Source organism: Verrucomicrobiota bacterium, assembly GCA_016871535.1.
Taxonomy (GTDB): Bacteria; Verrucomicrobiota; Verrucomicrobiia; order Limisphaerales; family SIBE01; genus VHCZ01.
Genome location: VHCZ01000015.1, coordinates 1 through 49,016 on the forward strand (window position 1 = coordinate 1; position 49,016 = coordinate 49,016).

The 49,016-nt window shown below is 60.9% G+C and carries 35 protein-coding genes and 1 pseudogene; 27 read left to right on the forward strand and 9 right to left on the reverse strand.

Features of this window, described 5'->3' with window-relative positions; translation table 11 throughout:
- Positions 1 to 283 precede the first annotated feature (283 nt).
- From FJ398_03715 to FJ398_03730, 4 genes are all read left to right on the forward strand, one after another.
- Positions 284 to 2,368: a hypothetical protein gene (locus tag FJ398_03715; GenBank protein MBM3837062.1), complete on the forward strand. Its 2,085-nt coding sequence runs from the start codon at positions 284 to 286 to the stop codon at positions 2,366 to 2,368.
- A gap of 149 nt (positions 2,369 to 2,517) precedes the next feature.
- The gene (locus FJ398_03720; protein ID MBM3837063.1) at positions 2,518 to 4,023 is read left to right on the forward strand and encodes a sugar ABC transporter ATP-binding protein; all 1,506 of its coding nucleotides are present in this window, start codon (positions 2,518 to 2,520) and stop codon (positions 4,021 to 4,023) included.
- The gene (locus FJ398_03725; GenBank protein ID MBM3837064.1) at positions 4,020 to 4,991 is read left to right on the forward strand and encodes an ABC transporter permease; all 972 of its coding nucleotides are present in this window, start codon (positions 4,020 to 4,022) and stop codon (positions 4,989 to 4,991) included. The genes FJ398_03720 and FJ398_03725 overlap by 4 nt, the downstream gene beginning before the upstream one ends.
- Before the next feature lie 67 nt (positions 4,992 to 5,058).
- Entirely contained in the window at positions 5,059 to 6,021 is a 963-nt protein-coding gene (locus FJ398_03730; protein MBM3837065.1) for an ABC transporter permease, read from the forward strand.
- Positions 6,022 to 6,196: 175 nt separating this feature from the next.
- Here the strand turns inward: FJ398_03730 and FJ398_03735 are convergent, their stop codons facing one another.
- Positions 6,197 to 7,600 (reverse strand): alkaline phosphatase family protein, encoded by a 1,404-nt coding sequence (locus tag FJ398_03735; protein MBM3837066.1) that lies wholly within the window; start codon positions 7,598 to 7,600, stop codon positions 6,197 to 6,199.
- A gap of 160 nt (positions 7,601 to 7,760) precedes the next feature.
- Positions 7,761 to 8,639 (reverse strand): prenyltransferase, encoded by an 879-nt coding sequence (locus FJ398_03740; GenBank protein MBM3837067.1) that lies wholly within the window; start codon positions 8,637 to 8,639, stop codon positions 7,761 to 7,763.
- Positions 8,640 to 8,748: 109 nt separating this feature from the next.
- On the opposite strand from FJ398_03740, the gene FJ398_03745 reads away from it, so the two are divergent.
- The 4 genes from FJ398_03745 to FJ398_03760 all read left to right on the forward strand — a co-directional run bounded on the left by FJ398_03745 (position 8,749) and on the right by FJ398_03760 (position 15,505).
- Positions 8,749 to 10,173, forward strand: coding sequence for a sulfatase (locus FJ398_03745; protein ID MBM3837068.1), 1,425 nt, complete (start codon positions 8,749 to 8,751; stop codon positions 10,171 to 10,173).
- 62 nt (positions 10,174 to 10,235) lie between these two features.
- On the forward strand, positions 10,236 to 11,996 hold the full coding sequence (locus tag FJ398_03750; protein MBM3837069.1) for a sulfatase: 1,761 nt from the start codon (positions 10,236 to 10,238) through the stop codon (positions 11,994 to 11,996).
- A 1,189-nt stretch (positions 11,997 to 13,185) separates the two neighbouring features.
- Positions 13,186 to 14,502: a Gfo/Idh/MocA family oxidoreductase gene (locus FJ398_03755; protein ID MBM3837070.1), complete on the forward strand. Its 1,317-nt coding sequence runs from the start codon at positions 13,186 to 13,188 to the stop codon at positions 14,500 to 14,502.
- 109 nt (positions 14,503 to 14,611) lie between these two features.
- On the forward strand, positions 14,612 to 15,505 hold the full coding sequence (locus FJ398_03760) for a TIM barrel protein (protein MBM3837071.1): 894 nt from the start codon (positions 14,612 to 14,614) through the stop codon (positions 15,503 to 15,505).
- Between the two features lie 4 nt (positions 15,506 to 15,509).
- Here the strand turns inward: FJ398_03760 and FJ398_03765 are convergent, their stop codons facing one another.
- The 5 genes from FJ398_03765 to FJ398_03785 all read right to left on the reverse strand — a co-directional run bounded on the left by FJ398_03765 (position 15,510) and on the right by FJ398_03785 (position 21,745).
- On the reverse strand, positions 15,510 to 15,671 hold the full coding sequence (locus FJ398_03765; protein MBM3837072.1) for a flagellar basal body-associated FliL family protein: 162 nt from the start codon (positions 15,669 to 15,671) through the stop codon (positions 15,510 to 15,512).
- A 57-nt stretch (positions 15,672 to 15,728) separates the two neighbouring features.
- Entirely contained in the window at positions 15,729 to 18,344 is a 2,616-nt protein-coding gene (locus FJ398_03770) for a DUF3520 domain-containing protein (GenBank protein MBM3837073.1), read from the reverse strand.
- Between the two features lie 282 nt (positions 18,345 to 18,626).
- Positions 18,627 to 19,160, reverse strand: a complete 534-nt coding sequence (locus FJ398_03775; protein MBM3837074.1) for a sigma-70 family RNA polymerase sigma factor — start codon at positions 19,158 to 19,160, stop codon at positions 18,627 to 18,629.
- A gap of 135 nt (positions 19,161 to 19,295) precedes the next feature.
- Positions 19,296 to 20,870 (reverse strand): 2-isopropylmalate synthase, encoded by a 1,575-nt coding sequence (locus tag FJ398_03780; protein ID MBM3837075.1) that lies wholly within the window; start codon positions 20,868 to 20,870, stop codon positions 19,296 to 19,298.
- Between the two features lie 377 nt (positions 20,871 to 21,247).
- Positions 21,248 to 21,745, reverse strand: coding sequence for a hypothetical protein (locus FJ398_03785; protein ID MBM3837076.1), 498 nt, complete (start codon positions 21,743 to 21,745; stop codon positions 21,248 to 21,250).
- A 315-nt stretch (positions 21,746 to 22,060) separates the two neighbouring features.
- On the opposite strand from FJ398_03785, the gene FJ398_03790 reads away from it, so the two are divergent.
- From FJ398_03790 to FJ398_03845, 12 genes are all read left to right on the forward strand, one after another.
- Complete coding sequence (locus FJ398_03790) at positions 22,061 to 22,558, forward strand: hypothetical protein (protein ID MBM3837077.1); 498 nt, start codon at positions 22,061 to 22,063, stop codon at positions 22,556 to 22,558.
- Between the two features lie 157 nt (positions 22,559 to 22,715).
- Positions 22,716 to 24,413, forward strand: a complete 1,698-nt coding sequence (locus tag FJ398_03795; protein MBM3837078.1) for a type II/IV secretion system protein — start codon at positions 22,716 to 22,718, stop codon at positions 24,411 to 24,413.
- 355 nt (positions 24,414 to 24,768) lie between these two features.
- Positions 24,769 to 26,004 (forward strand): type II secretion system F family protein, encoded by a 1,236-nt coding sequence (locus FJ398_03800; protein ID MBM3837079.1) that lies wholly within the window; start codon positions 24,769 to 24,771, stop codon positions 26,002 to 26,004.
- Between the two features lie 349 nt (positions 26,005 to 26,353).
- Positions 26,354 to 26,830 (forward strand): type II secretion system protein GspG, encoded by a 477-nt coding sequence (gspG, locus tag FJ398_03805; protein ID MBM3837080.1) that lies wholly within the window; start codon positions 26,354 to 26,356, stop codon positions 26,828 to 26,830.
- Between the two features lie 12 nt (positions 26,831 to 26,842).
- Positions 26,843 to 27,754: a prepilin-type N-terminal cleavage/methylation domain-containing protein gene (locus FJ398_03810; protein ID MBM3837081.1), complete on the forward strand. Its 912-nt coding sequence runs from the start codon at positions 26,843 to 26,845 to the stop codon at positions 27,752 to 27,754.
- The gene (locus tag FJ398_03815) at positions 27,669 to 28,085 is read left to right on the forward strand and encodes a type II secretion system protein (protein ID MBM3837082.1); all 417 of its coding nucleotides are present in this window, start codon (positions 27,669 to 27,671) and stop codon (positions 28,083 to 28,085) included. Before FJ398_03810 ends, FJ398_03815 begins: the two co-directional genes overlap by 86 nt.
- 77 nt (positions 28,086 to 28,162) lie before the next feature.
- The gene (locus tag FJ398_03820; protein MBM3837083.1) at positions 28,163 to 29,218 is read left to right on the forward strand and encodes a prepilin-type N-terminal cleavage/methylation domain-containing protein; all 1,056 of its coding nucleotides are present in this window, start codon (positions 28,163 to 28,165) and stop codon (positions 29,216 to 29,218) included.
- Between the two features lie 182 nt (positions 29,219 to 29,400).
- Positions 29,401 to 30,741 carry a hypothetical protein gene (locus tag FJ398_03825; GenBank protein ID MBM3837084.1) on the forward strand — a complete coding sequence of 447 codons (1,341 nt, stop codon included), beginning with the start codon at positions 29,401 to 29,403 and terminating at the stop codon, positions 30,739 to 30,741.
- A gap of 10 nt (positions 30,742 to 30,751) precedes the next feature.
- Positions 30,752 to 32,191 carry a hypothetical protein gene (locus FJ398_03830; protein ID MBM3837085.1) on the forward strand — a complete coding sequence of 480 codons (1,440 nt, stop codon included), beginning with the start codon at positions 30,752 to 30,754 and terminating at the stop codon, positions 32,189 to 32,191.
- Positions 32,181 to 32,726, forward strand: a complete 546-nt coding sequence (locus FJ398_03835; protein MBM3837086.1) for a hypothetical protein — start codon at positions 32,181 to 32,183, stop codon at positions 32,724 to 32,726. The genes FJ398_03830 and FJ398_03835 overlap by 11 nt, the downstream gene beginning before the upstream one ends.
- A 353-nt stretch (positions 32,727 to 33,079) precedes the next feature.
- Entirely contained in the window at positions 33,080 to 33,838 is a 759-nt protein-coding gene (locus tag FJ398_03840; protein ID MBM3837087.1) for a hypothetical protein, read from the forward strand.
- Positions 33,835 to 35,547, forward strand: a complete 1,713-nt coding sequence (locus tag FJ398_03845; GenBank protein ID MBM3837088.1) for a hypothetical protein — start codon at positions 33,835 to 33,837, stop codon at positions 35,545 to 35,547. Before FJ398_03840 ends, FJ398_03845 begins: the two co-directional genes overlap by 4 nt.
- A 156-nt stretch (positions 35,548 to 35,703) precedes the next feature.
- Here FJ398_03845 and FJ398_03850 read toward each other — a convergent pair.
- Positions 35,704 to 35,781: pseudogene (locus tag FJ398_03850) on the reverse strand (DUF2497 domain-containing protein).
- Positions 35,782 to 35,821: 40 nt separating this feature from the next.
- Here FJ398_03850 and FJ398_03855 point away from each other — a divergent pair.
- The 3 genes from FJ398_03855 (at position 35,822) to FJ398_03865 (ending at position 40,159) form a co-directional block, all read left to right on the forward strand.
- Positions 35,822 to 36,841 (forward strand): hypothetical protein, encoded by a 1,020-nt coding sequence (locus tag FJ398_03855; protein MBM3837089.1) that lies wholly within the window; start codon positions 35,822 to 35,824, stop codon positions 36,839 to 36,841.
- A 230-nt stretch (positions 36,842 to 37,071) separates the two neighbouring features.
- Entirely contained in the window at positions 37,072 to 38,655 is a 1,584-nt protein-coding gene (locus FJ398_03860; GenBank protein ID MBM3837090.1) for a hypothetical protein, read from the forward strand.
- 130 nt (positions 38,656 to 38,785) lie between these two features.
- Positions 38,786 to 40,159, forward strand: a complete 1,374-nt coding sequence (locus FJ398_03865) for a sigma-54-dependent Fis family transcriptional regulator (GenBank protein MBM3837091.1) — start codon at positions 38,786 to 38,788, stop codon at positions 40,157 to 40,159.
- Between the two features lie 375 nt (positions 40,160 to 40,534).
- On the opposite strand, the gene FJ398_03870 is transcribed toward FJ398_03865, so the two are convergent.
- Positions 40,535 to 40,717 (reverse strand): type II toxin-antitoxin system HicB family antitoxin, encoded by a 183-nt coding sequence (locus FJ398_03870; GenBank protein ID MBM3837092.1) that lies wholly within the window; start codon positions 40,715 to 40,717, stop codon positions 40,535 to 40,537.
- 290 nt (positions 40,718 to 41,007) lie between these two features.
- Between FJ398_03870 and FJ398_03875 the strand changes: the two genes are divergently transcribed.
- The 4 genes from FJ398_03875 to dgoD all read left to right on the forward strand — a co-directional run bounded on the left by FJ398_03875 (position 41,008) and on the right by dgoD (position 48,611).
- Positions 41,008 to 43,497: a dehydrogenase gene (locus tag FJ398_03875; protein MBM3837093.1), complete on the forward strand. Its 2,490-nt coding sequence runs from the start codon at positions 41,008 to 41,010 to the stop codon at positions 43,495 to 43,497.
- 647 nt (positions 43,498 to 44,144) lie between these two features.
- Complete coding sequence (locus tag FJ398_03880; GenBank protein MBM3837094.1) at positions 44,145 to 45,536, forward strand: hypothetical protein; 1,392 nt, start codon at positions 44,145 to 44,147, stop codon at positions 45,534 to 45,536.
- A 580-nt stretch (positions 45,537 to 46,116) separates the two neighbouring features.
- Positions 46,117 to 47,292 (forward strand): mandelate racemase/muconate lactonizing enzyme family protein, encoded by a 1,176-nt coding sequence (locus FJ398_03885; protein ID MBM3837095.1) that lies wholly within the window; start codon positions 46,117 to 46,119, stop codon positions 47,290 to 47,292.
- Positions 47,289 to 48,611, forward strand: coding sequence for a galactonate dehydratase (dgoD, locus tag FJ398_03890; GenBank protein MBM3837096.1), 1,323 nt, complete (start codon positions 47,289 to 47,291; stop codon positions 48,609 to 48,611). Before FJ398_03885 ends, dgoD begins: the two co-directional genes overlap by 4 nt.
- Positions 48,612 to 49,016: the final 405 nt, after the last annotated feature.

Genomic DNA, 49,016 nt, shown 5'->3' on the forward strand with positions numbered 1-49,016 from the left:
GGCGCCTGGCCGGCTGCGGCGTTGCTCGTCGGTCACAGCCCCAAAACGGGGATGCTCCCTCCTCGCGCCTTGCATCCGGCCAGGCGGCGCTCCCGCCAAAACCGGAAGTTATTTTTGCACAGACCCTAAGGTGGGGCGAGGACTCCCGCCGAGCCAATGCCATCGAGGAAAAGCTCCGCAGGAGCGTCGCTCCACCGACGTGAACTGAGGGGTTACTGGGACCCAAATTTGGAATGCCGCCTGCGCCGCGTCGTGTTAAGGATGAGCAAACATCCGCTAACTTATGAAACAATTCCCGTTTGGATTGCACCTCGCCAAAACCGCCATTGTCGCTGGCCTGGCGTTGTTCTGCGCTCCCGCGCCGATCCTGTGCGCGCAGGATCAACCCGGGCAAGCGGCCGGGTCCGCGGGCATTAGCCCCGTGGCGCAACTTCTGAAACGCGAGATCATCGGCCCTAACCTGTCTCTCGCTGAAGTGCAGGACTTCGTCGAGAGCCGCCTCCCGCGCATGCCGGCGTCCAGATCCGCCGCCGAATGGCAAAAACACGCCGAACAATTGCGGACGCAGATGCTCGATCAGGTCGTCTTTCGAGGTCAGGCCGCGGCCTGGCGCAGTGCGAAAACAAAAGTCGATTGGTTGGAAACCATCGACGGCGGCCCCGGTTATCGCATCCGAAAGCTCCGTTACGAAGCGTTGCCCGGCTTGTGGATGCCCGCCGTGCTTTATCTGCCGGAGAATCTTTCCGGGAAAGTCCCCGTCGCCCTCAACGTGAACGGCCACGACCCAAATGGCAAAGCCGCGCCTTACAAACAAATCCGCTGCATCAACCTGGCCAAACGCGGCGTGCTCGTGCTGAACCCGGAATGGTTCGGCATGGGCCAGTTGCGCGGGCAAATGTCCGAGCATTATCGGATGAACCAGATCGATCTCTGCGGCGCCAGCGGCCTGGCGCCGTTTTTTCTCGCAATGAGCCGCGGCCTGGACGCCTTGTTGTCGCTCGAAAACGCCGACCCCGAACGCGTGGTGGTCTCCGGACTTTCCGGGGGCGGTTGGCAAACGATTTACCTCAGCGCGCTGGATACCCGCGTCACGCTCGCCAATCCCGTCGCGGGTTATTCCAGTTTCCTGACGCGGGTGCGGCATGTGTCCGACCTGGGCGATTCCGAGCAAACACCCTCGGACATGGCGACCGTTGCGGATTATGCGCATTTGACCGCGATGCTGGCGCCCCGGCCAGCCTTGCTCACTTACAACGCCAAAGACGATTGTTGTTTTGCTTCGGACCATGCTTTGCCGCCGTTGCTCGAAGCCGCCGCGCCGATTTACAAGCTGTTCGGACACGAGAGCCGCCTTCGGTCTCACGTCAATTACGATCCGGGCACGCATAACTACGAAAAGGATAACCGCGAGCAGTTCTACCGAATGGTCGAAGAATATTTCTGGGGGCGGAAATCCGAGGAGCACTGGAAAGAGATTCCGTCCGAGAGCGAAGTGAAAACGAAAGAACAACTGCAGGTCGAACTGCCGTCCGAGAACGCGGACTTTCATTCACTGGCCCTGGATTTGAGCAAGTCCTTGCCTCGCGATGCCGCGCTCCCCGCTGATGCGACGGCCGCGAAACGCTGGCAACAAGCGCGCCGCCTGACGCTCCACCAGATCGTTCGCACGCGCAACTACACCGCGCAAGCCGAGCGCGCGGGTGAGGACGAAACCAACGGGGTCAAAGCCGTGTTCTGGCGCGTGAAGCTCGCCGGCCTTTGGACCGTGCCCGTCGTGGAATTGACTCGCGATCAACCGAAAGCCACGGCGATTTTGGTCGCGGACGGCGGGCGCACCAACGCGCTGGAGCAAGTCAACCGGTTGCTCGCTCTGGGCAACCGCGTGCTGGCTGTCGATCCGTTTTACGTGGGCGAGTCGAAGATCAAGAGCCGCGATTTTCTTTACGCGCTGTTGGTCGCGGCGGTGGGTGAACGTCCGCTGGGAATTCAGGCCAGCCAGTTGACTGCGATTGCGCGCTGGTCGCAAGCCGCGCACCAGAGCGGTCCCGTGGCGATTGTCGCGGTCGGCGCGCGGTGCAGTCTGGCGGCCTTGGTGGCGTCCGCTTTGGAAGCGCAAGCGATCGACGGCGTGGAACTCCACGGCGCGCTCGGCAGTTTGAAGGAGATCATCGAGCAGAACTGGGCCGTAAACGAGAAGCCGGAATTGTTTTGCTTTGGGCTGCTGGAAGCGTTCGACGTGAAACAACTGGCGGCCCTGGCCGCGCCCACGCCGGTTGTTTTCCAAAACGCGAGCGATCGCGTGAAGAAGGAACTGGCCGGCCTCAAGGACTGGTACAAACTCTTCGGCGTCGAGTACCAGCCGTGGTGAGAAGGGTCAGGACTCTTCGCAGTCGTAACGGATCCCTAATTCATCTGAAGGCACCATTTGAAAAGAGTGCACTTCTTCCGAACTGTCTGCTGGCCGTGAGCCGAGCCTTTCCTATGGACCCTCACGAAGGGCTTCGCTAATTTCGCTGCGTGTCCGAGCCGTTGCTGAAACTCGACTCCGTGGCGAAAGCGTTCGCCGGCCTCCTCGCGTTGAAGCCGATCCATCTCGAAATCTCTTCCGGGGAAGTGCGGGGGTTGATCGGCGAGAACGGCGCGGGTAAATCGACGCTCATCAAAATCCTCAGCGGCGTTCACGCTCCGGACCAAGGGACAATTCTCTGGAACGGCGCGGCGGTCCGCTTCGATTCACCGCGGGCGGCCCTGGCGGGGGGAATCGCGACGATTCACCAGGAACTGGCTTATTTTGGCCAACTGTCCGTCACGGAGAATTTGCTGATGGGCGAACGCTGGCCGCGGCATTGGTGGGGCGGGGTGAATTGGGGCGCCTTGCACTCCGAGGCGCGGTCGCAACTGGCACGTTTCGATCTCGACCTTTCTCCGCGCGCTTGTTTCCACGAACTGAGCGCCGCGCAACGGCAGGAAGTCGCGATTGCTCACGCGCTTTGCCGGCGCGCGCGGCTGCTGATCCTGGACGAACCAACTGCGAGCCTGAGCGAGCCGGAGGCGCAACGCCTGTTCGCTCAATTGCAGCGCCTCCGCCGCGAAGGCGTGGCGATCCTTTATGTCTCGCATCGCCTGGACGAAATTCTGCAACTGACGGATCGCATCGCCGTCCTGCGCGACGGCGAGTTGGTCGCCAACTATCGCACGTCCGAAACGGATCTGAACCAGCTCGTGCGGGACATGGTGGGACGCGCGCTGGAACAGATTTATCCGCGCACGCGGCCGGCCCGGAAAAGCGAACCGTTGCTGGAGCTGAACGGCGTGAGCTGCGCCGACCTGTTCCGGCGAATCAGTTTCCGCGTGCATGCCGGTGAAATCGTCGGGCTGGCCGGGTTGGTGGGCGCGGGGCGTTCGGAATTGGGCCGCGCCATTTACGGCTTGTACCCGATCGACGGCGGCGCGATGCGGCTGTGCGGCCGTTCCTGGAGACCTTCCGCGCCTCATCAGGCCTTGCAGGCGGGGCTCGTTTATTTGCCCGAGGAACGCAAGCGCCAGGGGCTGGTGCTCGATCATTCGGTGCGCGACTCGATCAGCATCGGCTTCTCCGAATTGATCTCGCGTTTTGGGTTGATCAAGAGTTCCGAGGAAACAAATCGGGTCGGGCAAGCGCTGGAGCGTTTTGCGATCCGCAGCCGGAGCCCAAGCCAGGAGGTCGGCACGCTCAGCGGGGGTAATCAACAAAAGGCCCTGCTCGCGCGCTGGCTGGAACGCGGGCCAACGGTGATCGTCCTGGACGAACCGACGCGCGGTGTGGACGTGGCCGCGAAAGCCGAGATCCACGCGCTGATTGACCGGCTCGCAGGCCAGGGCAAGGCCGTGCTCCTGATCTCCAGCGATCTGCCCGAAGTCCTGGGCATGAGCGACCGCGTGCTCGTGATGCACCGCGGCGAGATTGCGGCCGAACTCAGCGGTGGGAACATGACCCAGGAGAACGTCCTCCTGGCGGCATCCGGGCTCTGGACTTTGAAATGAAAGACCGCTACTCGCGCGCGTTGCTCCAGCGGCTCATCTTTTTGCTGGCGGGGAATCTTCTCCTTTTGGTCGCGATTCGATTTTACATGAAGGAAGGCGGTTCGTTCAGCCAGGTTTTGTGGCGGGCCGGCCCGAACGTGGCCCCCGTCGCCATCGCGGGACTGGGCATGACGGGCATCATCTTCGCCGGCGCCATCGATCTCTCCGTTGCTTCCATCATTGTCGTGGCGGGCACGGTGTTTGGCATTCTCGTTTCTCACGGCGCCGCGCCTTGGGCGTGCTTTGCCGCGTGCCTGGCGACGGCGTGGAGCCTGTCGATGGCCAATGGCTATCTGGTCCGGCTTCTCAAGATTCCCGCGATCATTGTCACGTTGGCTGGACTGGCCTTTTACCGGGGTCTGGCGCTCATCATCGCGGACCTGGGTGTTCCCGGCTTTAGCGGCAACATCTCCGTGCCGGACGAACGGTATCACGGCCCGGGAAAAATGTACGCGGGCTGGATTCTGATCGGAGTGCTGGTTCTCGCGGCGATATGGGAACTGTTCGCGAAATCGCCTCGGCGCTGGCTTGCGCTGGGGAACTCCGAGGAGGCGTGCCGGTTGCTCGGCGTCAGTCCAGGAAAGGTGCTGCAAAGCGCGTTCTGCGCGGGCGGGGTTTTTCTCGGGCTGGCCGCACTGATTTTCACCACGCGCGTGCAAGCCATCGAACCGGCGCGCATGGCGCTGGGCTTCGAACTGCAAGTCATCGGCGCGGTGGTCCTGGGCGGGACGAATATCTTTGGGGGGGAAGGCAGTTACGCCGGGACGCTTCTCGGCGCGATCTTTCTATATCTGATTCTCGAATTGCTGATCTACGCCGGGGTCAGTCCGTATTTCCAGGAACTCATCGCCGGAGCCATCATCGTTGCGGTGATCGGCCTCGACTGCGCGCTGCACCGGAAGGAAAAGTTGCTGGCCGAACTGGCGTGAAAAGCCCGCGAGAGTGTTAAATGGGTTAAATGGGTTAAATCGTTAAATTGAATTTAGGGTTTGCTCCATGAAACGTTGGGCATTGCCATCCTTGCTGGCCGCCGAGATCGCGTTCTTTACCTGGGTCAGCGCTCCAAAAATCCATTCGCTCAATGGATGGGCGGTCTATTTCCAGAATTACTTTGGTGATCTCGTGGCGCAATCCGCGCCGGTCATGTTGCTGGCGGCGGGGATGACGTTCGTGCTCATGACCGCTGGCATCGATCTTTCGGTGGGATCGATGGTCGCGCTGGTCGCTTGCGTGATGTCTTCCTTTCAGGCCGGGCCCGGATTCTGGTGGACCGCCGTGCCGGTGGGTTTAGCGCTGGCGCTGACACTTGGATTGACGAACGGCGTCCTGATTGCGGGGCTGAACATTCCCCCCATCATCGCGACGCTGGGCACGATGATCCTTTATCGGGGAATGTGTTTTGTGGTCATGGGCGATCTGGAAAAAGCGCCGTTTGTCTCGGTGCCGGGATATGAAAGCCTCGGACAATTCTCCGGCGCATTGGTTCTCATAGCGCTCGTGTTTCTCTTGGGGGGAAGCTGGTTCGAACGCTCGCGCTGGCGGCGCGAAATTCTCATGCTGGGCGGCAATCGAGTCGCGGCACGGTATGCGGGCATTCCGGTGACGCGCCGGCTCTGCGAGGTCTATGGCGCGATGGGCGTGCTGGCGTTCCTGGCGGCGCTGTGCTTCACGGCGCGGAACAGTTCGGTCAGCGCCAGTTCTCTCACGGGATTGGAATTGCACGTGATCGTCGCCGTCGTGCTCGGTGGAACCCGCGTGCAAGGCGGCGCGGGCTCGCTCTGGGGAAGCTTCCTGGGCGTCTTGCTAATCGCGGTGTTGGATGAAGGCTTGCGCGGCGCGGCCATCTGGGGCGAGCAAAACCTGCCGTTCAAAATCAGCCATCTGGAATATGTGCTCCTCGGTATTCTGTTGGTCGCCGGCGTCTGGCTAAATACACGGTTCGGCCGGCCGTCGCGGTAATTCGACCTCCGTTGTCCGACAACTCCTTCTCTTTCGTTCCTGTGTATCGTGGACCCTACTGCCAAGACCGTGAGATGGACGACACGGAAACGGTTTGCAGTCCCACCTTTAGGCGGCCAGGACCGGCTAAAGCCCGGACTACAAACGCTGGGCTGCCGTCCCCCCCACGGTTTCCTCAGTAAGTTCCCAAAACCGCCTCGCGGATCACCGCATAAACCTCGGTCGAATCGAGTTGCGCTTTCGCGAGCGGCGCGCGGTTTTGTGCGATGCAGATCGGCCAGTGCGCGGGATCGGAAGGCCGCCCGCCATGCGACCCTTTCACCAGGCTCGCGTCCAGCGGGATGACATCCATGAGCATCCGGAAGCCAAGTTTTTTTTGCAGCAGCCGCCAGGCAATTTTCAGCTTGATCAACGGCTGCGCCGGATCGAGGAACAACTCGACTGGATCGTAGCCCGGCTTGCGATGAATATCGACGCAGCGCGCAAAGTCCGGAGCGATCCGATCTTCCAGCCAGTAGTAGTAGGTGAACCAGGCGCGCTCCGACGCAACGGCGATCAGGTCACCCGCGCGGGGATGATCGATGCCGAGCGCGGCTTGTTGCTGGCGTCCCAGCACCTGGGCGATGCCGTCCTGTTTTTCCAGCAAGCTGCGCGCTTTGTTCTCCAACGTCCGGTCGTTCACATAGACGTGCGCGACCTGATGATCCGCCACGGCGAAGACTTTGCTCGCGCCGCTATCGAGCAGTTCCAGGCCCAGTTCGTCTTTGATCGCCAGCCAGCCTTGCGCGCGGAACAGGCGATTCAAGTGGATCGGCGTGTCCGCGTCGATGATTCCGTATTCGGACAACAGCAGCACCTGCACGGAACGGGCGCGGAAAAAATCAATCAGATCGCCAATGATGGCGTCGATGTGCTGCACGTCCCGAACCAGGGCCGGATTCGCCGGGCCGAGCCGTTGCAGGTTGTAATCCAGGTGTGGCAAATAAATGAGCGAAAGCGTCGGGTGGTATCTGTTTTCAATCCATTGTGCCGATTCGGCGATCCAGCGCGACGCGGCGTCGGCGCGGCCTTGCGGAGAATCCACGCCCGCCGCCGGTCCCCAAAACGCCGGGAATGGAAACTCCCCGAGGTCCTTCTTGATTTCGGAGCGAATGGACAACGGCGACGCGTAGATGTCGAAGACCTTGCGGCCATCGGCCGGGTACATCGGGCGCGGGGTGATGGAGTAATCGGCGGTGGAATACATGTTGTGCCACCAAAAAAGTTTTGCGCACGTGAAGGCGGGGTCTTGCGCGCGGAGTTCGTCCCAGATTTTGCGGCCCTGGACGAGGTGATTGGATTGTTTCCAGAACTGAACTTCGGCCAACTCGCGGTGGTACCACCCATTGCCCACGATTCCGTGCCGGTTCGGCAAAGTGCCGGTGAGATAATTCGATTGCGCGGTGCACGTGACGGCGGGGAACGCGGGGACAATTGTGGCCAGCCCGCCTTTCCCGGCGAATTCATTGATTCTCGGCGTCGCCGGTCCCAGAAGCGACCGGCAGAGCCCCACGACGTCAATGACCGCGGTCCGCTTCATGCAGTCCAAGGAGAGCATCCAAGGTTGCGGAACCATACACCGCCCATGAACGGGTAAGGACGCGTTCCACCGCGTCCCTGGAATTGCTCCTTCGATGGCTCAGTAAGGTCAGGGACGGAGTGGAATCCGTCCCTACCCTGGAGAATGGCACGGAAAGACTTCATGTCGCCGGGATAAAACGCTGAAACAAAAGCGCCGCGACGAAAAACAGCGCAAAGATCCAACCCATCGACGCCGCGGCGTCCGCCACCGCCAGCAGATCCACCAACACGATGCCCGCCAGCAATCCGGAGACCGTCAGGCCAATGCTCCGGTTCGGGCCGCCGAAGGTATAGCGGAGACACCGAATGATCCACGCACCCAGGATAGCCGAGAGCACCAGGGCGCGCATCCGGTAGGCGCCGTCATTCACGAGCAGAGCCAGCAGCACGGGAGCCGCCAGCAAATAACAAGGCCAATGCCGCAGCGGACCGCGCGGGCTTTCCTTTCGCGCGAGGTAGCTCAAGCCGACGATGTAGGCGCCCAGCACGAGCGCACTCCAACCCGCGAGCCCGGTCACGCCTTGCCGCCCCGTTGAGGCGGCGACGAGATAAAGCAAAAACCGGCACGCGGCCATCAGCACAGGGGAGAAGGTGATGATTTTGTGGACGGCATCGTAGAGGACGATGGTTCCCGCCAGCACGAGTCCCAAAAACGCCGGCGTGGCTCCCAGAAGGGCGAGGAAAAGAGTTCCCACCGCGAGCCAGGAGAAACCCCAGATCCACACTTCGCCGACGTCGATGGCGGCGGAAGGAATGGGCCGTTCCTTGCGGTGTTGACGGTCGAAGTCGGTGTCGAACGCGTCATTCAAAAACATCCCGCCGAGATAAAGGCACGTCGTGCCCGCGCAGAGCGCGGCGAACTTCAGGCCGCTCTCGCCCCCGCCTCCCAGCAGCCAGCCCGCGAGGCAATTCGACCAGACCGTCGGGAGATTCGAGACCCGCCCGAGGAGCAGCAACGTCCGAAACTGAGTGAGCGTGTCGGTTTTGGCCAAAGGCATCGCCCTGGAAGGAAATCAGGAAAGCCGAAAAAAGCAACACGAGCCGAGGCCCAAATCGTTACCACGTTAATTCGGTGAAAAGTCTTCGCCAAAAGGGTCGAATCAGACTATGAAACTGACCATGCTTGCCCTTCTTCTCAGTTTGCTGTTGCTGGGGAGCTTCTCCCTGGCCGAGGCGGCTTCATCCTCGCCGCCCAATGTCCTCTTCATCGCGGTCGATGACTTGAACCATTGGGTCGGTTATCTCGGCCGCAACGCGCAGACGAGCACGCCGAACATCGACAAACTGGCCGCGCGCGGCGTGCGGTTCACACGGAGTTATTGCGCGGCGCCTGTCTGCAATCCGTCTCGCGCTGCGCTCATGTCCGGACTACGCCCTTCCACCACGGGCGTGTACGAGAACAACAACGACTGGCGCACTGCCATCCCGGAAGACTTGCCTCTCACAACCGCATTTCGCAAAGCCGGCTACTACATCTGCGGCGCGGGCAAGATTTATCATGAGGCGTACCGCCGCCGCAGCGAATGGGATGACTATCTCGCTGGCGCCGGACAAGACCCGGCGCCGACCGGCGACACCGGCGTTGGCGGCATCAAGTTCGCCCCGCTCGACTGCAAGGACGAAGATTTGCGCGAGTGGAGAATCGTCCAGTACGGGATCGATCAATTGCAGAAGAAACAGGACAAGCCGTTCTTCCTCGCGGTCGGCCTGCACAAGCCGCACATGCCTTGGAACGTGCCGCGCAAATATTACGACTTGCACCCGCTCGACAAGATCCAGCTTCCGCCGCGCCTCGAAAAGGATCTCGATGACATCCCGCCCGCCGGCGTGCGCATGGCGAGACCCGAAGGCGACCACGCCGCGATGCTGAAGTCGGGCCGCTGGAAAGAAGCGGTCCAAGCGTACCTGGCGGCGATCTCCTATGCCGACGCGATGATTGGCCGGTTGCTCGACGCGCTCGACCGAAGCGCTTACAAGGACAACACGATTATTTGCTTCTGGGGCGATCACGGCTGGCACCTCGGCGAGAAGGAGCACTGGCGCAAGTTCGCGCTCTGGGAAGAAGCGACTCGCGCGCCGCTCATTTGGGTCGCGCCCGGCCTGACCAAACCGGGCAGCGTTTGCGATCGCACCGTGGATTTCATGACGATTTATCCCACACTCACGGATCTCTGCGGAATCCCGACGCCGAAGCACGTGCAAGGCGAGAGCATTCGTCGGCTGCTGGCCGATCCGAAAGCGCCGTGGGACAAGCCCGCGATCACCACGCACAAATTCATGAATCACGCGGTCCGCACGGAGAACTGGCGCTTCATCCGCTACGCGAACGGTGACGAGGAACTCTACGACGAATCCAAAGATCCGTATGAGTGGACCAACCTGGCGACGAAGCCAGAATTCGCCATTACGAAAACCGAACTGGCCAAACACCTGCCTGCGGTGAACCACGCGGACATCGGCGGCACGGAGCGGCCCGCGGCCAGGAAGCCAGGCAATGCCGGAAGGAAACCCGGCGCGAACCGAAAACCCTGAGCGATCTGGAGAAGTTTATGTCCGCGGTGAAAGCTCAATTCGAACAGGAGCCAACAGAGAGAATGGAGGCTGAGGCTGAGCGAACTGGCCCATTCGGAAAACAATCCTGCGGTTGGTGTCGCTTTTTCAAGTTCTGGATTTCCGGTTTGTCTCGGATTTCGGATTTCGGATTTCGGATTCCGGCTGTTCCTCAGCCGAGCGCGTTCAGAGCCTGTCTGAAAAATGGGTGGAACGGGCTACCAGCCCGTTTTTGGGGGCAACCTGCCGCCAAAAGGCCCGGCGGGCTGGTAGCCCGCCGCAACAGGCCGGTGGCCTGTTCCACCCAGAAGACAGTTTTCAGACAGGCTCTCAGTCGCCCGGCGTTGAGCCATTGCTCCCTCGTGCTCTGGGCATTGCTTGGCATAAACGTGATCGGCGCACTTTCCCCAGCCGCCGCCGCCGCGCCCCGCCAACCCAACGTCCTCTTTATCGCCGTGGATGACATGAACAACGATTTGGGCTGCTACGGCCATCTGATGGTGAAGTCGCCGAACATCGACCGCTTGGCGCGGATGGGCGTCAAATTTGACCGCGCCTATTGCCAGTTTCCGCTGTGCAGTCCGAGCCGTTCTTCGCTCATGACCGGATTGCGTCCGAGCCAGACGCGCGTCTTCAATTTGCAGTATCATTTCCGCACCGGCCTGCCCGACGTTGTGACCCTGTCGCAGTTGTTCAAGAACAACGGCTACTTCGCCGCGCGCGTGGGGAAGATTTATCACTACGGCAATCCGGGCCAGATCGGAACCAGCGGCCTTGATGATCCGCCTTCGTGGAGCCAGGTCATCAACCCGGCTGGCCGCGACAAGACCGTCATCGAAACCAACATCCTCAATTACACGCCCAAGCGCGGGCTCGGCAGCGCCATGTGCTACCTTCCCGACGCGGAAGGCCGCGATGAAGACCACACCGATGGCAAAGTCGCGCTCGAAACCATCAAGCTCCTTGAAGCGCACCGGGACAAACCGTTCTTCATCGCGACCGGCTTCTACAAACCCCACACGCCGTATGTCGCGCCGAAGAAATATTTCGATCTCTATCCGCTTGATTCCATCAAGCTACCGGCCATCCCTGCCGATGAACAGGCCCGCGCGCCGAAACCCGCGCTCGCGTCCAACGCGCCCTGGCCATATTTCGGTGTGACCGAAGATCAGGCGCGCGAGTGCAAGCGCGCGTACTATGCGACGATCTCATTCGTGGACGCCCAGATCGGCAAAGTGCTCGAAGCGATGGACCGGCTGCAACTTTGGGACAACACCATCGTCGTGTTCTGGAGCGACCACGGCTATCACCTTGGCGAACACGGCCTGTGGATGAAGCAAAGTTTGTTCGAGGAATCTGCGCGCGTGCCTTTGATCATCGTGGCGCCGGGAACAAAGGCCCGCGGCAAAACTTCGCCGCGCGTGGTCGAGTTCGTCGATCTTTATCCGACGCTGGCAGACCTGGCGGAACTCACGCCCCCGGCGAACCTGGCGGGCGCAAGCTTGCGGCCCTTGCTCAACAATCCGATCCGGCGCTGGAATCGCCCGGCGTTCACGCAAGTCCAGCGCGGCCAGTTTCCCGGCTACTCCGTGCGGACGGAACGATGGCGTTACATCGAGTGGGATGATGGCGCGAAGGGAACTCAACTTTACGACCACAGAACCGATCCGCGCGAATTGAACAACCTCGCGGCGAACCCGAAATACGCGAAGACCGTTGCCGAGATGAAAGCGCTGATCAAAAGGAATTGGCCCGTGCGCGTGGAAGGCGGCCGCGCGCCGGACGCAAGAAAACCAGGCGCATGACCGCACCAAACACCAACCGCGCTTTTATGCGAATCACCTCGACCGTGTCCGTGAAGCCTTCCCATGAACCGTTCCTCCGGACCGTGGCCTTTAGGCCGCTTCAACGCTGGACTCCGGAGAGTGCGCGGAAGCAGCCTGAAGGCTGCGGTCCGCACGATTTTCGGTTCAAGGGCCATGTGCAGGGCCCTGAGGCCAATGCAGCTTCCCATGAACCGGACGGTAGGGCGAGCCTGTCCCCAGCGAGCCGAGTCGGACGTGTTCCAGGCGCGTGGACCGGCTCGCCGGGACGGACTCGCCCTACCTCCTTCATGAGTCCTGTGCAGGGTGCGGTGGCCATGGAAACTTCCCATGAACCAATCCACCCCTTCGCCCCTCCCAGGAGGGGAAGGGTGGGTTCGGACCCGAGCGCGCTCAACTGGCTCATTCCGAACTTTGCCCCTCGTTCCCGGCGCAGATCGAACTCCGCTGAATTCCTCGTTCGTTCGCCATCAAAACTATTGACAGACGCGCCGGGTCTAAGAGCGTGTCCGAAAATTGCGCGGGGTCCTGCGGCGAGGGATTTTGGCTGTGGCCAAGGCGGCGAGGTCCGAGCATCCCCAACGCGGGCTGTAAGGACCGAGCCAACGCAGGCCACGGACAAAAGACCCGCCGCCCGGAGGGTTTTCGCGCCAAAGGCCGCCTGGCTTCGTTGCTCCTCAGTCGAAGATCCAGGGAGGATATTCTCCTTCGTTGCGCCTCGCCATCCGGCCTTTGGCGCAAAAACAGGACCCCGCGGAATTTTCGGACACGCTCTAAGGCCTCATACATGTAATCCCAACGGAAAGCCCGTTTGTCGCCCGGTTCGTGGATCGACGTTTTGTGTTTAGCAGGCGCGTCCAGTCCAACGAGCCAAGCCGGCGACGACGTGGACTGGAAATGGGCTTCCGGTTGGACTTATTTCAAATAAGCCTGGGACGCGGTTCGTCCAACAGCGTGTTGATGAACGAACCCTGTGTTCTGAAGAAGTCGACTGACAAGCATCCATTCATGTCGGCAAGCGTTCGACCGATATTCAATGGAGTCCATCGGCAGTTGCGATTGCACTCCATGCGTCTGGGCGAGGACTGGCAAATCGAAGTCCGTCCTCTGACCCTGACGCATCAGCCGCCCAAGGTGCTTCATATCAAAAATTCAATCCCCGTATCCGACCATGAACAAGACCTCCAACCTCCGCCCGTCCACGTCCCGCCGCCAATTCCTTAAAGCTTCCTCAACCGTCGCCCTCGGCGGCGTCGTCGGCACCCGGCTGGCGCTTTCCGGAAACGCCTTTGCCCAGAACAGCGAAACCCTCCGCATCGGCCTCATTGGCTGCGGCGGGCGCGGTTCCGGCGCCGCCAGCCAGGCGCTTCACGCAGACAAAAACGTCGTCTTGACCGCGATGGGCGACGCGTTCTCCAACAAACTCCACGGCAGCCTCAATGCGCTTCAAAAAGATTTCCCTGATCGCGTGAAAGTGGATCCCGACCATTGTTTCGTCGGCCTGGACGCCTATCAAAAGGTCCTCGCCAGCGGCGTGGACGTGGTCATTCTGGCGACGCCGCCCGGATTCCGCCCCTTGCACTTCAAGGCCGCCGTGGACTCGAACAAACACATCTTCTGCGAGAAACCGATGGCCACGGATTCGCCCGGCGTCCGCACAGTTATGGCCGCAGCCGAGGAAGCCAGGAAGAAGAAGCTCGCGGTCGTGGCCGGTTTCTGCTGGCGCTATGACTACGCCCGGCGCGCGTTGTTCCAACGCATCCACGACGGCGCCATTGGCGATCTGCGCGCGCTTTATCACTGTTACTACACCGGACCGGTGAAGCCGATGCCGCCCGCGGCGAGTCGCCCCGCAGGCATGAGCGATGTCGAGTGGCAATTGCGGAACTGGTACAACTTCGTCTGGCTAAGCGGCGACGGCTATGTCGAGCAGGCTGTCCACAGCGTCGATAAACTCGCCTGGGCCATGCGCGACATGCCCCCCGTGAAATGCACCGCCGTCGGCGGGCGGCAGATTCCGAACAATGAAGGCAACATCTACGACCACATCGAGGTGAACTACGAATATCCCAACGGCGTCCGCGGTTTCGTCGTCCATCGGCAAATCACCAACTGCGATGGCGGCGTTTACGACCACATCATGGGCAGCAAAGGCATCGCCAATATCACCGGGCGACGCGGACGCCAGGTGGATATCACCGGCGCCGATGAGTGGTTCTACAACGGCCCCACGCCGGACATGTATCAGGTCGAGCACGACGAGTTGTTCGCCTCCATCCGCGCCGGCACACCGATCAACGACGGCGTCCGCATGTGTACGAGCACGTTGCTCGCGATCATGGGACGGACCTCGGCCTACACCGGACAGGAGATCACTTGGGATCAGGCGCTCAATTCCCAGGAGAAACTCGTCCCGGAACCGCTCGAATGGAACATGTCTTTGCCCATCGCTCCCATGGCCATGCCTGGACGAACGCGCTTGGGCTGAGAGTTGGTCAGGCATCCTGCCTGACCAAAGCTTCCATTGTTGAAAACCATCAAAAGAGGCAAGCTGGAAGCCTGCCTCAAGCCAAAGCAGTTGCCATTCGGAATCTGATATGAAGACGAACATGAACCGCCGTGATTTTCTAAAGGCCAGCGGATTTGCCGCTACCGCAACGGCCATCCTCCCCGCTACGCTTAATACCGCCGCCGCCGCCGCCGGCAAAAAGCGCGCGATCAAGAAAGCCATCATGTGGGGCACAATCGGTTTCAAAGGTTCCGTCCTGGAAAAGATGCGGGCCGTCAAAGCGGCCGGATTCGAGGGCGTTGAACCCAACGGCGGAATGGACCGGAACGAAGTGAAGGAAGCACTCGACGCGACGGGCTTGAAAGCCGCGAGTGTCTGCTGTCACACCCATTGGGCCAAGCCGTTATCCGACCCCAATCCCGCCGCGCGCGAAGTTGGATTGGAAGGATTGAAGCTGTCGCTCCAGGACGCGAAGCATTACGGTGCGACCTCGGTATTGCTCGTGCCGGGCGTTGTGAATGACAACGTCACTTACGACCAATGCTTCGAGCGTTCGATCGTGGAGATTCGCAAGGCCATTCCGGTGGCCGCGGAATTGGGGGTGAAGATCGCCATCGAAAACGTCTGGAATAATTTCATCACGAAGCCCGAACAAGCCGTCCGGTATCTCCAGGAAATCAACAGCCCTCATGTGGGTTGGCATTTCGACATCGGCAACATCATTCGTTACGGGCTGCCCGAGGAATGGATCCCGGCCCTGGGCAATCACATCCTCAAGCTGCACATCAAGGAATTCGGCCAGGCAAAGCGCTTCAGCGTGAAACTGCTCGAAGGCGACAACCATTGGCCGGCGATCATGAAAGCGCTGGACGCAGTCGGCTACGACGGCTGGGGCATTTCCGAACAACCCGGCGACCAGGCCAAAGACGCCGAGAGCTTGAAGGACCTCTCCGACCGCATGAGCCGCATCTTCGCCATGTGAGGGTTCACTGAACGATAAATTCCGTGATAATCACTTCCTGAATCGTTCCGTGTCCCAGCACGTCATTGAAAAGCCCCAGCAATTGCTGTCGCAGGAGATTCCGAAAGCCAGGTTTCTCCACGTCGTTCAACGTCAGACTCGAAAGCGCGCCCACTGCAACATCCATTAAGCGCTCTCGATTGAAGTTCACCCGCCGAATCAGTTCCGGGTGATCGCCGAGAACCTAAATCCGAGCCACGGCAAACCGCGTGGCGGAGGTTCCGGAGAGATTGACGACGATCTTATCGGATCGGGCTTCGTCCAGGATTTCGCCCAGGATTTCGCCATTGGCGCTCACCACCACAAATCTGTCGGCGTCGCCTGGTCTGCTTGGATCTCCCGCCACGAAGGCCACTTGCTCGCGGGTCAGCGGCACGGGCAATTTGGGATTTCGGACGGCTTTGGATGGCGTTGTCATCGACGCGTTCTGGGTCGCGCCCCTGCGAATCCAGTTCAGATGCTCTGCGGGCGCCGCCGGAGGCGTTTCGCCGCGTTGTGAGAAGACCGGGACCATGCGCGTGCCTGCAATCGCTTTGGCCTTCTTCACCAGGTTGACAAATTCGGGGCGGTAGCCTTCTTCGTCCGCGCCTTTCCCTTCCTGGGCAAGTTCCAGAATGCTGTCGAAGTTCGCGGCGCCTTTAAAGCTGGAATCGCGAAGGATCAAGCCAAAGCCCGCCACCGCGGCGGCGAATTTGAAATCGGGCGAAGCCTGGCCAAAGCTCGCTTCGCTGTCCGCGGCGGTAAATTCCAGCAATTGGCTCTCGTTCGCCTCGGGCCTTTTGTAACGCAGTTTCAGCGTCAACAGTTCGCGCTCGGCATTTGCCACTCGGATTTGAAACCGTGGGCCGGATTGATACTTCAGATTGTCGGTGGCCGCGCGGTTCTCGGAGGCGCCCGCGGGCACCACTTCATACAACGCGGTGACCGCGTGGCCGGCTCCGACCTCGCCGGCGTCCTTGGCGTCGTTGTTGAAGTCCTCCGTCCGCAACAACCGCTTCTCGTAACCGATCAAGCGATACTGGCTGACTTGCGCCGGGTTGAACTCGATCTGGACTTTTACATCCTTGGCGACCGCGACGAGCGTGCTGTTCATTTGGTCCAGCAACACCTTCTGCGCTTCTTCAATCGAATCGAGGTAATGGTAATTCCCGTTGCCTTTGTCCGCGAGCTTTTGCAGCAGCGCGTCTTTGTAATTGTCTGTGCCGACCCCCACGGCGCTCAGAAAAACTCCGCTCCGCGCTTTGTCCTGCAAGAGACGGACCAGCGCCGTTTGATCTGTGATCCCGACGTTGAAATCGCCGTCCGTGCACAGGATGACACGGTTGACACCGTTCGGGATGAAATGGCGCGCCGCCATGGCGTAGGCCTGTTGAATGCCCTCGCCGCCATTCGTCGAGCCGTTCGCTTCGAGCCGGTCGATCACGGCCAGGATTTGTTCTTTGTCCGCGCCCGAAGTGGAAGGCAGCGGGACCCCGGAATTGTTCGCATAGACGACGATGGCGACGCGATCGTGCTCCGACAATCTCTTGGTCAAGAGCCGCAGCGCTTGCTTGAGCAGCGGCAGGCGTTCGGGCGGCCGCATGGAACCGGACACGTCGATCAGGAAAACCAGATTGCTCGGTGGCCGTTTGCCGGGAGTAAGTGCCCGCGCTTTCAAGCCCACGGAGATCAACCGGTGCCCGGAATTCCAGGGGCAACCCGCCGTTTCCAGGCTCACCGCGAACGGCTCGTTGCCTTTAGGCGCGGGATAGGCATAGGTGAAGTAATTGATCATTTCCTCGATCCGCACCGCGTCCCCCGGCGGCAACTGGCCTTGGTTGAGGAATCGAAGGATGTTCGCGTACGATGCCGTATCGACATCCAGCGAGAAGGTCGAGATCGGATTCTCCAGAGCCGTCTGAAACGGATTCTCCGGATAATACGGATACGTCGCGGTATTGCCCGGAGCCGAGCGGATGGACTCGGCGCCATTGGCACCCGAATAACCATAACGGCGCACCGGCGTGGAATCGGGCCGCCCAGAGCGCGCGTACGGATCGGCGAGCGGTCCGGACGGAGCCAGGCCGTAACGACGCATCATTTCGGGGGACATTCCTCGGGAAGTCGCCGGACGGTTCTCAGCAACGAGAGTCTCGCGAGCGGACGACAGCGCGCCTTGCTCGGTCAATTGAGCCGGTTCAGCGCTTTGCGCACGTTCAACCTCCCGCACTAGCCCGTAACGCTTCAAGAGATTCTGATCCATTTTGAAATGGTAAGATCGACTATCTTCAGCGGGTGTCGCCGGACCCTGGCTTGGCGCTGATGCGCGGCTGTCGCCGGACGAGGACGTGGGGGTGAGTTCGACTCTGGCCCCTGCATCCGCAGGCTGGGGATCGCGGGCCGGTCTGGAGTCCAGCAGGGTTATGCGTTGCGCCTTGGCCTTGGCCTTTGACAGTGCGGGAAGTAAAAACGAACCCGCAACCAGCAAGACCAGGCACGCGGCAGCCGCCAGCCCACCCCACGAAACGAACCGGTTCCACGGCCCGCGGACCCCGACTTCCGGTTCCTCCTCTACGCCCGCGACCGTTGCTTCCGGGTCCACCGCCTCGCTAATGGTCTGCCGCTGCTCGTCGGAAAGACCCACGCAAGTTTCTTGTCCGAGTTCCTGCGCCAGGAGAGCCGCCGCTTGCTGGACTTCCTCAACGGCCTGGCGCCACTCGGCGGATTCCTCGAGCGCCAGTTCGACTTCCGCGCGCGCCGGCTCGTCGAGTTCGCCGAGCGCGTAGGCCGTCAAATGGGGATCATCGGGATCAATTTTCATAAGAGCGTGTCCGAAAATTGCGCGGGGTCCTGCGGCGAGGGATTTTGGCTGTGGCCAAGGCGGCGAGGTCCGAGCATCCCCAACGCGGGCTGTAAGGACCGAGCCAACGCAGGCCACGGACAAAAGACCCGCCGCCCGGAGGGTTTTCGCGCCAAAGGCCGCCTGGCTTCGTTGCTCCTCAGTCGAAGATCCAGGGAGGATATTCTCCTTCGTTGCGCCTCGCCATCCGGCCTTTGGCGCGAAAACAGGACCCCGCGGAATTTTCGGACACGCTCTAAGACCTCAGTGAACTTTGTTCAGGCCGAACTCCGTTCTGAGTTCGCGCCGCAAGGTTTTCAGAGCGCTGTGCAGGAGAAAGCCCACGTTCGTCACGGTCAGGTTTGTGACTCGGCTGATTTCTTTGTAACTCAGGCCGCACTGGAATTTCAGCCTGACGACCTCCTGCTGATTCGCCGGCAAACCATGGAGCGCCTGCAAGACGTGGTTCGCCGCGTCCGCCCGCTCCGCCGCGAGAGCAGGGGAAGGTTCGTCGCTTGCCTGGGACGCGGTTTCAAGTTCGGCCAGCGGTTTCATGCGATTCTCCTTTCGGCCAAGATCCACCGCGCGATGACGGCAGACCGTGAAGAGCCATTCGACGACGTAAGTCTGCACGTCATCCGGATCTTCGGCGCAGAGGCGCAGAAAAGTATCTTGGACCACGTCACGCGCCTGGTCCGGATCACCGGTGAGCCAGGCATACCGCATGAGCGAGCTTTCGTGTTGATCGATAATCTGGCTGACCCACTCGCTTTTGCTCAGATGCCCGTTGTTGCTCATTGGCTTCGTGGAGTTGGACGCAAGCCTGTCACACTTTGTTAACGGGCGGGGAGGAATTTTCTTAGAAGAAAAATCTTTAGGGAGCAGCCAAGGTCACGAGGCTCCGATTCCTGTCAAATTTCGGTGGCAGTGTACTCACGGCTGCGGCGGTTTGCGGGCCTTCTCGGGATTGCTGCACAGGAAGCGATTCACCGCATTGAGATACGCGCGCGCGCTGGCTTCGATCACGTCCGTGCTCGCGCCTTTGCCCGTGACCAGTTCGCCGTCGCCGAAATCCACCTTCACGGTTACTTCGCCCAACGCGTCCTTGCCTTGAGACACGGCGCGCAAGGAGTAATCGATCAGCCTGCCGCGCGTCTTGGTGAGGCGATCCACCGCTTTCAGCGTGGCATCGACCGGTCCATCGCCAATCCCGGCGTCTTGCAAGACTTCGTCGCCCGTCTTTTGGCCGTTGCGCCGCTTCAAGCGGACCGTGGCGGTCGGGACCGTCTGGCTGCCGCTGGTGACGCTGAGGTAATCCAGCGACCACGTCTCCGGCACTTCAGTGATGTGCCCTTCGACCAGCGCGGTCAAATCATCGTCATAGACGAACTTCTTCTTGTCCCCGACTTCTTTGAAGCGCGCAAAGATCGCGCTGACGTCCGCGTCGGTCATTTTGAAGCCAAGATGCCGCAAGCGCGCGGCGACGGCCGCGCGGCCACTGTGCTTGGTCAACGGCAAATCCGTATGTCCCCAGCCCACTTCCTGCGGATCCATGATTTCGTAGGTTTCGCGTTTCTTGAGAATGCCGTCCTGGTGAATGCCGCTGGCGTGGGCGAAAGCGTTTTCGCCAACGATCGCCTTGCTGCGTTGCACCACCAGGCCGCACATGCGCGAAACCAACCGGGACGACTTCACAATCTCCCGCGTGTTGACTCCGCAATGGACGCCGCCAAAGAAATCGCGCCGCGTTTTGATCGCCATCACGATTTCCTCCAATGCCGCATTGCCGGCGCGCTCGCCGATGCCATTCACGGTGCATTCGACCTGTCGCGCGCCCGCCTTGACCGCCGCGAGCGAATTGGCGACGGCCAAACCCAAATCGTCGTGACAATGCACGCTGATGATGGCTTGCCCGGTTTGGAATTCTCGAACCTCGTCGTAAAGACGCCCAATCAACGCGGCATATTGTTCCGGCACCGCCCAGCCGACCGTGTCCGGGATGTTGAGCGTGGTCGCGCCGGCGGCGATGGCGGCTTTGCACACCTGGATCAAAAACTCTGGCTCGGTCCGGGAACCGTCTTCGGGAGAAAACTCCACGTCATCGACGTACGATTTGGCGCGCTTCACGCCTTCGACTGCGAGGCGAAGAATTTCGTGCTGCGCTTTGCCGAGTTTGAATTCTCGATGGATCTTAGACGTGGCCAGAAAAACATGAATGCGCGCCCGGCGGCCAGCGGGTTTGACGGCGGCGCCGGCGGCGTCGATGTCCTTCGCCACACAGCGGGCCAACCCGGCGATGATGGGTCCCTTGATCTCTTTGGCGATGGATTGGACCGATTCGAAGTCTCCCTCGCTGATCACCGGAAATCCGGCTTCGATCACATCGACCTTCAGGCGAGCGAGCTGGCGGGCGACTTCCAGTTTCTCGCGCAAGTTCATGGAAGCGCCGGGGCACTGCTCGCCGTCGCGGAGCGTGGTGTCGAAGATGAGGATATGTTTGTTTTTCATAGCTTTGGTTTTTCCGTGAGGGGTTTAAGGGTCGTCAAGAAAACAAAAACCCCACTGCCGGGTTCGGCAGTGGGGTGGAAAGCTGGTTCTGAATCGCGTTACAACCCGACTGCCGCCCCGCACAGCAGGGCCAGCCGCAGCGCCAGCAGGTTGTTTCCGATGCGATTCACGGGGAGACTAGTAACCGCGACCTGACACCGCGTCAAATGGAAAATCCACACGTTCCACACGTTTGTATCCCCCCCAGTTACTGCTGGTCCGCGGGATGGACGACAAAGCTCGTAGCGCAGAGTTGCACTCTGCCGTATCGCAGAATTGTATTCTGCGGGGCGTCTCCCAGTCCGAGCACGCTGGGACTGGTCTGAGGTGAGTCCGACTCAGTTGGAGGGCTTGGGCTTGGTGGGCGCAGGAGGCGGAGTGGTTGTCGCGGGTTTTTCAACCGGCTTGCGGACTGAGGTTGAAGCGGCGGTTCCCATCGCATCGGCGGCGGCTTTCTTGGCAGTTTCTGCGGCTTTCTTGGTCACATAGGCCGCCTTCTTGGCGGCGTCCGTGGCTTTGGCGAGGGCGTGTTTGCGCGCTTCGGCGGCTGAGTGCTTCGCCTGGTCAGCGGCTTTCCTGGACTCCTCGGCCGCCTTTTTCGCTTCTTTGGTTGCCGTGGCTACGGCGGTCGCTTTCGCGGCGTCCGACGCATATTTCACCGCTTCTGCGGCGTCTTTGTTCGCCTGGTCAGCGGCTTGATTGGCTTCATCAAGCGCCTTATTTCCCGAGTCGATCTTGATGGTAGTGCCGGGTTTTGCCGTTTGGATGGGATCAGCGGCTTGGGTTTGCCAAGCCAGGACCGCCGCAAGCGCGATCATCCAGGAAAGGAGTTTCATATGCTTTTTTAGAAGTAGGCGGGTTCTGACGGCCGTTTCTCTCTCGCCGTTTGTTGGACGTTCCAACGCTGCGTGCCATTCATAACGCATAGTAGGCAGGGTCTCCGAAGAGTCAAGCGCGCAAAATCTGCGCACAGCCAAGTGGCGGTTTGAGAAGAAAGTGCGCAACCCTTCTCGAAATGAACGGTTTAAGGCGTGAATTCCGTGATGGCACCTCAGGTGCTTAAGTGTAGTCAAACCGTGGCAAGCAAAGCACCTGGGCGGCGCTTTGGCGCCAGGGAAACTAAAACAAAACACCAGATGTCGGATAATCACATGAAAAGATTCGTTAAATCACTCGTATTGGCAGGCGTCGCCAGCGCGATGCTCGGAGGAGCGACCAGCGTGATGGCGCAACGCGGGGGTTTCGATCCCGAAGAAATGCGCCAGCGCATAATGGAACGCTACCAGGAGCAACTCGGCATGACCGCTGAGGAATTCAAGGCCGTGCAACCGCTGATCGAAGGTGTCCAAACCAAGCAACGGGAAACGGCGGCCTTCAACCGCGGCGGCTTCGCTTTCGGACGCGGCGGCGGCCGAGGCGGCGGTGGCGGCGGCGGATTTGGTTTTGGCGGACCGCCTCCGGCTGAAGTCGAAGCGCTGCAGAAGGCCGTAGAGTCCGGCACGCCTGCCGAGGTTAAGGCCAAGCTCGAGGCGTATCGGGAAGCCCGCAAGAAAAAGGAAAGCGAATATACAGAAGCCCGCGAGAAACTTCGCAAGGTTGTGACGCCGAAACAAGAAGCCCAGCTCGTGTTGGCGGGCCTGCTCAACTAGCGTTTCAAACCGATTGAGAAGTCGTAACTCAAAGCCGTAACCAAAACCGAACGGGTGGCAGCCGTTGCCGCCCGCTCGGCCCAATCATTTCCACGCCATGCCAAAAACCTCGTCCACCGGTTCGACCCAGGATTCCGCGGAAGTTCAAGGCCCGACGATCAAAGAGTTGCTGGAGAAAATGGTCGAAGCCAAGCAACTGTCGTCCATGGACGCCGAGGCGCTGGCCCGCCAATGCCGGAACGGCTCCGCGTCTGCGATCCAAACCGAAGAAGACGTCCTGCGCTGGCTGGCCGAGGAATACGATTTGTCCTTCACTAATTTGGAAGACGTCGAGCTGGATCGCCAGCTTCTCTCGCTTTTTCCGGCCCGTGTGCTTCTCAAGGAGGAGGTGCTTCCGCTCAAGCGAATCAATGGGACGGTCGAGGTAGCCACGAGCCGGCTCTTTGCCACGCAAGGGCTCGACACGCTGAAAACATTGACCGGTTTGAAGCTCAAGCCCGTCCTGGCGCCGCGCGAAGCCATCCAGCGGGAAATGAAGAAACGGCTCGGCGTCGGCGCCGATACCATCGATACCCTCGGCGAAGAAGCTTCGTTCCAGGTCGTGGATGAAGATCGCGACGAGGATACCAACCTGGACACCGCCGCCGAGGACGCGTCCATCATCCGGTTCGTGAACCAGGTGTTGCGGGATGCGATCGAACTCCGCGCGTCCGATATTCATCTTGAGCCGTTCGAGGATGAGTTGCGGATTCGCTACCGCATTGACGGCGTGCTGCAGGAAGTGCCCGTGCCGTCGCAGGTCAAGCGTTTCCAGCCCGCCATCGTGTCGCGCGTCAAGATTCTGAGCCACCTCAACATCGCGGAAAAACGGCTGCCCCAGGACGGGCGCATCAAAATCCGCCTGGACAACAGCGAAGTCGATATCCGCGTTTCGGTCATTCCGATGCTCCACGGCGAAGCGGTCGTGATGCGTCTGTTGCGCCAGGACGCCACGCTGCTGGGCATGCCCGAATTGGGGATGGACAAGCGCGAACTCAAGCTGTTCCGAAAAATGCTGGGTTTGCCGCACGGAATCATCCTTGTCACCGGCCCGACCGGCAGTGGCAAAACCACGACGCTTTACACCGCGTTGAGCGAAATCAACGACTCGGTCCGCAAGATCATCACGATTGAAGACCCGATCGAATACCAATTGAAGGGCGTCAACCAGATCCAGGTGTCCGAGAAATCCGGTCTCACCTTTGCGCGCGGCTTGCGCTCGATTCTGCGGCATGACCCGGACGTGATTCTGGTCGGCGAAATTCGCGACCGCGAGACCGCGCAGATCGCGGTCCAGGCGTCGCTCACGGGCCACCTTGTTTTCTCGACGTTGCACACGAACGACGCGCCCGGCGCGCTGACGCGGTTGGTCGATATGGGCGTCGAGCCGTATCTGGTCGCGTCCTCGTTGGAAGGCGTTTTAGCGCAGCGGTTGGTGCGCGTGCTGTGCCCGCAGTGCAAAGAGGAAGATCCTTCGCAGACGGCGCAGGCCTTCAAGGAACAGGTGGATTCCTTGCAGGGCGCGACGATTCTCCGGGCGGTCGGTTGCCGCGAATGCCGGCAGACCGGTTATTTCGGACGCCACGCCATCTTCGAGATGATGGATTTGAATTACGATATCCGGCAGATGATCCTCAAATCCTGTTCGAGCGGCGAAATCGGCGCGGTCGCCCGGCGCAGCGGAATGCGCACGCTCGCGGAGGATGGCTGGCGGCTGGTTTGCGAAGGCGTGACGACACCTGAAGAAGTGCTGCGCGTGACCAAAGACCAGGCGCTGAATGGGCTTTCTGAACCGGAGACGGAGGAAGCCAAGTAGAGCATGCCGAACCGCAAGATTCCAGGAGCCGTAGCGCAGGTTTGCAACCTACAGTATCGCCGATCTGCAATCGGCCGGGCCTTTGAATGCACGCATGTTCTCGACCGGCGAGGCGCCGGTTATTTGTTCCGTGTGTGGTCAGGATTCCCGCGCGTCAGACCGGACGACGCGTCCTTTCCCCTGGCCCTCTCCCCCAGGAGAGGGTTCGCCGGTCGCGATCTCAGCTTGATCCGGGAGCGTGGGCCCATTCCAGCGCAGGATAGAATGCTCCCTCTCCCCGGGGGAGAGGGCCGGGGTGGGCGGAAAGGGGACTCGGAACCACCCAGGAATTCAGAATTGTCGAAGGCGCGAAACTATGCCGCTGTTTCAATATAGAGCCCTTCAGTCCGACGGCACGATTGCCGAAGGCCGAGTCGAGGCCGGCGGACGGCAGGAAGCCTTCCGCCAGATCGAAGGCCGCGGCTTGCGGCCCATCAGCCTGGCGGAGCGTGCCAACGGGAAGCCGGAAGCACAGATCGCTTCTACGGCCGCGCCCGGATTGTGGAAGTCGGGCAAAGTCACGGGACGAATGCTGGAGAATTTCACGCGCTTGCTCTCCAGCTTGCTGGCCGCGGGAGTGCCGCTCAGCCGCGCGCTCGTCATCCTCCACAAAGAAGCCACTGCGCCCGCGGCCAAAGAAAAATGGAAAGAAATCCACGACTTGGTGATCGATGGCATGTCGCTCGCCGACGCGATGGCCAAGTCGCCGGAGACCTTCCCGCGCGTTTATGTGGCGATGGTGCAAGCGGGCGAGACCGGCGGCTTTCTGGATTTGGTGCTGGCGCAGATCGCGGACTTTCAAGCGCGGGAGAAGGAATTGCGGGCAAAGGTCCTGACGGCGTTGCTTTATCCGAGCATCCTGCTGGTGCTTGCGCTCGGCGTGCTGGTGTTTCTGCTTGTTTTCTTCATCCCGCGATTCCAGGCGATTTTCTCCGGGTTCGGCGCTGCGCTGCCGCTGCTCACGCAAGTCATCGTGACCATCAGCCACGTCGTGCGCGCCTACGGATTGTACGTTGCCCTCGGTCTGGGTTTGGGGGCGTATCTCGTGAGAACGTGGCTCACGTCCGAACAAGGGCGGCGCACGTGGGAACGCTGGATTTTGCAGGCGCCTGTCATCGGACCGTTGCTGGCGCAATTCGCCATGGCGCGTTTTTGCCGGATGCTCGGCACGTTGCTGGGCGCGGGCGTGCCGTTGATCAACGGGCTGAACGTGGCGCGCAAATCCATCGGCAACCAGATTCTCGTCGATGCCGTTTCCAATTCCATCGAGCGCGTGAAGGAAGGCGATGCGCTGGGGCCGAGCCTTTCCGATTGCAAAGAGCTTTTCACCGGATCGGTCCTGGAAATGGTTTCCGTGGCCGAGGAAAGCGGGCGGCTGGACCAAGAGCTCGTGCGGTTGGCGAACGTGACCGAAGCGGATCTGGACCGGCAATTGAAGACGGCGGTCGCGTTCGCGGAACCGCTCATGCTGTTCTTCATCGCGGCTTTCATCGGGACCATCTTCATCGGCATGGTGATCCCGATCTTTACGATCCAAGATTACATTAAGTGAGAAACAACGGATGAGATTTATGAAACTGAACACGCAGAACAAGGATTTTGAATGGGCTTTCTGCAGGACAGCCCTCTATGCTAAGCCGTATCTATTCAGTCCGACGGCTCCGTTCCCCTCACCCCGGCCCTCTCCCCAGGGGAGAGGGAGAACATTTCCTGGCCCGTGGTTCAATTCACCATTCGAGGACCATTCCTGCGTTGGAAAAAATAGCTCCCTCTCCCTTGGGGAAAGGGAGAACACGGCGACATCGGCAGCAGGTCTTGAGGGGATCGAAGTTCCACGGCGTCCCAAGCGCAGTTCCCTCTCCCTGAGGGAGAGGGCCAGGGTGAGGGGGAACGGGACGTGCATGAACCCGGCCGCGCTCAATCAAACCCGGAACTCCCGAACTAACCGTCACTCTGTGCAACAGGGGTTTACTCTGGTGGAACTGCTGCTGGTGCTGGTGATTCTCGGCACGCTGGCGGCCATCGTGGTTCCCAAGTTCGCGGGGCGAACCGAACAGGCGCGAATCACAGCCGCGCAAACGCAAATCGCCAACTTCGAAGTGGCCCTTAACGCCTTCGAGGTTGATAACGGCTATTATCCGAAAGGCAAAGACGGTCTGATGGACCTGGTTCAGGCGCCGAAGGACGCTCAGAATTGGCGCGGACCGTACCTCAAAGATATCCCCGTGGATCCGTGGAGAAATCCTTACGTCTATGAGTGTCCGGGCCGGCACAACGAAGACAGCTTCGATATTGCGTCGGGCGGACCGGACGGCCGCACGGGCAACGAGGACGACATCACCAACTGGGATTCGCAGGGGCAGAATCGGAAACGCTAAGGCGAACGATCGATGCGAGTGGATCGTACATTGCCGCCGAATGCAGCACGAATTCTGCGGTGTGGGTTGCACGACAAGCAGCGACGCCAGACCGTAGCGCAGATTTGCAATCTGCTGTACCGCGGAATTGCATTCCGCAAGCGCCCGGCAAAGTCGGGCGTTCGGCAACTTGCCGGAGCCGCGCCGATTTCAAATCGGCGATACGGCAGAGTGCAACTCTGCGCTACGGCGCAGCGCGGTGGAGCCGCGCTCCAGCCAAATCGTCGCGGCTTACAATGTCGGGCGATACCGCAAGCTTGCAGATCGGCACGAGGGGGTGGACGGGGATTTACCCTGATCGAGTTCATTCTGGTCATGGCGTTGCTGGCGGTCGTGATCGCGATTGCCGCGCCCTCGCTTCCCAACTTCTTTCGCGGGCGCAAGCTGGAATCCGAAGCGCGACGCTTCGTGGCTCTGGCGCGCTACGGCCAAAGCCAGGCTGTCTCCGAGGGCGTTCCCATGATGTTGTGGATGGATCAGGTGGAGGGAACCTACGGTGTCCGCCAGCCAGACGGATTCAATCTGGACCCGCTGCAGCCGGATTCCGCGGCGCCGGCCCGGCAAGGCTATGAGAAAGGCGCTGCCACGCAACCGACCTTTCGCCTGGCACAGAATCTTCGCTTCGAACTGGAAGGCAGCGACAGCCGCACCAACGGGCGCGTGGTGACGATCCGTTTTCTGCCGGACGGTTCGATTGATGAAGCGGCCCTGCGCGTGCTGAAGCTTTTGCAGGAAGACCCTGAAAAACGGCGCGAACCGCACACGGTCTGGATCGCGCAGTCGTGGGACAACACTCGATATGAAATTGTGGATCAAACCAACGCGTGGCAAAGGCTCTCCCTGGAGACCAGTCTCGCGGGCCCGGGCCGGCTTTACGCTCGCTGAAGTCCTGGCGGCGCTGGTGATCATGGCGATTGTCATTCCGGCCGCGGTCGAGGGTTTGCGCATCGCGAACCGCGCGGGCGTGGTGGCCCAGCGGAAAGGCGTGGCGACGCAGTTGGCCGACAGTTTGCTCAATGAACTGATTGTGACGAAAAACTGGTACAATTCTGCGCAAAGCGGAACCTTCAGCCCGGAGTGGCCGGGATACCGCTGGCGCGTGCAAAGCGAGCCTTGGGGCCGCGAAACGATGCGGCTGGTTTCGGTCGAGGTCACTTACGAAGTGCAAAACAAAGAATATCGGGTCGTGCTGAGCACCCTGGCGCCGCCGCTGTGAATGTGACACGGGGAAGTCAACAATGCAGGGGAGCACACGCGCCCTCGCGTGTTCCGACCGGGGCCTCGCCGGTCGGAATGAACGCGTCGATCGATGCCTTGATGATGACCTGTTCGAGCGAAACACGGTGGTCGGCGAGGGCGCCGACTGCAGCACGCGGGGCGCGTGCGCTCCCCCGAAACGCTTTCACCCTGCTGGAATTGCTCCTGGCTGTCGCCGTGTTTTCCGTCGTGATCCTGGCGATCAATGTTGTTTTCTTCAGCGGGCTGCGTTTGCGCGCGGCGACTTCGCGGATCGTGGAGGATTCCATTCCAGTGAACCGCGCCGTTTCTGTGATCAAGAACGACCTGCGCTCGGTGCTTCCGCCGGGAGGGACGCTGGCCAGGACGTTCACCGGCGGCATCCAGAGCAGCATGTTCAACAACACGATGCTGAGCCAGGGCGGGGTCGATTCCAGTTCCGGTCTGCAATTCTGCACCACAACCGGTGTCACGGATGACTCGAACTTCGTTCTGTTCAATCAGACACAAATCGAACCCTGGCCGGAGATCCAGAAGGTGTCGTACTATCTGCGGAACCCTCTTTACTCGACCAACCAATGGGGCAAGGAACTCGTGCGCGCGGTCACGCGCAATCTTTTGCCCGTGATGGAAGATATGCCGGTCGAACAGCCGCTGCTCGACGGCGTGGAGCGGATCGAATTCCTGTTCTACGACGGTCTGTCGTGGTTGTACACGTGGGACCTTGCCACAATGCAGACGTCCTTCCAAACGACCGAGGGCCAGAGTCAAACCAACGCATTGCCGCAAGCGGTCAAAATCCTGATCGAATTCGCCGCCGTGGGCCGCGATGAGCGTCTGCGCAAACCGCCGATTCAATTGGTCGTGCCCATCGTGGCGGAAGCGCGAACCAACCAACTCGCGTCCGCCAGCACGAACAGTTCGGCGCAAGTTACAAGCCGCGGGAATACAACGCCGGGCGGCAATCAGAACACGAGCGGCGGCAATCAGAACACGAGCGGCGGCAATCAGAACACCGGGCGCGGCGGTGCAACCACGCCCCCGGCTTCCAACCCTTCTTCCGGCGGTCAGCGCGGAGGAAGCGGCGGCGGCGGACGAGGAGGTGGGCGGTGAAAACCGTTCGTTGTTTCCGTCCGCTTCAATTGGGGAGCGCACGCGCCCTCGCGTGCAGTGGTCGGCGCCCTCGCCGGCCTCTGAGTTTCCTCCGAAGAAGCCATCGCTACGAGACCGCCCGACGTGTGGGTTTCGACCGGCGAGGCGCCGGTCGGGACACGCGAGGGCGCGTGTGCTCCCCAATGTCGCCCGAACACGCCTCAGTTCTCATCATCGTGCTCTGGATCACGTTCGGGTTGGTGAGCACGGCGCTCTACTTCGGCCATTCCATGCTGTTTGAATTCCGCGCGTCGGACAATCACACCGCGGGCGTCGAAGCTGAGCAAGCGATCGAAGGCGCGGCCCGGTATGTGGCCTACGCTCTGACTAACCTCACCCAGCCGGGCCAGTTCCCGGAACTCCAATGGTACGACGTCGAGAACGTGCCCGTAGGCGAATCCCTTTACTGGCTGATCGGGCGCACCAACGTGTCCATGCAACTAGACCGGAACGAAACCCCGCGCTTCGGATTGATCGATGAAGCCTCCAAGTTGAACCTCAACACGGCGACGCTGGAGATGCTTCAGAACCTCCCGCGCATGACACCGCAACTGGCGGCCGCGATCATCGATTGGCGCGACGAAGACACCAACCCTTCGCAGGACGGCGCGGAGACGGAAACTTACTCGCGCCTCAATCCGCCTTACCAGAGCAAGAACGCGCGATTCGAATCGATCGAGGAACTGCGGCTCCTGTTCGGCGCGGACCCGGAAATTCTTTACGGCGAGGACTACAACCGGAACGGGATTCTCGACCCGAACGAGAACGACGGCGACTTGTCGTGGCCCGTGGATAACCGCGACGGCAAGCTGGATCCGGGAATTCTGGAATTTGTCACGATCTTCAGCCTGGAAGCAAACACGCGCACCAACGGCTCGCCGCGCGTGAATGTCAGCGGCGGCGGGACGAACCTCGCCGAATTGCTCCAGGAAAAGTTCGACCAGGCCCGCGTGAATGCAATTCAGCAGCGCGTCGCGAGCGCGACCAATCGGAGCGTGCTCGAATTTTTCCTGCGCAGCGGGATGACGGCAGAGGAGTTTGCCGAGATCGAAGGCGACCTGACCACGACCAACGCCGCGGTGATCGAAGGACTGATCAACGTGAACACAGCGCCCGTCGAGGTGCTGGCTTGTGTCCCGGGCATCGGCTGGGATAAGGCGCAACAAGTCGTGGACTACCGGCAATCTCAGAGCGCCGTTTTGACCAGCCTGGCGTGGGTCGCCGAGATCCTGGACCAGGCGAGCGCAATTCAGGCCGGGCCTTACCTGACGTCCCGGAGCTACCAGTTCACCGCCGACATCGCGGCGGTGGGCCACCACGGACGCGGCTATCGGCGGACGGCGTTTGTGTTCGATACCAGCGAAGGCGCTCCGAAAATCATCTACCGCCGCGATCTGGGCCGGCTGGGTTGGGCGCTCGGCCCGCTCGTGCGGCAGGAACTGGCGCAAGCGAAAGAGACCGGAATTACCACGAGAATGCGATGAAACGAATCCGATGATTTCCCTCACTAAAAACAAACCGCCCTCTGCGTTGATGGGGTTGACGCTCGACAAGAGCCGGATCGAGGGCGTGGTGCTGCGCCGGCTCAATGGAGCCGTTCAAGTGCACCGATCCTTTCAAACTTCGCTTTCGCTGGACCCGCTGACGAACGATCCCGAATTGGTCGGGCGCGAAATCCGCAATCATTTGAATGAGGCCGGCGTGCGCGTGAAGCCGTGCGCGGTCTCCGTGCCGTTGAACTGGGCGCTGACTTTGCAGACCAAGATCCCGGCCATTCCCGAAGCGGACGTCGCGGACTTTCTCACCATCGAAGCGGAAAAGGGATTTCCGTACGCGCCCGAAGATTTGTTCATCTCGATTTCACGATTTCGCGCTCCGAACGGGGATCAATACGCGACGATCGTGGCCATACCGCGGAATCACCTGACGCTTCTGGAGCGGGCGCTGCGGGCCGCGCAACTCAAGCCGCTGAGTTTTTCTTTGGGCATCTCCGCATTGCAGGACCTCGGCAAAGATCCCGCCTTCGGCTTGCTCGCGCTCGTGGTGGGCGAAAGTAGCGTTGAACTCCAGGTGTCCTCCGGTGGCGGCGTCGCGGCACTGCGCTCGCTGGAAGGCGCCATTGAAGCCAACGGTTTCGAACGCGACATCGACGCCGACCTCATCGCGCGGGAAATCAAGATCACCCTGGGGCAATTGCCCAGGGAACTGCGCGAGACCGTGCGCAAAATCAAGGTGTTCGGCCGCCCCGAACTGGCGCAGCGCCTGGTGAAGGAACTTCAGGAGCGTCTGGACACCATGGGCCTGGAGATTGGCCTGGGCACCGCCCAGCCCGTGAATGGATTTCCGGTGCCGGTCACTTCTGACAAGGGTCTCTCCCCCGCGCTCGGCATGGCGGCCCGATACATCGTGGGCAAGCCGGGCGGATTCGAATTTCTGCCGCCCCGGGTGAGTCCGTGGACGCAGTTCACCGCGCGTTTTGCCTCGCGGAAGATGGTGTCGTGGGGCGCGCTGGCGGGCGCGACCGTGGTTTTGATCGCCGGAACCTTCCTGTGGCAGCAGGTCCGGTTGTCCGGCCTGGAGTCGCGCTGGAAAGCGATTCAACCTCAAGTGACGGAGCTCGAAGATTTGCAGCAACGCATCCGAAAGTTCCGCCCGTGGTTCGACAACACCGCGCGCACGCTCGTCATCGTGCGCAAGCTGACGGAAGCGTTTCCGCTCGACGGCGCGGTTACCGCGAAAACGGTGGAGATCAAAGACCTTTCCACAGTCTCCTGTTCCGGCCAGGCCAAGGACCGCGAATCGTTGTTGAAAGTGCTCGAACGGTTGCGCGGCGCCAAAGAAGTGGCAGACCTGAAGCTGGGCCAGATCCGCGGGAATTCGCCGTTGCAGTTTTCCTTCGACTTGCGCTGGCGGGAAGGATCTCATGAAAATTAGGAACCGCGAAAAACTTCTGACGATCGGCGCCATTGCCGCCGTGGCCATTCTGGCCGGGGACCGGCTCGTTTACCCCCCGCTGGTGCGGACCTGGAATGACAAGAACACTCGGATCACGGAGTTGAATCGCTCCATCAACAAAGGCGAAGGTTTGCTCCGAAGCGAACGCTCCATCCGCGAGCGCTGGGACGATATGAAGAAACGCTCGCTGCCGGCCGATGTATCCAAAGCGGAAAACGACGTGCTTCAGGCGGTCGTCCGCTGGCAGCAGGAAAGCCAGATCGGGTTGACCTCCATCAAGCCGCAGTGGAAACGGACCGACGAAGATTTTGCGACGCTGGAATGCCGGGCCGATGCGGGCGGCGCCGCCGGCGGCAGCATCGAAGCAGTGTCGCGTTTTCTTTACGAACTCGAAAAAGATCCCCTGGCGCTGAAGATCGAGGGCGTGGAAATCACGTCGCGCGATACCGCCGGCCAGCAAATCTCCGTCGCGGTCCGGTTCAGCGGATTGCAGCTTGCCCGGGAGGAACGATGAAAGCGGCGCTTTTCAAAATGAACCTGGCAGAGATCGCAACCCGAGTGGCGTGTTCTCTCACGCGCGGACCGCAGCCTTTAGGCTGCTTCCGCGCGCTCTCCGCAGTCGAGCGTCGAAGCGGCCTAAAGGCCGCGGTCCGGAAGAATGGTTCATGCGAAGCTTCCTGTTCCTTACGAACCTGCCCAAGGCCCACGAACCGAAAACCGCGCGGACCTCAACCTTTAGGCTGCTTCCGCGCGCAATTTGGAGTTCGGCGTGGAAGCGGCCTGAAGGCCGCGGCCCGAGGAGTTGGTTCATGGGAAGACACCCGCGCGGCCATTCTGTGCGCTCTCTTGTGCGTGCTGCTTTCTTGCATGATCCCCACGGCGTTCGGCGCCAATGAATCCACGAATGCGCCTGCGAGCACGGACGCGCCACGCTCCGAACCCGCATTGGTGGCGGGCGAATCCACCAACGCGCCTTCACTTCAGGGCTTCGCGGAATTCAAGATCGTTGCGGAGCGGAATATCTTCAACGCCAACCGGCGTCCGGGCACAGCCAATCGGCCACCTAGAACCGAACGCCCGCCCAGAACCGAAGCGTTCTCTCTGGTCGGCACCTTCCTCTACGAAGACGGCAACTTTGCCTTTTTCGCCGGGACGGAATCGGGCTACAATAAAGTGTTGAAAGAAGGCGAGACGATTGGCGACTGCGAGATCACGAGCATCACGCAAGATTCGGTCAAACTGCTGAGCGGCGAGATGGAGATTGATCTGCCGCTGGGGCTTCAGATGAAGCGGCCAGAAGGAGGCAGATGGGAACTGGTTGTTGGCGCGGTCGCCTCGACCTCAGCAGCTCCTTCAACTTCGACATCGGCATCGGGAGGACGCGATCGGGGCTTCGGTTCCGATAACCGGCGGGATCGTGGTGGGTTCGGCTCGGACCTGCGGCGTCCGGGTGGAGACACTCGACGGGATCGCAGTTTCTGGGGGCGCGAACGCAGCGCGCCTTCCGCACCAGTCACGGAGGCGGCGCCGGAATCGAAACCGGCCGAGGCACCAGGCAATCCAGGTCCTGCGGACGACATTCTACAAAAACTGATGCAAAAACGGGAACAGGAGTTAAACAAATGAAAACCTCGAAGATTCGTGCAGCGGTCCTGACCCTTGCGGCAGGAGCATTCATCGCTTTCGCTCAAGAAACGGCGCCGCCTGCCCAAACCCCGGCGCCGCCCGCGGCAGCCCAGGAGCAGCCGGCGGCGGCAGACAAGCCTGCCGGAGACAAGGCAGCAGCGGCTCCGGCAAACGCCGCGGCTCCAGCCGAGAAACCCGCAACCACGCCAGCCAACGGCAACGCGGCAAACGGGAATGGCATTCGGCTCAATTTCCGCGGCGCGCCGTTGGAAGAGGTTTTGAATTACCTGAGCAAAGCCGCCGGCTTCATCATCGTTCCGGAGACCGACGTGAAGGGCAAAGTGGATGTCTGGAGCGGCCAGCCCTTGACCAAGGACGAGGCCTACGACCTGCTCAACACGATCCTCAAGAAAAATGGCATGGCCGCGCTGCGCAATGGCCGGACCTTGACCATCGTCAGCCTGGAAGAAGCGCGCAAACGCGACATCCCGGTTGTCCAAGGCAGAGAGCCCGAAGAGATTCCCAAGACGGATCAGATGGTCACGCAGGTGATTCCGATTCGTTACGCGGACGCCACGCAGATGACGCGAGACCTGCAGCCGCTGCTCCGGGATTACGCGACTTTGACCGCCAACCAGAGCGGCAACGCGCTGGTGCTCACCGCGACGCAAACCGATGTCAAACGAATGGTTGAAATCGTCAAAGCGCTCGACACTTCAATCTCCAGCATTTCCGGGATTCGCGTTTTCCAACTCCAGTACGCGGACGCGAAAGACCTGGCGAATGTGATCAAGGAATTGTTCGACACGTCGGCCACGCAGAGAAATCAAGGCCGGGGCGGCGCGGTGGGGGATCGGATCCAGCAACTCTTCAACACAGTCGGGGGGTTCGGGGGCGCTTTTGGCGGCGGGCCAGGCGACCGCGGCGGCGGCCCGGGCGGATTCGGCGGGCGCGCTGGAGGCGCGGGCGGCGCAAGCGAGGCGCGGCAGGCTGCTTCCAGAGTCGTGGCCGTGGCCGATGAGCGCACCAACTCCCTCGTGGTCAGTGCGCCTGACGAGTACCTGCCGACGATCGAACAAATGATCAAGCAGATCGACATCGTCATGGACGACCTCACCGTGCTGCGCGTGTTCCGTCTGAAGAACGCCGACCCGACTTATATGGCCCAGCAATTGGGGGCGCTGTTTCCGGATGAGACCCGCAGCCAGAATAATCAATTCGGCCGGGGCGGATTTCAGTTCCTGGGAGGCGGACCCTTTGGAGGAGGCCGGGGCGGATTTGGCGGCCGGGGCGGCGCAGCCAGCACGGCCAATCAGAGCGAACGCATGAAGAAGCTGGGCCGTGTTCTCTCGGTCCCGGACGCGCGCACCAGCTCCCTCATCGTCAGCGCGTCGGCGGAACTCATGCCGCAAATCGCCCAGATGATCGAAGAACTCGACGCCGATCCGGCTCGGAAAGAGAAGGTGTTCGTTTTCTCGGTTGAGAACGCGAACATCCAGGACGTGGAAGAGCTCCTGAGCGACATGTTTCTCGGAAACAACAGTCAGTTGTCCAGCCGGAGGCGGACCCAGCAGCAGAATAACAACGCCTTGAACAATCGGCAGTTTAACACCACGCGGAATCTTGGAACGGGCGGCAACTTCGGCGGCGGACGCGGGGGGACCGGAGGCGGTTTGCCCACCTTCGGCAGCGGCAACTTCGGGCCTTAGTCCGTCGATATCGTCCGGTGGCTCTGAGTTTGAAATCTGAAATCCGAAATCTGAAGTGGATCAGCCTATGACATTCATGACGACAATACGTTTCTGGCACTTCTGCCTGGCTCTGGCCCTTGCACTGGGCTGCGCGCTGGATGCCTTCGCCCAATTTGGCGGCGGCGGCTTTGGGGGTGGCGGCTTCGGCGGCGGCGGCGGGTTTGGCGGCGGCGGCGCCCTCGGGCGTGGCACGCTTCCTCAGTATCCCGCCGGCGGCCAGATCGGTTCCGCAATGTTTTCCTCCGACCCCGAATCCAGGAAACTGGTCGTCCGAACCGACGAGGATACGGCGAAGTACATCAGCATGGTCATTTCCAACCTGGACCGCCCCAAACCGCAGGTCCTCATCAAGGTCGTTTTTATGGAAGTGTCCTACACGAAAGGATCCGATATCGGCGTGGAAGGATCGTTGGTCAAAAAGTTCGGAGGCGGAGGCTCCAGCAGCACGGGCATCGTCAATCAGGTGTTCGGGAGCGGGCTTTTGTCTCAGGCGCCCAGCGCGCTGGCGCCGGGAGCCGGCCTCTATACTGTTCTCGGCAATGATTTCCAGGCGACCTTGCGCGCCATTGCTCAAGCCGGAAAAACAGAAATCCTTTCGCGGCCGTCCATTCTCGCCCGCAACAACCAGCAAGCGACCATCAGCATCGGCCAACAAGTTCCATTGATCACCGGCACGCAAATCAGCGCGCTGGGGACCCAGAGCAGCAGTGTTTCCTACGCCAATGTCGGGATCATTCTCCAGGTGACGCCGTTCATCACGTCGGACGGGCTGGTGGAAATGATCGTCTCGCCACAGACCTCGGAACTGGCGGACCGGGCGCAGTGGGTTGCGACCGGGAACGGCGTCAGCGCGCCGGTCATCAATTCGCGCTCGGCGGACACCGTCGTCGTGGTTCCCGACGGCCAGCCGGTGGTCATCGGCGGCATGATGAAAAATCAGAAGCTTCAATCGGACAGCAAGATTCCGATTCTGGGCGACATCCCGCTGTTGGGCGCGGCCTTCAAACGAAAGATCACGGACAACGTCAAGACCGAGCTGTTGATTTTCCTGACGCCGCACATCGTCCGCGATCCGGTCGAACTTGCGCAAATGACGCAGAAGGAAAGAGGCGATCAGGAAATGGTCCCGAAATCCTTTTCGGAGCAAGAACTGGATAAGTTCCTGGACGGCGTGCCGGTCAAAGATCCGTCCACGATTGGCCTGCCGCCGCCGGAGCCGGCCAAACCGAAGCCGAATTCGAAGCGAAGGTAGGCCTTCACAGGGTTTAGCGTGGGTGGGGATGCGTTCCACCGCGTCCCAAACTGAACCTTGAAGCAGACGGCTACCGGAAGGTGACGATGGGACGTCTGAGGTCTCGGGTATTCCCGTCCTCCGCTTTCGATTGGCCGAACGTCTTCCGGGTGAGATCAGGGACGCGGTGGAACGCGTCCGCGCCGAACGCAAAGCTTCCTTTGCCTGAAAAGATCAGTTAAACTCAAGTTATGATCAGCCGGACCTCCCTCATTTATGCGCTGCTCGCCGCGGTCTGGGGAATCGTGATCGGCTGGCAGACCCTGGAGCATCAGCGAGTCAAGGAATCCAAGCGCACGGCCTTGCTGAACCGCCCGGTGGCTACGGCCAAAACGCTGGGCAAAGTCATCCAGTCGATCGCGTGGGACATGAAGTCGGGCCGCCTGGTCGCAAAGGAACGGTTGGAAACGGCGCTCAAAGGCCTCGTGACTGATGGCGAGCTAAGTTCGATTGCCCTCTTGAATGCCGCCGGAGAACAGGTCGTCGCCGCGGGCGCGCCGGTTGATCTCGATTCCATCGACGGGTTGCTCCCGGGCGAATACTGGGGCGCTCGAACCCTGACCGTGGTCCGGCGCGTCGATCTGGACGCAAACAACGCGTCGGCCGGAGAAACGAATCGCCCGGCGATCGTCGTGCCATCAGCGCCCCCCAGATTCGGCTCGCCGCGGGACTGGACTCGATCCGGTGATGGCGGAACGAATTCCTCGGCCGTTCGCCCCGCGAACGCCTCGACGGGCAACCTGACGAACGCGACTGGCGACGTCAGTAATGCTTCGACAGCCAGTCTTGCCGGAAGCCAGCCTGGCAGTTCTTCAATCCGGATTCAAAACGATCGTTCTCCCGACCCTGGGCAGGGCGATGGCCGCCGGCGCAGAGGACCTCCGCCTTTCGTCATCAGCGAAGAGGAACGCATGTCGCGCGGACTTCACGACGTCGTCATCGCGATGTCCACGGAGTCGTTCCGGCAAGCGTGCATCCAGGATCTCTGGCTGCGGCTCGTCATTGGACTGTTCGCGGGTGTCTCGGTCGCGGGACTTGCCTTCGCCTGGCGCAACACGCAGAAATCTTCCGATTTGCAAATGCGGCTTCTGCGCGCCAGCGAGTTGAACTCGCATCTGAGGCAAATGAACGTCGCCGCGGCCGGTCTGGCGCACGAAACCCGCAATCCGCTCAACATCATCCGCGGCGTGGCGCAGATGATTTCCCGGGATGCCAGCACGTCGCAGGAAATCCGGAAGAAAACCTCCGAGATCACGGACGAGGTCGATCGGGTGACCGCGCAACTGAACGAATTCATCAATTACTCCAGGCCGCGCGACATTCGCCGAGCGCACGTGGTCCTGAACGCCGTCGTGGCGGACGTGGCGCGCGCTTTGCAGAGCGATCTGGAGGACAAATCGATTCGGTTGAGCCGGACGGAGGAGCATCTGACCGTGGAAGCGGACGAGCAATTCCTCCGGCAGGTCCTTTTCAATCTGCTGCTCAACGCAGTCCAGGCTGTGGACAAGAACGGGGAAATTCAGATCGTGGCCAAGAAAACCAGCCCCTCCGAGGCTTGCCTGGAAGTGCGCGACAACGGTCCAGGCGTCCCCCCGGAACAGCGCAAGGAAATATTCAAACCCTACTTCACGACGCATCAAAAGGGGACCGGGCTAGGTCTGGCGGTGGTGCAACAGATCGTCCTGGCGCACGGCTGGGAAATCGAGTGCCTGTCGAACGACAGCCAGGGAGCGGTTTTCAGCATCAGCCGCATGCAACTGGCCGCGAAGGCGTAAATCCCCCTCGTGCGCAAGAGCCGCATTACCTGCGTTGCCTGGTTAACTCATGTAATGCCCTGACGACTTTCATTGCGGCTTTTGGACGCACGGGTAAATTCTCCAGCAAAACGCGAAGCCGCTGCGCCCCATGCCGACGAAAGCTCACTCGCCTTCCCCGAAACCGCCGAAGATTCTGATCGTCGATGACGACGCGGGCCAGCGGAGCTTGTTGGACTCGTTCCTGAGGCGCCAGGGCTTTGAAACGGTCATCGCCTCTTCCGGAGAACAAGCGCTGGAAATTCTGAAGGGCGAAGGCATTCAAATGATGATCTCCGACGTGCGGATGCCCGGAATGACCGGCCTGGCAACATTGCGGGAGGCGCGGCGCCAGCACTCCGTGCTCCCGGTCTTGCTCATCACGGCGTTTCCCGACATTCGCGACGCGGTGGGTGCAATGCGCGACGGCGCGGTGAATTATCTGGAAAAACCGATTGACCTGGATGAATTGCTGTCCGCCGTGCGCAAGGCCATCGGAATCCAGGAGCAAACAGCACCCGCGTACGGGCAAGACAAGCCGCTCCCGCCTTATGTCGTGGCCAAGAGCCCGCTCATGGAAAACGTCTTTCGGGACGTCTCGCTGGTCGCGCCCTCGGACAGCCGGATCCTGATCACCGGCGAGAGCGGCGTGGGCAAGGAGATCGTGGCCGGCGTGATCCACCAGTGGAGCGGCCGCGCGGCCGGACCGCTGGTCATCGTGAATTGCGCCGCCATTCCCGAGACGCTGTTGGAAAGCGAGTTGTTCGGCCACGAGAAAGGCGCGTTCACAGGCGCCACCAATCCGAGAGTGGGCCGTTTCGAGGAGGCCAACGGCGGCACCATTTTTCTGGATGAAATCACCGAGATGTCGCCGCCGCTTCAGGCCAAACTCTTGCGCGTGACGCAGGATGGCAGCTTCCAGCGCCTCGGCTCGAACAAGGAACGGCAAACCAACGCGCGACTCCTCGCCGCGACCAATCGCAATCTCGAAGAGGTCGTGAAGAAGGGAAGTTTCCGGGAGGATTTGTACTATCGGCTGAACGTCATGGAGATTTCCGTTCCACCGCTGCGGGAACGGACCGAAGACATCGTGCCTCTGGCCGGATTTTTCGTCGAACAATTCTCCAAACGCAAAGCGCGCTTCTCGGCCGCAGTGATCGCCATCCTGGAAAGCTATCAATGGCCGGGCAACGTGCGCGAGCTCCGCAACGCGATGGAACGCGCCACGCTTCTCTCGCACGGGGAATTGATCCTGCCCGAACATTTGCCCGGCCGCATTCGCCAGGCCACCCAGAGCGAAAAGCCCCCTGAAACGACGCCGGCCAGCCGGCTGGAAGACATCGAACGCCAGGCCATTTTGCAGGTCTTGCGGGAAACCCACTTCAACCGCACGGAGGCCGCCAAGGTCCTCGGCATCAGCCGCCGCGCGCTGACCTACAAACTCCAGCACATGCGCGAGCAAGGCTACGCAGTGGATGCGCGCTAGGTATTCTATTGGAAAGCCAGCAACGAATGGTGTCGTGAAAAACTGGATAGACGAACAGGAAGGCACGAGAACATGAAAACAGTGTCTGTGACGGAGCTGACGATCCGTTCGCCGCCGCGGCTAAGCGTCTCGCCAAGCCTCGCTCGCATCTGCCGAACGATTATGCACTCAACCACGGTCACTACGTTCGCGGCGCCCTTGATCAGATCAAGAACCAACCGCGCGCTATCTGCCCGTCGCCGTTGTTCGTGGATAGCAAGCTGACGAGCATGATTCAATGCGCGGACTTGTGTGCGTTTGCCGTCCGTTCATGCTTGACCAGGAAGGAGGCGCACCGCTTTGATCGCATTGGCCAGATTCAAAAAAGTCCAGGGCTTAAGCCTTGTCACGCGGAGGCAGAATATGAAGTTCCCGGCAAATCGTTTCCACCGAAGCCCTCAAATCCTCCAAGCATTCCTTTCGCGTCTTGCCCTGGCCATTGGCTCCCTTAATTTCTGGACACCAGCCGACATACCAGCCGCCATCCTTGAAAATCACGGCTGTGTACTCCGGTTTCATCGCGACAATTTAGGCGGCGGACGAGATGACTTCAACCGGCAAAATGGCTCCAGGAGAAAATTCGGCTGGAAAATCGACAGCGTTCCATCGAAAAACTGTTTTGGCCCAGCCAATGGCTCAGTATGATGCCGCCATGAATACGCGTCGCGGGTACCGACCACGGATTTCGCGGAGGACACGGATCAGAAATGGTTTTTCTGGAATGGTATCCGTGTTTATCCGAGGGATCCGTGGTTAGGAATCGGGATGACGGTCTTAAGAACAACATCTTGAAGCATCGAACCAAGCGTATGAGCGAAACAACTTTTCCCCCATCCACCTTTCTCTCTCTTGCCCTGTCTTTGACGCTGTGCACCCAAGCGTTCGCGGCCCCTGCTCCCGCTGGAATCAAACCGACCGGCGCCGACGACCGTCCGCTCAATCTCGACCTTGAGGACGGCACGCTCAAGGACTGGAAGGTTGAGGGCAGCGCGTTTGGCAGGCAGCCAATTAAGGGCGACACCGTGGCCAGGCGGCGCGATGACATGAAGAGCAATCACGCGGGCGAATACTGGATCGGCACGTACGAAATCGCCGGTGACGATCCGACCGGGACGCTCACCTCCGTGCCGTTCAAGGTCACGCATCCGTTCGCCAGTTTCTTGATCGGCGGCGGCTCAACGGAGTTGAATCGGGTCGAATTGGTCCGCGCGGATACGAAGCAAGCGTTCTTCAAAGTATCCGGCTTCGACGCGGAGAACATGCGGCCCGCGGTCGTGGATTTGCAGCCGCACCTGGGGAAAGAAATCTTCGTTCGGGTAATCGATCACCAGATTGGCGCGTGGGGCCACATTAACTTTGACGACTTCAAATTCTTCGCCGCCAGGCCGGCCTTGCCGAATGAGATCACCGCCGCCGAACTGGCCAGACAAGCGGAAGTTCCTCCGGCCGACGTCGTCAAATATGCCGGGCTTTCGCCGGAAGAAGCCGCCAAAGCCATCACGCTGCCGCCCGGGTTTTCCGCCAGACTTTTCGCGGGCGAACCGGACGTGAAGCAGCCCATCGCTTTTGCCATCGACGACCGCGCGCGGCTCTGGGTCGCGGAAGCTTACACGTATCCGCGCCGCGCGCCGGAGGGCCAGGGCAAGGATCGCATTCTGATTTTCGAGGACACGGACGGCGACGGCCGATTCAACAAACGCACCGTCTTCATGGAAGGGCTAAACTTGGTGAGCGGATTGGAAGTCGGCTTTGGCGGCGTCTGGGTGGGCGCCGCGCCGTACTTGATGTTTATCCCGGACAAAGACGGCGACGACAAACCCGACGGCCCGCCGGAGATTCTGCTCGACGGCTGGGATTTCCGGGCGGACACGCACGAGACGCTGAACACGTTCACCTGGGGGCCGGATGGCTGGCTGTACGGGTGCCACGGCGTTTTCTGCCCGTCGAACGTCGGCAAACCCGGCGCGCCGGCGAGCGAGCGGCAATGGGTCGATGCCGCAGTGTGGCGGTATCATCCAACCAAGCATCGGTTCGAGGTCTTTGCCGAAGGGGCGAGCAATCAATGGGGCGTGGATTTCGACGACTACGGCCAGTGTTTCATCGAAGCCTGCGTGATCCCGCACCTCTGGCACATGATCCAGGGCGGACGCTATCAGCGCCAGGGGGGCGAACACTACGCGATCAGCCTGGAGGAGATTCGCCGCAATGAACGCGCGCGAAATCCCAATTCACGGAAGCCGACCTATCCCTTTTTCTACGACGACATCAAAACCATCGGCGATCACGTTCACTGGGCCGGCAGCAAAGGTCCGCACGCGGCCAATGCGCGCTCCGATTCGGCGGGCGGCGGCCACGCGCACGCCGGATTGATGGTTTATCTGGGGGACAGTTTCCCGGCGGATTACCGGGGAAAACTTTTCATGAACAACATCCACGGCCAGCGGATTAACATGGACATTCCCGAACGCCGCGGTTCGGGCTTCGTGGGCAAACACGGCGCGGATTTTGCCAACTTCAACGACACCTGGTCGCAGACGATGAATCTACTCTACGATCAGAACGGCTCAGTTTATGTCATCGATTGGTACGACAAGAACCAGTGCCACCACAACAACGTCGAGGGCCACGACCGCTCGAATGGCCGCATTTTCAAGATCGTTTATGGGGACACCAAATGGACGCCGGTGGATTTGCAGAAGAAGAGCGACGACGAACTGGTCCAGCTTCAATTGCACCCGAATGATTGGTACGTCCGGCATGCGCGCCGCCTCTTGCAGGAGCGTGGCCCGAATCCAAAAGTTCACGAGGCGCTACTCATGATTCTCAGCGAGAACCCGGATGTGACGCGCAGGCTTCGGGCGCTTTGGGCGCTGCACGTCACGGGGGGATTGACCGAGAAAATCGCACTGGCCCAACTCGATCACGCGAACGAATACATCCGGGCCTGGGCGATTCAACTTATGATGGAGGACAGGAATCCTTCCGCGGCACTCCTCAAGGAACTGGCTCGTTTGGCGAAAAGCGATCCTTCACCGTTCGTCCGGCTCTACGTCGCCGCCGCGCTGCAGCGGACGCCGGTGAACCAGCGCCTGGAAGTGCTGGAAGGGCTGCTCGCTCACGCCGAGGACTCGCAGGATCATAACTTGCCGCTGATGTATTGGTACGCCACGGAGCCGGTCGTCGCCCAGGACATGAAGCTCGCCGTGGCGCTGATGACAAAGACGAAGATTCCACTCGTGCGCCAGTTCATCACGCGAAGGATGGCATCTTCCGATAAGGTGGCTTCGGCGGGGCGATGAAATGCAGAAGGGACAGAGACCGGCCCGCGCCCCATGATCCCGTTGGGATTCTAAACGGAAGAATTGCGTGTAAGGAGCAGAGGGGACTGGCGCACTCCAAAACCTCGCGGTGGAGTGTCGGTTCCTGGGAAGTCTCCACGGCTTCAGAACCAGGCAGTCGGCCCATGAACCCGGTAGGGCGAGTCCGTCCCAGCGAGCCGCTCGACGTGCGTGGAATACATCCGACTCGGCTCGCTGGGGACAGGCTCGCCCAACCGTCTGGTTCATGGGAAGCTTCCTTGGCCACGGCGCCATGCACATGGACCATGAACCCACCCCCAGCCCCTCCCGAGAGGGGAGCCCCGTTTGTCGCGTCAAAATCAAGTTCCCCTCCTGGGAGGGGTAAGGGGTGGGTTGGTTCATGGGAAGGACTGAGGAGAGAGGCAACCAATAAAGACGGCCCTCCTCTCCCTGGGCAGGGAAGAGAGGGAGTAATCCGAACCCAATCTTCAGTCTCGATCCTGTCCCCAGCGAGCCGAGCTGGACGTGCTCCAAGCCTGTCGAACGGCTCGCCGGGACGGACTCGCCCTACCTTCTTGATCCTCCTTCTGATTGGCGCAACTGCCGGTCTCTCCGTGGAGATGTCCGGGGCTGGACCCGAATCCTCAGTGCCAGCCCCGCTGCGAGCCGTTCTGGAGAACACCCGTCCTTTGGAACTCCCGCGCGGCACCCGGCTTCCCTTATTTGTTCTGCCGATCTCCAATGCGCTGCGTGGTTCAAGCGACGAGTTGGCCGAAAAGGCGCTCTCCGAATTGGCCGTGCGCGGCATCGGCTATACCGTGGCGTGGAATCCGAACGACCGGGCCCAAACACTGGCCGAGGGATTGCGCAGCGCGAAGTTTGCCCGGCGCGTCGGGCTGCCCGTGGCCGTGGACGCGACGGCGTGTCTGGACGGATTCTTCAATGGCGATCCTGCTACCCTGCACATCGACGGCGAAGGCCAGCCCTTCGCGGATCTCTCATTCGATCCAGGGCGGAGGATGGGATGCCCATTCGCCCTGGTCGGACGCGTGCCGGTGATTCGCGAGCGCGTCGAATTTTTCCTGAAGGCTTACGCGAAAGCCAGGGCCCGAATCGATTTTGTCTTTGCCGACTGGGAAATTGACGGGCCGATTGAATGGAACGACGCCTGGGCGAATTCGCGGAAATGCCAGAGGTGCCGCGCACGAATCAAAGACCTCGACGACTTTCGCGCGTTTCAACGCCAGTTGCGGGAAGTCCGCAGCGATTTGCAGCGCCGGGTTTTTGCCCAGCCGGTCCGGTCCCGTTTTCCGAAAGCTCTGGTCGGAAACTACGGCGTCTATCCGCACAACGGACGCCGGCACTGGTACGATTATTACGAACGTCTGCCGGAGGGGGCGCCATTCGTGGAGGATCAGCGGGCGCGCTATCGCGAGTGGGCGCATGAATTCGGTCCGTGTCGCTACTCTCTGGCGATGCCGGTTGTGTACACGTGGTATCCGATCTATCACTGGTACGACTTTGCGAACTCGGATTACCGCTGGTTCTACAACCTCCTCCTGGTCGGCTCGAACGCCGGCCAGTCCACGCCGCGCTCCACCCCCATCGTGACCTTCGTGCACCGCAACACCACGGCGCCGCCTCCGAATGCGGATCCCGGCGTGAGGCCCTTCAGTCCGGAGCAATACCAGGAGTTGCTCTGGCACCTGCTTTTGCGCGGCCACGACGGGTTCTTCGTCTGGTGCCTGCAGGAGGAGTTGGCCGAAGAGACGCGGCTCGTTCATGAAGTGTATGCCGCCTCGCTGGCCTATCGGGAATTCCTGGATCGCGGGCAACCCGTGACTTTTGAAGTGCCGAAACAGCCGGCCCCAATTGTCTCCGGCTTGCGCCTGGGAAGCCGAGTCCTCGTTCGCCGCACCGATTTCGAACCGAATTCAGGCGCAGTGCGATTGAAAGTCGGCAAACAAGAATTGAAAATCCCGCGTTCGGAACAGAGCCAAGTCATACCGATTCAACTTCGCAGGGCGGCGAAGCCGTAACCGAAGAGCCGCAAGCTGCACGGACCGCAGCCTTCAGGCTGCTTCCCGCCCCGCTCTGGAGTTCGGCGCTGAGGCGGCCGACTGCTTGGTCCGCAGGATGGACGACAAAGCTCGTAGCGCAGAGTGGCACTCTGCCGTATCGCAGAATTGTATTCTGCGGGGCGTCTCCCAGTCCGAGCACGCTGGGATTTGCCGGCGCCCTGCCGATTGGAAATCGGCGATACAGCAGATTGAAAATCTGCGCTACAGTTCTCCGGTCGATCTGTCGTCAATCCCACGGTCTGCACAGTAAAGGCCACGGTCCGAACAGACGGTTCATGGGGAGAGGATGGCGGCGCGGAGGTATGTAGTCCCGGCTTCAGCCGGCTTCAGCCGGTCTGGCGATGCAAAGACTGAGCGAGTTTGGCAAAGAACCAGGGTCGATTACGCCTATGGACGGGGCGTTCGGGACCCCAGTGGGTTGGGAGTGTCGGAGTAACGGAGTGTCGGGGTGGCAGGACTTGGCAAGCTGTAGGGATTTCAGTTTGCAACCTTTGGTCGGCCGATTGTATCGTCGCCTGGTTCTCCTGAAGCACGACTTATGTCCACTGCGCCCACATCGCGATCCACATCCCGCTTCATCCACCGGCGGAGGATTCGGCTCGCGGCTGTGGTTCAGGCGCAGATAGCCGATTCCGCCAAGCCGTCCGATTCGAGGTCTCTCGAAATCGTCGCGCTGGACGCATTCCGGCTGCGCGAACCGGGGTCGCGCCGCCGCTACACCGTGATCAGAGTGCGGACACGTTCGGGCCTTTCCGGTTTTGGAGAGACCAGTGTGGTTTCGTCGGAAGATCTGAGCCAGGCGAAGGGAATCCTTTTGGGCCTTGCGGCAACCGCATACGAAATCGCGCGCCAACGCCTCGCGGCACTGTCCGGCATTCAGGCCGCCGTGAACATCGCGCTCCTGGATATCCTCGGCAAATCCACCGGCGCGCCTATCCATCATGTCCTTGGTGGACCCACGCGACACAAGGTGCGAGTTCTGACGGCGTTGGCGGGCAATTCAAACGAAGACTTGCTCGATTCCATGCAACGCGCGCGGAAAGCCGGGTTCCGCGCTTTTCTCGTTCCGCTTCCTGCGCCGTCGGCGGCGAACCAAGGCCAGGCTTATGCGCAAGCCGTGCGCCGGCGTCTCGAGAAACTGCGCGAGGCTGGCGGAGAGGAAGTCGATTTCGCGCTCGATGCCGCGGGCTCGCTTTCGCCAGGCGATGCCTCCAGCCTGGCGGCAGCGCTGGAACGATTTCATCTGCTCTGGTTCGACGAACCTTGCCGGATTTCGAATCTAAGCGCGCTGCGGAAGATTTCGAGTGAAAGCGTCACTCCGATCGGACTGGGCCGCCACATCCATCTCGCGGCGGATTTCCAGGATCTGTTGCGGGAGGAAGTGATCGACGTGCTGCGCCCCAGCCTGGCCGCGAATGGCCTGAGCCAAATCCGAAAGATGGCTGCGTTTGCGGAGGCCTACTACGTAGCGGTCGCGCCGTATCACGATGGCGGACAGATCGGCGTGGCTGCGGGCCTGCACCTCGCGGCCAGCCTGCCGAATTTTTTCATCCAACAAGTGCCCTTCGCAGTCGCGGAGGCGGATCAGAAGATGCGCGCCGAATTGCTGGGCGGGTGGGACACACAAATCGTAGATGGATTTGCCGCGCTGCCGGCGGGATCCGGGCTGGGCATCACCGTCAACGAAACGGTCCTCGATAAACTCCGGGAATGAGAAGACGAGACTTTTTCGCAGCATTGAGTGCCGCAGGCGCAGCCGGCGCGCTTGGTGGGCGACGGGCCCGAGCCGCGGACGCGAGCCAAGGGGCACCCGCGGCCTTGCGAAGTCCTCTGGGCGCCGAGGCCTTTCGGGAGGTCGGATCGAAGATCAGAGTCACCAACATGAAAGTCTTCGGCGTCTCGCTCACGCCGGAATCGGATCGGCCTTACGTGTTCGTAAAGCTCGAAACCAATTCCGGAGTCGTGGGCTGGGGCGAAGCCACGCTTGAAGGCAAGGCCGGCGCGGTCATGGCGTGCGTGGATGACTTCAAGGAATTCATCCTCGGGAGCGATCCGATGCAGGTCGAGCACCACTGGCAATCGATGTACGTTCACAGTTTCTACCGCGCCGGTCCCGTGATCGGCTCGGCGATTTCCGGGATCGATCAGGCGCTTTGGGATATTCGGGGCAAAGCGCTGGGCTTGCCGGTTTACAAGCTCCTCGGCGGCCCGTTCGATCCCCAGGGTGTGCGCGGTTATTACCACGCTTCGGGTCGAACCCGCGAAGAACTGGCGCGTCTTCGGGAGACCTTGCGCCAACACGGGATTACCTGCATCAAAACGGGAATCCCCGGATATTACGAGTGGATCGAAACGCACGCGGCCATCAAGCGAGCCGTGGGCGCGCTCGAATTGCTGCGCGAAGGCATCGGACCGGAGATCGACATCGGCGTGGATTTCCACGCCAAGACCAGTCCGAGCGTGGCGACAATTCTGGTGAAGGAAGTCGAGCCGTTGAATCTCCTTTTCGTCGAAGAACCTTGCCCGCCGGAAAACGTGAAGGCCATGGCGCGGATCGCGCGGCGTTCCACAACACCGATCGCCACCGGAGAGCGGTTAATTGCCTCTTACTCTTGCCGCGAGCTGATCGAGTTGGGCGTGGTGGACATCTTACAGACGGACATCAATCACGTCGGCGGCATCACGGCGCTGTGGAAAGTCGCGGCCATGGCCGAACCGTCCGGCATCACGCTCGCGCCACACGCTTGTGAAGGGCCGATCGGCGGACTGGCCACCTTGCACGTGGACGCGGCCATGCCGAATTTTCTCGTCCAGGAAATCTGCAGCGGAATCGAACCGGGGCCGAAGGAGAAAGTCTGGGCGGAATGGCTGGGTTTCCCGGCGATGCGCATGGTGAACGGAAAGTTTCCTTTGCCCGACAAGCCAGGTCTGGGCTTCGATCTCTCTGAGAGCGCGTTCAAGAAGTATCCGTTTGGCGGGACACGGCCCATGGCGCGGGTGTTTCACAAGGACGGCTCCGTCGCGGCGTGGTAGAGTGATGAGGAATGGCGCCGGCTACAGCATCGGTCCACCGGCCAATCCTGAGCCCGGCTCGACCGGACTTCCCAAGGACTTTGAAGAACTGCCACGCGAGGCGTCGGCACACGTGCCAGGGATCGAGTCTGCCGGCGAAGTTCCAAGTCTAAGGGTCTGTGCAAAAATAACTTCCGGTTTTGGCGGGAGCGCCGCCTGGCCGGATGCAAGGCGCGAGGAGGGAGCATCCCCGTTTTGGGGCTGTGACCGACGAGCAACGCCGCAGCCGGCCAGGCGCCGCCCCGCCCCGGAGGGCTGGGGCGATTTCGCTTTCTGGCTTCGTTTCTCCTCAGAGCGTGTCCGAAAATTCCGCGGGGTCCTGTTTTCGCGCCAAAGGCCGGATGGCGAGGCGCAACGAAGGAGAAT

Coding starts and splice junctions, on each gene's coding strand:
- FJ398_03750 (MBM3837069.1), top strand. CDS start 10,236: ATGGAGGCTGAGGCTGAGCGAACTGGCCCATTCGGAAAACAATCCTGC.
- FJ398_03755 (MBM3837070.1), top strand. CDS start 13,186: ATGAACAAGACCTCCAACCTCCGCCCGTCCACGTCCCGCCGCCAATTC.
- FJ398_03830 (MBM3837085.1), top strand. CDS start 30,752: ATGATTTCCCTCACTAAAAACAAACCGCCCTCTGCGTTGATGGGGTTG.
- FJ398_03770 (MBM3837073.1), bottom strand. CDS start 18,344: ATGAAAATTGATCCCGATGATCCCCATTTGACGGCCTACGCGCTCGGC.
- dgoD (MBM3837096.1), top strand. CDS start 47,289: ATGAGAAGACGAGACTTTTTCGCAGCATTGAGTGCCGCAGGCGCAGCC.
- gspG (MBM3837080.1), top strand. CDS start 26,354: ATGAACCCGGCCGCGCTCAATCAAACCCGGAACTCCCGAACTAACCGT.
- FJ398_03780 (MBM3837075.1), bottom strand. CDS start 20,870: ATGAAAAACAAACATATCCTCATCTTCGACACCACGCTCCGCGACGGC.
- FJ398_03730 (MBM3837065.1), top strand. CDS start 5,059: ATGAAACGTTGGGCATTGCCATCCTTGCTGGCCGCCGAGATCGCGTTC.
- FJ398_03875 (MBM3837093.1), top strand. CDS start 41,008: ATGAGCGAAACAACTTTTCCCCCATCCACCTTTCTCTCTCTTGCCCTG.
- FJ398_03810 (MBM3837081.1), top strand. CDS start 26,843: ATGCGAGTGGATCGTACATTGCCGCCGAATGCAGCACGAATTCTGCGG.
- FJ398_03740 (MBM3837067.1), bottom strand. CDS start 8,639: ATGCCTTTGGCCAAAACCGACACGCTCACTCAGTTTCGGACGTTGCTG.
- FJ398_03825 (MBM3837084.1), top strand. CDS start 29,401: ATGTCGCCCGAACACGCCTCAGTTCTCATCATCGTGCTCTGGATCACG.
- FJ398_03860 (MBM3837090.1), top strand. CDS start 37,072: ATGATCAGCCGGACCTCCCTCATTTATGCGCTGCTCGCCGCGGTCTGG.
- FJ398_03840 (MBM3837087.1), top strand. CDS start 33,080: ATGATCCCCACGGCGTTCGGCGCCAATGAATCCACGAATGCGCCTGCG.
- FJ398_03725 (MBM3837064.1), top strand. CDS start 4,020: ATGAAAGACCGCTACTCGCGCGCGTTGCTCCAGCGGCTCATCTTTTTG.
- FJ398_03865 (MBM3837091.1), top strand. CDS start 38,786: ATGCCGACGAAAGCTCACTCGCCTTCCCCGAAACCGCCGAAGATTCTG.
- FJ398_03765 (MBM3837072.1), bottom strand. CDS start 15,671: ATGGATGTTGCAGTGGGCGCGCTTTCGAGTCTGACGTTGAACGACGTG.
- FJ398_03775 (MBM3837074.1), bottom strand. CDS start 19,160: ATGAGCAACAACGGGCATCTGAGCAAAAGCGAGTGGGTCAGCCAGATT.
- FJ398_03745 (MBM3837068.1), top strand. CDS start 8,749: ATGAAACTGACCATGCTTGCCCTTCTTCTCAGTTTGCTGTTGCTGGGG.
- FJ398_03845 (MBM3837088.1), top strand. CDS start 33,835: ATGAAAACCTCGAAGATTCGTGCAGCGGTCCTGACCCTTGCGGCAGGA.
- FJ398_03760 (MBM3837071.1), top strand. CDS start 14,612: ATGAAGACGAACATGAACCGCCGTGATTTTCTAAAGGCCAGCGGATTT.
- FJ398_03870 (MBM3837092.1), bottom strand. CDS start 40,717: ATGAAACCGGAGTACACAGCCGTGATTTTCAAGGATGGCGGCTGGTAT.
- FJ398_03855 (MBM3837089.1), top strand. CDS start 35,822: ATGTTTTCCTCCGACCCCGAATCCAGGAAACTGGTCGTCCGAACCGAC.
- FJ398_03800 (MBM3837079.1), top strand. CDS start 24,769: ATGCCGCTGTTTCAATATAGAGCCCTTCAGTCCGACGGCACGATTGCC.
- FJ398_03815 (MBM3837082.1), top strand. CDS start 27,669: ATGAAATTGTGGATCAAACCAACGCGTGGCAAAGGCTCTCCCTGGAGA.
- FJ398_03785 (MBM3837076.1), bottom strand. CDS start 21,745: ATGAAACTCCTTTCCTGGATGATCGCGCTTGCGGCGGTCCTGGCTTGG.
- FJ398_03715 (MBM3837062.1), top strand. CDS start 284: ATGAAACAATTCCCGTTTGGATTGCACCTCGCCAAAACCGCCATTGTC.
- FJ398_03885 (MBM3837095.1), top strand. CDS start 46,117: ATGTCCACTGCGCCCACATCGCGATCCACATCCCGCTTCATCCACCGG.
- FJ398_03735 (MBM3837066.1), bottom strand. CDS start 7,600: ATGAAGCGGACCGCGGTCATTGACGTCGTGGGGCTCTGCCGGTCGCTT.
- FJ398_03820 (MBM3837083.1), top strand. CDS start 28,163: ATGAACGCGTCGATCGATGCCTTGATGATGACCTGTTCGAGCGAAACA.
- FJ398_03835 (MBM3837086.1), top strand. CDS start 32,181: ATGAAAATTAGGAACCGCGAAAAACTTCTGACGATCGGCGCCATTGCC.
- FJ398_03790 (MBM3837077.1), top strand. CDS start 22,061: ATGAAAAGATTCGTTAAATCACTCGTATTGGCAGGCGTCGCCAGCGCG.